Source organism: Alkalicoccus saliphilus, from assembly GCF_003044065.1.
Classification (GTDB): Bacteria; Bacillota; Bacilli; order Bacillales; family Salisediminibacteriaceae; genus Alkalicoccus; species Alkalicoccus saliphilus.
On record NZ_PZJJ01000021.1, the window covers coordinates 1 to 56147 of the forward strand.

Sequence of the window (56147 nt, forward strand, 5' to 3'; positions counted from 1 at the left end):
CTCATCTGTCCATTCGATAGACATTCAGGGTCTCCCTGATTGTCTATCGAATGCCACCAAGCGAGAGCGCGGTAGAAGAAACGATCAAATCCCAATTATACGTGTCTAGTTTCTTGACAGAGTATCACCTCTCCCTCCTGCTCAGCAACTACGCTGCCTCCCTCCCAGTCATCTTCTCCGTTAATACGCACTTTATGGCGGTCAAAGCTGAGAAGTCCGAAATGCTGTTCGTTCGTCTGGGCGTTGGACCAGAAAGGCCGCCGGTCCGGATTATCATAATCCATCGTATTCCACGTTCTTTTAAACCATTCATCCTGCCAAGTGAACACGAGACCCCCGAGCATCCCTTCCTCCATAATGACATCGTAAAGGTAGGAAACAATTTCTCCCTGCTCTGCTTCAGATATAAAGCCCTGATTCCAGCCGAAGGGATTGTTATGTGTTTTACCCCGGGAAGAAGGAATACCGAATTCTCCGATCATTACCGGAATATCGTGAGCCTGATGAAGATCATGCAGATAGCCTGCGTAGTTACTCGGGTTGCCAAGATGGTCTTCAAATGTTAAATATTCTTCTTCCAGGTTAAGAAACTCCGGATAGTATGGATACACGTGATAAACAGCAAAGGTTCCGACTTCGGATGCCTCCCCGTTTGGAACTATATGATTAGGGTTAATCTCTGCCAGGTCCTCGTCCTCAGACGGTTCAGACGGCTGATCCAGATTATCAGTCGTCACCCAGTTGGTGAAACTGTAAGGTCGCATCACCTGATAATTGTCTTTTTCGTAGTCGAAAAGCACGTCAAACTGTTCGGCAAGCCAGTACTCCATCGGCGCTGCATTCTCTGTAGTGAAATAATTTCCGTCGTAGTCTCCAAGATCCGGATATTTCTGCAACATGTTGTCCACCATTTCCGGATGCCATTCAATTCCGAGCATCCAGCCGGCTACATAAGAAGAAATATCAGCAGTGTATTCACCGTGGGCGTGGCCGGCACGCTCCTCTACTTCCGCACTGCCGTGAATCACATCTACTATCCGCTTCATCTCTTCCTGGAATTCTTCGGTGATGTCTTCGTCAAAAGCATCCATCGTTTCTTCCAAAGGTCTTTCTTCGATCCATACGCCATGAAATAAATATATCGGTTCGTCGGCCTGCTGATTGTAGGCAAGCAGCTCTTCATAAAATTCGGGTGGATGAAGCGTATAATTTCTGATCGTATTCGCATTCATTTCACCTATCTGCTCAAACCAGCGCCGGTATTCCTCCCGGGAGATCCCTGCCTCTCCCGGAAACGTGCCGGGTTTCGCCATGCCTATGTTCACCCCCTTCACGGGAACTGCACTCCATCCTTCCTCTTTGTAAATTTCCATACTGTTTTCGTGAATCCGGACATTGTAGTCAATTCCTTCATATGTCGTCTGCAGAACCTGCGAAAAAGTATCTGAAGTGTACAGCAATGCAGTTAACGCCCCTATGGATATAACTGCACCACCGATAATGAGTGGTTTTTTCATAAATTATCTCCCTGTCACAAGTCGTTGTGCCGTTGATGACAATATGCGGCACGTTTAAAAACATTAACGTTTCATTATTTAGTATATGGGTTCTTCCAACGAAATGAAACAATACTTCAGTGAATCAGATTTATTAAACTGGAAAACTTCTATCAGCACAGAGCCTGAAAATAACGTGGGCTTTATACTTTATTTCATGTCAGGTCTCCGCTTGAAATAACCGCAATCATTTTGTCACAAATTTTCACAAAAACTATCACTATCCTGCTTTTATTTTCGATATACTGGGTGTGTTCGTGAATATGCGTTTTTTTATAAGTCTGGCATTATTGCAATACGGTTCAATATCTTTGTAAAAAAAACGCCTTTACTAATTTTGCATTTCAGCGGCACATGACTGTTTTTATACATAATTCAATCTGGTGAAGGAGTTTTTTTGTGAAACCATTGGAAAGACGCAGTATTATTGCCGATATGGTTAAGAAACATGAAATTGTTCAGGTAACTGATATCAGCCGGGTATGCCAGGTGTCTGAAATGACGATCTACCGGGATATTCAAAAGCTGCAGCAGGAAGGAAGAGTATTGAAAACTTCCCGCGGTATTACCTCTGTAAAAACAGACTCAGCTGATGAAAATGCCTGTGTATGCTGCTTTAAACCTTCGGAAAGCCGTCTCGCTGCCCGCATAGTTTATGAAGACGGCAGTGCCGAAAAAGTGTGCTGTGCCCACTGTGCCCTGCTTCGTTTCAAGGAGAAAAAAGAAAAACCTAAACAAATTATAAGCCGGGATTTTATGCTTGATACGACGTTCAATGCCAGACGTGCTGTATTTGTAGTTGGAAGCAGTCTGCCTGTTTTATGCTGCAGTCCTCATGTTCTGGCTTTTCAACGCAGGGAAGAAGCTGCTAAGTTCATTAAAGGATTCGGAGGTTCACTGCATACGATAGAGGAAGCTGCCGATGCAGTGGAAAACGGAATGGAGGACGACTGCTGCTTCACTTCTCACTTTAATCATTTTGGAAAGGAAAGATAACAATGAAAAAAGTACTTATTTTAACAAGCTTATGCGGCCTGCTTGCCGCATGCGGAACTGCCGAAGAGGAAGCAAACGAAGAAAGCGGAGCTGTAGGGGTTGATGAGATTAATATGGAACAGCTGGAAGCTGAAATAAAGGCCCCGGAGTCACTCGATCCCGGTGATAAGGCGGAACTGAAAGTACTTGTTACCCAGGGGGAAGAGGTGGTCGATGACGCCAGTGAAGTTCTTTTCGAAATATGGGAAGCAGGTTCCAAAGAAGAAAGCGATATGATTGAAGCCGAACTTCCTGGAGAAGAAGGATGGTACAGTGTGGCGTACGATTTTGAAAACGAAGCAGTCTATCACATCCAGCCTCATACGACAGCCCGGGGAATGCATGTAATGCCGGTACACGATATCGTTGTCGGAGAGCCTTCTGAAGATGAAGTGGAAGAAGCAGAAGAAACAGACCATGCGGATGATATGAACAACCATGACCATAATCACGAAGGAAACAATAACAACGATGATGATCATGAGCACAGTCATAACGATCACTCCCACGAAGAAAGCGGTGATCACGACCATCCTCTTCATGAAGGCATGGACATAGCGTGGAATACTTCTGAAGAACTTCCTGTAGACGAACCTGCAGTTATTTCCATCGATGTAACATGGGAAGAGGAAGCCTGGGAAAACGGGGATGTCCGTCTGGAAGTATGGCAGCACGGTGACGAGCAGAGAACATGGCTTGATACAGAGGAAACAGAAGCTGGAACTTACGAAAAAGAGACAGCATTGGAAGAGAGCGGCATACATCATGTGATGGTGCATCTGGAAGATGATGAGGTGCATGAACATGTGCAGTATGAATTTAAAGCCGTGGATGAAGACGAATAAATATCTAAAACCTGAATATATTATTGAAATTAAAAAGTACTGTCGTGATAAAAAAGTCACGACAGTACTTTTTGCTGCTGCTATTTGGAATAAAAGCAGCTTTCATATGATAAGTCCCGCTGAATCATTCTGGATTCACTCATCATTAGAACTGCCGCCTGCCTTCACAGCATAAAATATGAATACTCCTGCAGACACTGCGAGACACAGCACTGTCACTAAAGCGGAAGCTTCAATCGGAATCAGCCCGGAGGCTGCTGCAACAATGGAAAGAATTGTGATCCCCGCAAGCCATAAATTTACTTTCTTCACTTTGGGTGAAGGATCCTGGAACAAAAGCTGTTTCCATTTCATAAATAAATACACCAATCCCTGCTTAATCTTAAGTAGATTAAAACTAATTCATCATCTGCTCCGGAGTAAAAGCCACATACCAGTCATCTTCAACTTCAAAGTATACTTCCTCTTCCTCATACATAAAGTGAATTTTCCATTTCCCATCGGTAAATACGATAATTTCTCCCGTATCTTCGATAAAACCGCAGGCTGTACTGTGCTCGGACCATTCAAACCCAGGCATACCAGTAGCTGCGGCTTCCATATTTTTTAAATGCAGCTCCTGGGGACGGGGATCTGTATTTTCAGTTTCAGCTTCATAATCCAGCCTTATATTGCGGCTGAACTCTGCAAACATTTCTCCCTGTTCCGTATAAACGGCATTGGAGGCCCGGTGCGAACCGCTCGTCTTTACATCCTCCACCGGCTCGTCCAGTATTTCGTGCTTTTCTATGGAATACGTGTCATTGTAATAATCTTCCTCTAAAGACTGTCTGATGTACTGAAACAGCCTTTCAGCACTTCTTAAATTCAGCACAGTAAGTCTTTCATCCTCTGTTTTCGTTCCATCCACGGTCTGCACATCCAGCCCGTAGCCGCTCCCAAGTTCCTTAATTTCCTGCTCTGCAGATGAAGTGCACCCTGTCATTAACAAAAGAAAAGCGATACCGATGGCAGCTGTTTTAATTAATTGAATAAAAATCCCTCCCGAAACACCTTCTCTTACTATGTACGGGATTCATTTCAGAAAGTTCCATCAGATTCCATTTTTCTGAAATTTTTCCTTGGAACTTTCATTCTGTCTTTCTGACCAACTTCTATCAAAAGGCACTCTCACCAACTAATTAAACAAAGTACTTTACCCTCACTATCCATAAAACTCCGGAAGTTCATCTTTTAGCTCGTTCCAGTTCTGTTTCATTTCTTCCTCTGTCAGCAGGCACTGATCCAATGCTTCCTCTATTTCTCTACGGGAGAAGTGAATGCCGATAAATACAAGCTCTGTCATTCTGTCCCCGAATTTCTCATCCCACGTTTCTAAAATTTCCGGCTCCTCTATAAAATGCTGTACTTTTTCCTCCTCCGGCCATGCATCCACCCACTGCCCCGCCCCCTGAATAGAAAGTGAAGGACCGGCCTGGGATAGAAGGCCTGCCGTGTCATGTCTTGAAGCCAGCCAGAAAAAGCCTTTAGCGCGGATTATCTCCTCCGGCCAGCTTTCAAGCCATTGCAGCCAGCGTTCCGGATGAAAAGGCCGCCTCCTTTTATATACGAAGGAACTGATGCCGTATTCTTCTGTTTCGGGAATATGCTCCTCATTTAATTCTTTGATCCAGCCGGCCCCCTGACTTGCTTTTTCAAAATGAAAACGCTCTGTGCCGATTACTTTATCGAGCGGAACAGCAGCATGAACCGTTTTTATTATTTCAGCTTCCGGATTCAGCTTCTGAAGAACTTTTTCCATCTCCTCTGTTTTTTCGGGACTCAGGAGATCTGTTTTATTTATAAGCAGGACATCTGCAAACTCCACCTGGTCAATTAAGAGGTCTGAAATTTCTCTTTCATCCTCTTCATCCGCTCCCTGGCTCCGATCAAGGAGATTTTCCCCGGCGGAATAATCTTTCCAGAAATGAGCTGCATCAACTACAGTTACCATCGTATCGAGCCGGCAGATGTCCGGAAGCCTGATACCGAGTTCTTCATCCATGTAAGTAAAAGACTGGGCTACAGGAATAGGCTCTGAAATACCGGTGGATTCAATAACAAGATAATCAATATTTCCTCCCTGTACGAGTTTTTCCACTTCCATAATTAAATCTTCCCGCAGCGTGCAGCAGATGCAGCCGTTCTGCAGTTCCACCAGTTTTTCTTCGGTACGTGAGAATCCTCCCTGCTTCACCATGGCGGCGTCGATATTGACTTCACTCATGTCGTTTACGATAACAGCCACCCGCAGGTTATCCCTGTTATGCAGTATATGATTTAAAAGAGTTGTTTTACCTGCGCCAAGATATCCGCTGAGCACAGTTACTGGAATTTTATTCGTCATACATCCTCCTGAATGATTTAGTTAGTTTGTGCAGAAATGCGTTCAGCTGCTTTCTGGGCTCCTGAAATATTTCCGGCAGTCGGCCCGACTTCCAGCTCGCTCAGTGGCCCGGCAACATACAGGTGGCTGCACCACTCCAGAGAAGAAGATACAATTGGATACCCGCATTTCGCACACTGCAGTTGTTCATTTTGAATCAGCTTCTGCAGCCAGTTTACTTCTTCCAATGATGAAACGAATCCTGTAGCAAGCAGAACAGTCTTTGTATGGATTCTTTCACTATCATTTAAATGAAGAATAATCTTTCCATCGGACGACTTTGTGCTTTTATTGATTTCACCATCAGTTATTACCAGTTTACCCTGCTTCTGCAGGCGGAGCAGCCTGTAGTATATATCTTTGGGAAGCGATCCTTTGTATCTTGCTTCGTTCACAGCACGACGGCGCTCTTCATAATTATTCAGACACTGAAAAGAAGAAAGAAATTTTGGACCAAGCCATCCCGGATCACTGTCGAATTTGTGAATACGGAAAGGATGCCTTTTAAGAAGTGTCACCTTTCCCGGGTACCTTTCTGCAAGCTTCACCGCAGTATGTGCTGCGCTGATACCTCCTCCGACTACCGTAAGAGGAAGGGACACTTTATTTAAATCAGGAGGACTCTCTTCAAAAATATGATAGACGTTTCCCCCGCTTTCTTTGAGTCCTGCCGCCCATTCTGGAATATTAACTTTGCTGTTCGGCCGGACAGCTATAACTACGTTTTCTGACTGAAAAGACTTACCTTCTGCTGTTTCCACTGTCCATACGTCTGATTCTTTGTAAACTTTGTGTACGGTCCCCTGCTCCCAGGAGCGGTCGAGACCGTTACTGTAAAAAGTTTTTAAAGCATGCTCATTAAATACCTGCAGATTAGGCCGCTTGTATTTTCCATAGAAATTTTTCGGGTCGGCTCTGACGCCTGCAAATTTTTGAAGACTAAACGCGTCTTTATCCGTGTGGTGGACAGAAGGAGAACGGAGAAACTCCATACCGATATATTCCGTTCTTTTTTTCCAGAGAGCCATTGGTCCTATGTGAGGGTCAATAATTTTCATTTCCGCCGGAGAAACATTTTCCGATAAAAAATTCGCTGCCGTACATCCATGGATACCTCCACCGATGATGATCCATTTATTCATAATACCGCCTCCTTTCCATGACCTGTTCTCAATTAATATTTAAAGGAGCATAAATCACTGTCTGAATTAATTAGCCCAGCTTCATCATTTCTTCTTTATCAAGGAGTTTATCGTAAAGATTACGATTTGTAAATAATAATAATTACGATTTATCTCTTTACACTTATTTCGGAATGTGATTAAATAAACTTGTAAATCGTAATTATTTTGATTTGTAACAGGAGGCGGGTTTGTGGAAAGTTCGAAATATGAGTTTGTCCGGAAACTATGTATTCAAAACCTTCATGAGGATGACTATCTTTTATTCGCTGCTAATGAGCAGGCAGAACTGGAGCTTGCAGGTATGGCAGAAACAGAAGAAGAATTTCTTCAGCTTCTCACCGAAAGGTATCCTGTGAGAATGCTGAGTAAAAGGTTTCAGCTGACCGAAGAGTCTTTTTTTCAGGTGATTCAAGTGATTGATCAAAAAATACATGCCGAGACGCTGAAGCATCTCGATCAATTATCTTTGAGAGAAATTCCATTGAAGGATCCTTCTTTCTCTCCAGGAAACCACAAAACTAAAAATTTTATTTTGCATTTCACACTGCCGGAAACAAACTAATTTTCAAAGGAGTTAATAACGTATGGCTAAGAAATCTAAAATCGCTAAGGAAAGAAAGAGAGAAGAACTGGTCGCAAAATATGCTGCTAAACGAAAAGAATTGAAAGAAAAGGGCGATTACGAAGCTTTAAGAAAACTTCCGAAAGATTCTTCCCCGGTGCGTCTTACAAGAAGATGCCGTATCACGGGCCGTCCTCATGGCGTACTGCGTAAGTTTGAGATGTCCCGGATTGCTTTCAGGGAACATGCTCATAAAGGGCAGATTCCCGGAGTGAAAAAAGCTAGCTGGTAAGCCTGTAATATAAAGTGCTTTTTATACATGCCTATGCATTTCCCTGCTTTCGCCTCCGCAGGACGCTTTCCGGGCGGGCCGGCTTCAGCTAATTTCTTCCTCCAATGGTCGGAAGAAATGGATCTTCTGCTCGTCCTATCTCGCCTCGGAGTCGCCTGCTGCAGCTCCAGCAGAAAAATAAAAAGAAGTTTCTTCTTCTAAAAAATGTGTTGATTCCGTCCTTTCTTCCTTTCAGGAGAGGCTTCTTCCTCCGGAAGGACCGGCGGGGACGCCGGTGGGATAAAGCGAAGTCGGAAGATCCTTTTCCATGGCGCAGGCCAAACAGCTGATGACGAGCCCCACGGCAAGGCTGAGCGCAGGAGAAAGCTATACGCTCAGAAGAATAATTATTCTGAAACCAAGACTTAATCAACACTCTCAAATATAAAACTCCCCTGAGGATAGGTTATCCTCAGGGGAGTTTTATATTAATATCATGTAATTTTCTGTCAGGATTTTTCATCCAGCGGCCACATTGTTTTATTGTAGGCCATATCCCAGAACATATATTCAAATCTCGTTGTATTCAAAAAAATCTCTTCCAGTTTTTTCAGCTCAGCTTCAGAGGAGGCAGCAGTCAATTCGTCGAGCAGATCGATACACCACTGTGCCGTCTGCCCGAATTCCTCCGAGCTGTACATCCGGATCCATTCGCCGTAAAGTGGATGATCGGCTGCACCGGGACGGGCGGCAAGCTCCCTTCCTATTTCCCAATAGCTCCAGGCACATGGAAGCAGTGCTGCCACCAGATCGCTCAACGATCCGTTATTTCCAACATGAAGCATGTAGTGAGTATAGGCTAACGTAACCGGGGAAGGGGAAGCTTCCTCCAGCTCTTTTTCTGTTATTCCAAACTTCGCAGCATACTGCCGGTGCAGTGCCATTTCTTCATTCATCGTTACATCCATCAGACTTGCAAAGCGACCCATCGTCCGGACATCCCGGGCTTTTGCCGCTCCAATAGCGAACAGCTTGGCATATTCAATTAAATATAGATAATCCTGCACCATAAAAAAACGGAACTTCGCTTGTTCAAGAGTCCCCTTTCCCATCTCTGCAACAAAAGGGTGATTATGATTCTCCCGCCAGATCGGCTGCAGTTTTTCATACAGTCTTTCGCTGAATTTCATTTGTTTCGCCCTCCTCAGCAATTTGTTTTCACAATTACAACTTCTACCACCTTTTTACACGGCCGGAAATTACTTAAAATGAAATCAAAAATACACTCCTTTCTGCAGAAAGAAGTGTTCAGCTGCGCCCCCACACCGGGGAGCGTTTTTCAATTATGCCGACTCTTCCCTCCGCTGGTATTAGCCAGATCAGGTACATAAGGGTCAAGACAAAGTCTTTCTCAGCTGAAAACAGCTCCCCCAGAGTAGTGTTTCTTTATTCTGTTGTCCTTTATTTTTAACAGAATATTCTCAATATAGCAACTCCACGAGTCAGCCGGCAGAAGGATATTTTATTACCTGCGGGGAATTAAGTTATTGGAAAGAGACATTTTTGAGCGCCGGTACAACCTGAATACGCACATGAAATAAAACGAGCAAGGAGTGGGAAGCCCATGTCCCGAAATATCATTTTCTTTCTTCTGCTTACATTTAGTATCTCGTGGTGCTGCTGGCTGACTGTTGTCTTCTTACAGCTGAATACCCTCCACCATCCTGCGGGTGCAGCTTTATTTCTTATCGGTGGATTCGGTCCTTCTGCAGCAGGGACTTATTTTATTCTCCGCAGAAGTACTTCCGAAACACGCCGGTTTTTTCGGAGCCGGCTGTTCAGTTTCCGCCGGATCGGGTGGGCATGGCTTGGAATTCTACTGCTTCTTTACCCGGCCGTTTTCACGGCAGCTGCCTTTTTGGATAATTATTTGTTTACGCAGTCCTTTCCTCAGGCCGAGGGACTGCGTCTCATGCTTGGTTCTCCTTCCTTCTTCCTCCTGAATCTTCTCACCTTATTTTTCCTGGGACCGGTGTCGGAAGAAATCGGCTGGCGCGGCTTTATGCTGGAAGAACTTCAGAAAGACTTCTCCCCGCTGCAGGCTTCCCTTTGGATCGGACTCTTCTGGGGGCTGTGGCACCTGCCGCTTTTTTTCATGCCCGGGACCTTTCAAGGCATGCAGAGTTTTTGGACTATGTATACCGCTGCCTTCTTTTTGAATGTGTTTGGTTATTCCATCTTCATAACCTGGATTTATAATCAGACAAATAAAAGTATTCTTGGCGCCGTACTTATCCATTTGTCCATTAATTTCACACTTACCGCTCTATATCCTTATTCCATGACCCTCTTTTTTCTGGCAGTATTTCTTCTTCTGACTGGTACTGCGGCCCTTATTTATATTTATCAGCCACTTAGAAAGCACCCGAAAAATTAACACTCAGCTGTGTTAACTTGGAAAATTCATACTTTTTTCAAACTTTTCCAATACAATCAGGGAAAGATATTTCATACAGCTCTTCCTGACGGTTAATCGGTAATGGAAAGGAGCAGATACGAATGAAACACACCTCTCCCCACGACTCTCATCATGAAGAACATCATCACAGTGGCCATCACGGTCATGAAAACATGTTTAAAAACCGCTTTTTCGTTTCTATTCTATTTATGGTTCCCATTCTGGCACTCTCCCCTATGATTCAGACATTTCTCGGAGTAAACTGGCGCTTCACAGGGGATATGTACCTTTTATTTGTGCTTTCTTCCTTAGTATATTTTTATGGCGGATGGCCGTTCTTAAAAGGATCCGTCGATGAATTCCGGCAGAAGAGCCTCGGAATGATGACCCTCATTGCTCTGGCTATTTCTGTCGCCTACTTTTACAGTACTGCGGTTGTCTTCGGGGTTCCCGGTCACGAAATGTACTGGGAGCTCTCCACACTGATCGTAATTATGCTTTTAGGCCACTGGATTGAAATGAAGTCAATTATGGGAGCTTCGAACGCCTTGGAGGAGCTTGTAAAATTTATGCCTTCCACCGCCCACCTTCTTCAGGAAGACGGAACTACAAAAGAAGTCCCAACAGCGGATCTGTTACCCGGCCAGCAGGTGCTGATTAAACCGGGGGAAAAAATCCCAGTAGACGGAACGATTATCCGTGGGTCTTCAGAAGTGGACGAATCCAACTTGACCGGAGAATCAGTACCCGTGCCGAAAAAAGTCGATGACAAAATTATCGGCGGTTCGATTAACAGTGAAGGCTCTCTCACTGCTGCAGTAGAGAAAACCGGAGAAGAAAGCTACTTATCCCAGGTTATCGAAATGGTCAAAGAAGCACAGGAATCCAAATCCCGGGCCCAGAACCTTGCCAACCGGGCTGCGAAGTTTCTTTTCTACGTAGCAGTTCTAGCGGGAAGTACGACGTTTATCGTCTGGTTTTTATTCGGTTACTCCGTGAATTTCTCTATCGAACGCATGGTTACTGTCATGGTTATTGCCTGTCCTCACGCCCTGGGCCTGGCCACTCCTCTCGTCACAGCTGTATCTACAAGTATATCTGCCAGAAAAGGGCTTCTTATCCGCAACCGCACAAACTTTGAAGAAGGCCGGGCGATAGATGCCGTGGTGTTTGATAAAACGGGGACATTGACGAAGGGGGAATTTGGAATCACGGATTTTTTCGTTTATGAGCAACCGGAAGAAAGAGTGCTCGAATGGGCTGCTTCTATTGAATCACAGTCAGAACATCCTATTGCCCGGGGCATCGTTAAAGAAGCGGAGAACAGGGGTATCTCCTTTTCTGCTCCAGATACTTTCAAATCATTGACTGGAAAAGGTTTAACAGGTCTAGTGGAAAACAAGGAAATAAAGGTGATCAGTCCGGGCTATATGAAGGAAAAAGAGCTGGAGTACGACACAGAAAAATTCAGTGAGCTGTCCGAACAGGGAAAGACCGTTGTTTTTGTCCTGACTGACGACAAATTATCCGGCATGATCGCACTGGCTGATCAGGTACGGGAAACCTCCCGTCAGGCCGTAGCTGAACTGAAGAAAATGGGGATTCAGGCAATGATGCTGACAGGAGATAACGAGAAGGTCGCCCGCTGGGTCGGTCGTCAGCTTGACCTGGATGATGTCTACGCAGGTGTTCTTCCTCATCAGAAAGCGGAGAAAATCAAAGAAATTCAGGCAAAGGGGCTGAAAGTTGCCATGACAGGTGACGGGGTGAATGATGCCCCGGCACTTGCAGGAGCCGACCTTGGAATTGCTGTCGGTGCAGGGACAGATGTAGCGATTGAATCCGCAGACGTCATTCTCGTCCGAAGCGATCCGAAAGATGTCGTCTCCCTGCTGAAACTTTCCCGCTCCACCTACCGGAAAATGATTCAGAATCTCTGGTGGGCAGCCGGCTATAATATCATTGCCCTTCCTCTCGCCGCTGGTGTGCTCTTTGCCTTTGGTATTCTTCTGACTCCTGCTGCCGGTGCAGTACTTATGTCCCTAAGCACTATCGTCGTCGCAATTAATGCCAGACTTTTAAAAGCCGAATAACAAGAGAAAATAGATGGTTAGTACAAAGGTTGCTTTGAAAACAAAGAACAGCGCTCATGAATAGCAGAAACAATACTTTTTCCATTAAGAAAAAAAGGAGTGGATACCGACAGACGCCTGCGGAAGAAGAGATTGGAATATCTCCTGTGGTGCAGACTGAAGCTGAAATTTTCCTCCATGGCAAGCCTGACGGTTGAAAGCGAAGTTTTTCTCTGGTCCTCAACAGCAAACATAGCGATTACAAAAGATACGCCTGTTTCAGAAATTGTTTCCCAATGGGAAAATGCAGTACAGGTAATGATTCAGCACGAAGTTCCTCCCGCATCGATAAAAGCGTTGAAAGAACATTTTCAGGGAAAGGATCCGGCTGTTATTCTCCGGAAATTGAATGAAGCGGCGGACACTTCCAATGTCTCGTCCCCGAAAGGAGCCTGAAACAGCTTTTAGGACTCTTAATGTGTCAATTCACGGAATTTTTTATGATGGAGCTGAAATTAAGTATGAAAGGAATTTTCAAAATGAAACCTCTTGAAGGAAAAACAGCTCTTGTCACCGGTGCCAGCCGCGGAGCAGGACGGGCGATTGCTATAGAATTAGGACGTGCAGGAGCTTTTGTATATGTTACAGCCCGGAGTACACGTAGTGATTCCACGAACAACCGGCCCGGAACAATAGATGAAACAATTGCGGAAATAAAGGAGAAAGGCGGGCAGGGTGCTCCTATCCGCTGTGACCATACGGTGGACAGCCAGACAAAAGCTGTCATGGATCAGATACAGCGGGAACAGGGAAAGCTGGACATTCTCATAAACAACGTCTGGGGAGCCCATGACTTAGGAGTAGAGCAGAAGCCTTTCCGGGAATTATCCTTAAAAAACTGGGATACAATGTTTACTGCCGGGGTGCGTGCCCAGCTAGCCGTTAACCATTTCGCCCTCCCGCTTCTCGAAAAAAATGCGAATGCCCTTATTATCCATACGACGTTTTGGGATGAAGGAAAATATACCGGTCAGTTTTATTATGACCTTGCCAAAAACGCTCTCGTGCGAATGGCTTACGGGCTGTCGATTGAACTTGCAGGAAGTGGCATAACCGTTCTTGCCTTATCCCCCGGATTTATGAGAACTGAACTTGTGCTGAAACATTTTGAAACTGACGAAGAACATTGGATGAACATCCCTGAATTAAGGCAGAGCGAGTCCCCCTATTACGTCGGCAGAGCCGCAGCCGCACTGGCCGGCGATCCGAAAATCGATAAAAAAAACGGCCGGGCTTTACGAACCGGAGACCTTGCTGAAGAATACGGATTTACAGATATCGATGGAAGGCGTATTCCACCGTTCTCATTGTAAAGCTGCACTGTAATTACCGTGAAAAATTCACTCCATCTCTATATTGAAGGTGTAGAAGACTTTCTTATATAAACATTGATCTTAAAGGGACCTGAGATAAAGATAGTAGTTTTAATATCATTATCCTGATTGTTACTTTCTCATTAAATATGATCAGCTGTGGTTTACTTTATCTTCCTTTCTCTCTAAAATTGTTTTAACAGACAATGCAGCTCCTTCTGATAAAAAACATAGTATATTCACTTTAATGAACAAGGAAGGATTATTATTCATGCAGAATACCCTGATGGTGCTGGAAGCTTCCTATGACTGGCGCCTTATTCTTCTTTCTATTGCGATTGCCTGTACAGGTGCTTTTGTCGCATTCGAAATTAATAGAAGACTAACAAAACTTACAGAGCCAAAACAGATTAACAAATGGATATTCATTGGTTCCGTTGTCCTTGCCACTTCTATTTGGAGTATGCATTTTATCGGTATGTCAGCTTATCAGCTTCATATTCCAATGGACTACGACAGTAGTTGGACATTCGTTTCTTTTTTGGCAGCCTTCACAGCCTCTTTAACTGCATTTTACGTACTTCACCAAAAGCAGCGGTCGATTTTTGCGCTTTTAGCAGCGGGCCTGATAACCGGGGCTGGAATCACAGCCATGCATTATACGGGTATGCATGCTGTTTCCTTTGCAGGAGAAGTAACTTACTCTGCCGCCTCTGTGATCGGATCCTCCGTAATTGCAGTTGCTGGATCTTTTGCCGCATTCGCTCTGTTTACATACATGAAAATCAGCCGGCCGCTGTTACAGCGCTCAGGAGCTTCCGTGTTTCTCGGACTGGCTGTTTCTTCCATGCATTACACGGGCATGGAAGGAACGAGCTTCTGCATCCCGGAAACTTATTCGCTGTTTCTGACGCCTGAACCAGTAGTAAATCAATCGTCTTTATTAACTGCCACTATTACCGGAACAGCCGTGATTTTTATTTCTGTTCAGTGGATTTTGTTTCAGGAAAAAAGATGGTTTCAGGAAACGCATTACAAAGACGCTATTACCGGTCTTTATAACCAGCGTTTCTGGATGAAAGAGGCCCCCTCCTGGAATGAGGAATATAAGGTGATCATTTACGCAGATATTATGCGGCTGCGGGCATTAAACCAGAGCTATGGGTTCACTTCCGGAGACGCCGTATTGAAGCAGGTAGCAGAAACACTGCAAAAGAGGCTTTCCCCGGAAAGCCGTATTTTCAAGAGTGAAGGAAGCAAATTTCTTCTTTGCTTAAAGGAATCAGGTAACTTAACGGTGGATGCGCAGCTTAACGCTCTCCAGCTGCCTTATGAAGCGAATGTGTTTCAGGATAATCAACGGATTCACCTTGCGCTCTGCTTCGGTGGTACAGCTGTAGATAGCTCCGCCTCTCCGGAAAGACTTGCAGCCCAGGCGGAAATCGCTCTGGCTCACGCAAAGCAGCAGGAACGACCTCTCTTTTTTTATGAAGAAAAAAATCACCAGGACCTTTCGGATGAATGGATGGAAATGTCACTTAGAAAAGCTCTGCAGAACAAAGAAATGGATGTCTACTATCAACCGCAGGTGAAGACTCACTCAGGTGAGGTCCACAAAGTGGAAGCTCTCGTCCGCTGGCAGCACCCGGACTACGGCGTCATTTCGCCCGGTGTTTTTATTGATGCTGCGGAACGCTTTGGTCTTATTATGCCGCTGACTCTGCAGGTAGTAGAAAAAGTGTGCCTGCAGCTGAAAGAATGGCGTAAGACTGCTGCTTCTATTCAGCGTGTTTCCATCAACCTTTCGCCGCTCCATTTTGAATTTGTTGATGCCAACTGCCAGATTACAGATCTCGTACACCGGCACGGCATCCCTCCGGAAATGATTGAGTGGGAACTGACCGAAACATCGATGGTCGAAAATCTCCAGCAGATGGCCGGACAGCTGCTGGAGTTGGAGAAAGAAGGTTTTTCTATAGCTCTTGATGATTTTGGAGCAGGGGTTTCTTCTCTGACGAGACTTCAGGAACTCCCTATCCATACGTTAAAACTCGATAAACACTTTATGAACAAGTTCCCGGGCTCAGACAAAAAACAGCAGGTCATCCAGCTCATGATCACGTTTGCGGAACTTTCCGGGATGGAAATTGTCTGCGAAGGCGTGGAAACAAAAGAGCAGCTTGACGCTTTACGAAAAATGAACGCCGGTTTCATACAAGGGTACATTTTTCAACATCCTGTACCAGCTTCTGAATTAAAATATTCATTTACGGAAGGACGGGACATGACATTATAAAATGAAAAGCCTCGATGACTATGCTTCAGTCATCGAGGCTTTTATACTACTGATTTATCTGCATCAAATTGTTTTCCGATATCTTTTTAATCCACTGTTTTATTTTTTAAAACGTATAAACCGCTTTTTACCAATCTGGAGCACATCTTTATCGGAAAGCACGGTGTCCAGTTCGTCTACAGTAATTTTTTCTTCGTTCAGTGAAACTCCACTCTGCTTAATGAGCCTGAGAAATTCGCTTTTGCTTTTTACGAACTGACCTGCAGCGAGCTGGGGCACGACATCTTCCAGTCTGTCCTTATCTAACTCCAAAAGAATTTCAGGAATGTTTTCAGGAATTTTTCGCTGCTGAAAAGCAGTTTTGAAGTACTCTTCTGCTTCAGCAGAAGCCGCAGCACCATGGTACAGAAAAGTAATAATTCGCGCCAGTTCCAGTTTAATGTCTCTTGGATTTTCGTTTCCATCAAGACGGTCCTGGATTTTTCGTACTTCTGCCGGGTGTTCGTCTGTTGCGAGTTCAAAGTACTTCACAATTAGTTTATCCGGTACTTCCATTACTTTCTTTAACATTATTTCGGGTGATTCATTTACACCGATGTAGTTGCCGAGACTTTTACTCATTTTTTCTTTCCCATCAAGACCTTCCAGCAGCGGCATGAAAATTGCAATCTGTTTTTCCATACCGAAATGGTTTTGCAGTGGTCTTCCCATCAGAACGTTGAACGTCTGGTCTGTGCCTCCGAGCTCTATGTCCGCCTGCAGTTCCACCGAATCGTACGCCTGCATCAGCGGGTAGAAAAACTCGTGGAGGCCGATCGGGGTCTGTTCCCGGTAACGTTTCTGAAAATCATCCCGCTCGAGGACCCGTGCGACGGACGTGGAGGCTGCGAGCGTGAGCACTTCTTCAAATGTCAGCCCGGAAAGCCACTCACTGTTGAAACGAAGTGTAGTTTTTTCTTCATTCAATACTTTGAAAATCTGCTCCCGGTAAGTTTCAGCATTTTCTTTCACTGTCTCATCGCTTAAAGCCGTTCGTCCTTTCGCTTTACCGGATGGGTCACCGATCCTTCCGGTAAAATCCCCGATTAAAATAACCGCCTCATGACCGAGATCCTGCATCTGTTTAATTTTTCGCAGGACTACTGCATGCCCCAGATGAATATCCGGAGCGGAAGGATCCAGTCCAAGTTTTATCTTGAGCGGCTTCTGCTCCTTGAAAGAACGTTCGAGTTTTCCGAGCAGTTCTTGTTCATCGATGATCGTGTCGGCCCCTTTCTTAATGATCTCCAGCTGCTCTGTTGGTTTTAAAAACATTCAACACATCTCCTTGTAATATTAAATAAATTAATATTGCAAGCTCTATAAGAGAAAAACAAAAAACGCCCCCCAGGGATTTCCTGAAGGACGTGTTTTTTCACGTGTTACCACCTTTTTTCGAGAACTGCTCGCACAGATCTCCTCTGAAAGTACAGCCGCAGCGATACTTCTGCATGGATGACGGATGCAAACCCGGTGCAGCCTACTGTCAGTTCGGTACACAGCTCCAAGATGTATTCACCCTAACTCCACATGCGCCTCTCATCACCCGGCTGCTTTCTGTCTGCTTCTGTTAAAGCTACTCGTTCTTATCATTGCTTTTATCTCTTATACTCCGAAATGTATAAACAAATCTTCGTTATGCATATATTGTTTTCAATTATAACTGCCGCAATTTTTTTGTCAACATAATTATGATTCAGATGTGTACCTGTAAAAACCGCTCCCACCTGTTATTCAAGCTTATCGGGAGCAGAATATGCTAAAATAAAGAAAATATCTTTAGGAGAAGTGATCGCATGATTATTGACGATTTAGCTTTACTGGACCAGCCGAATCAGCAGTTTCAAGGTTTCGGTCTGATCCGGGGGGCCCAGCTTGCCCAGACGAAAAAAGGCGACCCTTTTTATAATTTAAGTATTGCGAAAGGACCGAAAGAACTCCCCGTTAAAGTTTGGAGTGATCAGATCAACGGCCGGGAAGAGGAAGTAAAAGAGGTTCTTCAGGAAGGCCGTATTATTTATTTTGAGGGTGACACTTCCACCTATCAGGATCAGCTGCAGGTGACTGCCCGCTCCTTCCGCCCGGTGAAAGAAAATGAAGTGAATCTCTCCGAGTACCTGGAAACAGCTCCCGAACCAATTGAAGACCTGCAAAAGGAATTGGAAGGTTACATAGAAGAGATTATGGACCCGCTGATTCAGGAAATCGTTTCTACTGTTTATACGAAATATAAAAAGCCATTTTCCAGCTATCCTGCTGCGGTGAAAAATCATCATTCCTTTGTCGGCGGCCTGCTTTATCACACTGTTTGTATGATCCGGCTTGGCAGGGACGTGTCCCGTCGCTATCCCTCTGTGAACAAAGATTTCATTATCGGCGGCATTACTCTTCACGACGCTTCCAAAATTCTTGAATACACAAATCATATTGCTCCTCAGTACAGCGTCCCTGGAGAATTTATCGGTCATATTTCCATGTCTTCCATGCTCGTGGACCGGGAAGTGCAGAAAATTCTCGCCGCCAGAGGAGAAAAAGCCCAGTTGACAAAGCTTGAGCAGGAAGCCGTCTATCAGCTGCAGCACTGCATCCTCAGTCACCACGGACGGCTGGAATGGGGTTCCCCGGTTGAACCTAAAACACTTGAAGCCCATATTATCCATTTGATCGATATGATTGATTCCCGGATTAACATGATAGACCGCGGTCTGGCAGAAGCTCCGGAAGGGCATTTCACAAAAGTATTTCCGCTCGGAAAAATATATAAACCGTCGATCGATGAATAAAAGCTATCCTGTTTGTTTAACAGAGAAGAAAAACAGGAATACTCCCTCTGTAAAGAATAAATAATAAAGGGGAGTTTCAAGAATGGATCAAAAACAAGTTAGACAGCGGATTGAAGAAATAATTGACAATAATGCCATCGGTATCCTGTCTACAGTCGAGAATAACAAACCGTATGCACGATATATGACTTTCCTTAATAAAGATAAAACCATGTACACTCCTACAAGCCGTGAAACGTACAAAGTTGAAGAAATTGATAAAAATTCCAATGTTCACGTTCTTCTCGGCTATCAGGGTGAAGGTTTTGGTGATGAATACGTGGAAGTGACCGGTACAGCTTCCATCCGTGACGATAAAGAGCTGATTGAAGACCTCTGGACCGATGAACTTGATAATTGGTTTGACGGAAAAGATGATCCGAAGCTGATATTCCTTGAAATCAAGCCGGAATATGTCCGCCTTATGAATGGCAGAGGCGAACCGCCGCACAGCTTGGATCTGTAAACGAAAGCATTTTCAGGAGCTGTCCCGGGACAGCTCCTTTTTTTACATAGCATTGACCCGTAATCGTTGTCGTCTTTTGAAATCGTCACTGGAGCTCCACAGCAAATAAAGAAAAAGGAGCAAAAAACGTTACAGTACCGGTCTCTCTTTATGCGTACGTCCTGGAATAAAGCTGCATAAGAACTTCTGAAAGGAGCTGAAGAGGCCGTGGGTTCCTTCTCCCGCTCACCCTCGTGGCACATGTGGATAACGAGTATTCTGCTATTCGCTCTTTATCTTATCGGCCTGTATGATTATGTGATGGTGCATACATTGAATGAAGATTATTTATTGTCGCTCGATCGCGGAACAGCGGTTATTGATTATTTTACAGATTATCCACTTTTTCTTTCAGCAGTCTGGGCTGTTAATATTGCCGGCGGCCTTCTGGCACCCGTTCTGCTTCTGATTCGCCACAGGCTGGCACCGGAAGCTGCTTTTATATCCTTTATAGCAATGCTTTTATTGATCGTAATAACGTTTACTATATTCGACCGTCTGGAAACATTTGGACACCTGTATTCCCTGTTTGATACGGCCATTCTTCTCGTTACTGCGGCCTTTGGAGTTTATTCTTTAAAGCTTAGGAACATCGGCAGTCTGTCCTGCTTGTCAGGCTGTTTATAAAGTATTATTTATACATGTCCCTGCTTTCGCATCCGCAGGACGCTTCCGGGCGGGCCGGCTTCAGCTGATTTCTTCCTAAACGGATCTTCGCCCCTGCGGCTGCAGCAGGGAAATAGAAAAAAGGTTTTTTACCATGTCCCCCTTTATTGAAGCCGTTTTCTTCGATAAAGGGGTGGTTTTCCCTCCGTAACGGCGGAGACGCCGGTGGGATTTCAGCGCAGGCTGAAGATCCTTATTCATGGCGCAGGCCAAACAGCTGAAGACCAGCCCCACGGCAGGCTCGGTGAGAGAAGGAGTCTATACACTGACTGGAATAAATATTCCAAAACGATCATTTAATCAACAAGCCGAAGCAGGCAGGGGAGCCCCGCGCCTGCTTGTATTTGTTACTCTTCACTGCTTTCAGAACGCCAGGTGCTTTCCCGCCGGGCGTCCACCCCTCCTTCTATATCTTCCCTTTCCCTGTTGATACCGACCATCTGTATGGAACCGAAATAAAGCGGGGTAGGCTGCTCTCTTATTTCTGCATATCCTATGCTGCGCAGGGCTTCCTGCTGTTCTGTGCCGGGCATTTCTTCAAAGATTAGGTCTGAGCCGTCCAGATGAAAACGCGGGGCTTCCACTGCTTCCTCCATGCTTGTTTCACCAGACGACCAGTCCGTTATTACCTGGGCCAGCATAAGAGGAATACGTTCACCCCCGGGACTGCCGATACCGAGAACCGGCCCTTCTTCATCCGCCAGGAGCATCGGTGACGACCATGTAATCGACCGGCGTCCGGGTTCCGGCTCATTGTTTTCACCACGGCCGATGCTGAAACGCGCCATCTGGTTATTTAAAAAGAAGCCGGACGTATATTCTCCAGATCCCCAGAAATTTGTCAGTGTATTCGTCATGGAAACGATAGTGCCTTCACTGTCCACCACGTTAATATGGGTCGTATTCGGATCGATGCCTCCATAAGACTCGCTTTCGTTAACCTCGAGAAGACTGTCTTCAGAAATCTCTTCCGCCAGTTCAGCATTTCGTTCTGGATCGGTCACTTCCTCCACTGGGACATCCACGAAGTCCGGATCTCCGGCATCTGTTTCAAGATACTGAAAAGCCGCTCTCCAGGCCATTGCTCCGGTGTGAATAAATTCTGTACTGGTCCGCTCCACCTCTCCTGCTCCCTTTTCTTCCATGATCTGCAGCATCTGTATGACGCTCATACCCGGAAGAGGAGGAGCTGCCCCAATCACTTCATAGCCGAAAACTTCCCCCTGGACAGGATCATGCCGTCCAACTTCATAACTACTGAGGGAATTCTGGTCCATCCCCTCTATATTTTCCGTAAGAGCTTCTCCAACCGCTCCTTCATAAAAAGCCTCCGGTCCTTCCTGCTGAATTGTTTGGAGAGTTTCAGCAAGCTCCTCCTGCTCCAATGTTTCCCCTGCATTCAGTGGATTTCCTCCCGGATAAAAATGCGGAAGCTGATCTACAGGCAGACGGCTCTGTCCGGACACAAACTGCTGGGCCAGCAGCTCTGAAACCTCTGTAGATTCTGCAGCAGAAACAGCCGGATCCAAAAGCGTTTCCCATGCAGTACTACCGTAATCTTCATGCAGCTCTCCCATACCGGCTGTAAACCCGGGGACTCCGGTATCGGAAGCGGGAATGCCTTCTTCCGGTACGACTTCACGGTAGTCGTATGCCTGAGGATTTTCCCCCTGCTCATGCACAAGTGCTGAACCCCCACCCCCAATACCGGAAGCAAAAGGTTCAACAACAGAAACAGCAAAAGCTGCAGCAATAGCTGCGTCCACCGCTGTCCCCCCGTCTTCCAACACACTCATGCCTGCATCTACTGCAGCAGGATGTCCGGCACTCACTCCGTATGAATATTCTTCTTCTGGTTGCTTTTCTGATTCGTCTGTATCTTCCTGCAAATTCTCTTCCTCAAGTTCTTCTCTTGCATTTTCTTCCTCAATATTGTTGTTATTTTTTGGATCTGCAAGCTCTTCTTCCCTATTGTTTTCCGGGGAACAGGCGGCTACTAAAAACAGCATAGATGTCCACACTAAGCTGTTTTTCCAGTTAATCACACTATTTATATCTGCTCTTTTCCTCATATCATCCGTACTCCTTTTACCTTAATTCAAACCTGCCCGTCTAAATTTTGAAAATAAAGGGTATTGTATTAAAAACTTTCTGGCTTATCTTCTTGTTGTATTCATACCAGACATTCATCTGTTTGTCTATTAACTGCGAACTAAATGTGGAACCAGCTCCCTCCACTTAAGGACTATATAACAGTATTTAAAATATTTAAGATAGTAGAATCAACTCATTTTTGATCGTTCTGGTTCAATTATCCTGATTTTTTCATTAAACTATTTTAGAATGATATTCTAAAAACAACTGTGACTTTTCTTTTATATTAGAAGGCTCGGGAAACAGTTAGAAAAGAGGACGTCAATCATGAAAACTGCTAACGATCTCCGCCAGGGAAAAAGGATAGAGGTTCTGGACGAACTCCGGGGATTCACACTCCTCGGTATTTTTCTGATTAATATCCCCTATCTCGCTGACGTTATGTCGGATTCCCAGCCGGCTTTAAAAATCTTTCTGACTATTTTGGTTGAGGACAGTGCGAGACCACTTTTTGCAGTTATGTTTGGGATAAGCATGGTGCTAATTTACGACCGGACGCTTGAAAAAAATCAAAATCCATATCCGCTTCTCCTTAGAAGGCTTCTGATTCTAGGATTCGCAGGTGCAGTGCACGGTACGATGATTTGGTCTGGTGACATACTGTTTAAATTCGCTATGGCAGGATTTATCCTGCTTTTATTTATGAGGCTGCCGTCCCTGTGGCTTTTCATATCCGGTCTGGCTTTCTGGTTGATTTATACGGTAGGAATGGATATCTTCAACCATTACAGTCCTTATGTATTAGACATATCGGTTTTTTTAAAAGATTCTTTACCAGCGGCTGCAAATTTTCCCGGGTACGAATACGTTTTAATAGAAGCAGAAGCGATGTCGCTTCATTTAGGATTTTTTCTTCTGGGGATGTATTTTTACAGGGTAAACATATTAGCACTTACAGCGTCCCATCGAAATAAACTTTGGGTTGCTTCTGCTGTCTTGTTTACAATTGGAACAGCTGGAAAAACTGCTTTATTTTATGAAATTAACAGTCCAGCTGTTAACGGGCTGGAAACGTTTTATCCTTTTATTCTCACTTTAAGCGTGCTTTTTGGAGTTCTTCTTTGGGGAACCACTCAAAATTCTGCTTCTTCTCTTCTGCTTCCTTTCAAACCAATTGGACGGATGACCTTTACGAACTATTTAATACAGTCTCTAGTATTTGTAACATTGTTTACGACGGGTCGATCAATATTTGTTGAAATCGGTATTTGGAACGAGCCTTCCTATTTCTTTGCTCTTAGTATCGGCATGCTTCTGTTTGCCCTGCAGATGGTTTTCAGCTGGCTGTGGATGAAAAAGTTCTATTTCGGGCCGTTTGAGTGGCTGTGGCGTATCGGAACGCACGGGAAAATCGTTCCTATTCAAAGAAAACCATACGAGTAAAAAACCGGGCCTCATTTGACAAGGCCCGGTTTTCGAACGTACTGATTTTCGATGCAGCGTATGTTTTTTACTGATTTGACTTCCTTGAAAATAAAACGGAGATTCGAACTAGTTACTTTTCAAAAATGGGAGCTTCCGGCTTGCATAATAAGCGGTGTAAACACCTGCAACTGCCATAAATGTCCACAGCCAGGCGTGCAGACTCATCGAGGCAATACCGCTGAAATAAGCTCCCACGTTAGCTCCAAACGAAATTGCAGCTCCATATCCCATCAACAGCCCGCCCAATAATGCGACTGCTGCCGCCTGAAGCGAAATTTTACTGAAACGCATCAGTCCGGCCAGAGCCATCGTCAGGAGAGCTCCAACGGCGATACCCATGTTAAGCACACCTACACTGCTGGCAAACAATGAATTTGTTAATTCAGTGACGGCTTCTTCTTCCCCCCAGTAACGCCAGGAAGCAGGGTCGAACCCAACATACTGTGACAACTTTGACCCCCAGAGGGTAAATGCTGCCGTTACTTTCCATGGAGTACCCTGAATCATCAGGACAGCAACATTCAAAAGTGCAAATACTGTTGCACCGACCCATATCGGCCAGGAAAGAAAAATCACTTCCCGCCAGTGCGTACCTTTCGGCATTTTTGGCAGCGGCGGCGGCATCTTACGCTTTTGATGGAGATGGGTGCCGATAATTACTCCAATAAAAATGGTGCTTTGGACAATCCAGGCACCGAAATATCCGAGGGGAGTGTTATCGGCCAGGGAAATTTCCCCAATTCCTCCGAGCGTATGGTTCCAGAAAGGAAAATGGGCTGCACCTGCTGTACTGCCGACAACAAATCCCGACACCGTAAAAAGAAGTGCTGTCCGGCCGCCTTTCATCGTTCTCATCGCCTGCGGGGCAAGATTGCTTCCTATATTCATGCCAAAACCAAATAGAAACGCACCGACGATCAGTCCCGCCCCAATCGGTGAAATGGCACCTTCCGGATTTTCGTTAAAAAATGCGGTCTGTGTGCCAAGTACAAGCGCAAAAAGAGAGCCTGCAATTAAAAGTTTCTGCATATGCCCGCGGAGCATTTCCGTATTACCATCTTCAAGCAGCTGCTTGTATACTGTAGAAAATCCATAGTTTGTATGGAATAGAGTGAATCCTATGCAGATGCCAACGACGTACAACAGCAGAAACTGCAGACCTTCTTCGCTGTACGCGCTGATCATAAACAAAATTCCTACCCCCATTAACGCAGCAACAATGATCCACTGGGGTTCCGGGTATTCCGGTCTTTCGGCCGACTGTTTTACAGACATAACTTAACCTTCTCTCTGGAAGTAAACCTTCCTAATAGCTCTGTGTGTGCTAAGTGTTTTATCAGCAGGCGCCTGCGGCTCTTCTCCCCTATTTCGGAGTTAAAGATTCGTTTTTTTGTATTCGGGGGAATGTTTCGTATTTTTTCCGAAGACTTTCTTCAAATCAGGCCTATCAAGCTGCATCCTGGTTTTACACAATGAAAACACCGCACTTTTAATAAATAAATATGAACTGCAGAAGTACCCCTCTGCCTCCATATATCTTCCGGTCATTCTAACACAAGAGAGATAAACAAAGGATAAAAAGTTTTATATATTTTTTCTAAATTACATGAGGTACCCACAAAGTTATTAATGCTTTTTTAAAAGCATGTCCGAATCCGGAACAGATCATAAAATTCAGGATTTATCTTAAAGGGTTTGTAACGGATCAATCTATGCCCCGACCCTGCCGAGCGAGTACCGTATCAATTGTTCACGGGACTTTTTTTATACCTGATTTCTTATTCCACTCTTTTTTATTATTTTTTTGATTATAATTTTTTGTGCATTTCTCCATTTTTTTAATTGACCGTTTTACGCACAAAATTTTAAAACTAACAGCTGATCTGTGCAGAAAAGGTTTCGTTATACAGTTTTCAGTGAATATATTATACAAAAGTTAAACAAAAAGAAAAGAGGTAGTTATATGGAGAATTTCGAAGGTAAAATCGTGGTTGTTAACGGCGGTACGTCGGGTATCGGTGCTGAAACAGTAAAGCAGTTTGCTGCCCGCGGGGCACGGGTGCATTTCACGGGAAGAAGACAAGATAAAGGAAGAGAAGTAGAAAAAGCAGTGGATGGCTATGCCCGCTTTCATCAGACGGATAACACAGATCCGGAACAGATAAGCGGATTTTTCGAACAGCTCCTCGAGGAAGAGTCCCGGATCGATATACTTTTCAACAATGCCGGCGTCCTCTCTATTGCCAGCGGACCGCTCGCCCGGGTGAAAGAAGAAGACTGGAATACGCTGATTGCAACGAACCAGACCTCCGTTTTTCTTTACATGAAATATACACTTCAGGCTATGCAGAAACAAAAATCCGGAGTTATTATTAACAATGCCGCTATTTTAGGGAATGATAAAGTGAATCCAATGCTGCCTGCTTACAGCGGTACTAAAGCAGCCATTACGGCCATGACAAAAAGCACGGCTCTGCGCTTTGCCAGGCAGGGAATACGCGTAAACTGTATCTCCCCGGGTCCGACAAAAACGGATCTCTCGATTAAGGCGTATGGAGGCGAAGAAGCTCTGGAAAGGTCATCCAAAGAATCCCCGCGCGGCTATTATGCAGATCCAGAAGAAATCGCCAATACAGTCCGCTTTCTGGCGTCCGACGCTGCTTCCTATATTATCGGAACCGAGCTTGTCGTTGACGGCGGTTATTCCTTAAAATAAATTTACGTAGTAAACCTTTTTAATGATACGTTGTGACAGCGTAATGAATATTCATCGACCGGTCAGTTTCGTTGTGTTCATCGGCCGGGAGCACCGTTTTTCGTTCCAACGCAGGATGTGAGGCGGCAACAGCTAAAGCCATTGCATCAATAATGTCATCCTTTGCTGCTTCTTTCCGCAGAAATCTATCTGCAGCCTTGTCAAAATGTTTTTCGACGTTTGGACTGTAATTTTTTAATATATTGAGCCGTTCCTGCACCCCTTCTATTTTCTTTTTGCTGTGTGTCATCGTTTGTCCTGCCATTCCATAAAAAACAAGCTCCGGATGTGCTTCGCTCACCTGGAGCTCTTTCATGCGGCCTGCGAGTATTTCTGCTTCTTTTATTTTCGAAAATAAATTCCAGGACTGTTTAGAAAGGCCATGACCGGTGAGCTCCCGGTGCTTTCTGTTCGCCTCATCGTATTCTGCCGTATACAGCACTTCCCGGCATGGGACCGTGAAAATGCTCGAGGACCGGCTTTTAATCAATTTTCTTGCCGCCCCTTCCGCTTTTCTCGGATAAGAAGCAGCTGACGGTATTCCGATCGGTATATCAATCCAGATATGTTCACTGGGCTTCATCTTCAACAGACTTAAGTGAGTTATTAATTCTACAGAAACAATAAAGCCGCTTTCAGCTCTGACAGTAAGCCACCCTCCCCGGCATCCATCGATTCCTGCTGCTTTCATTCTTCTCCCCCTTTTTTTACTGCTTTTTAAAAAAAGCAGTAAACGCTCCTTTGATTATATAATTACAGATCGTCAAAATTCAGTTTCTCTTATATTGAAAACTCATCTTTTCTTTACGTACAGAGCTTGGTACGATAAATGTTGCAGCGCAGGACATGTCCAACTGAACTCTATTCTACGAAGCGTCCGGTTCAGACCGCAGGAACGCATAATTTCTCTAACCACAAAACCACCATTTACACTCGACGCTATTAAACAAATCGATTTCTGATGTTCAATTAACTACATAGAGGTGATTCTTTTTGTCTGGAAAACCATCTAAACTTACCGGCTTTCTTCTCGTGATAATCGGGGCTTCCTGCTGGGGAATCGGCGGGGCTGTTTCGCAGCGTCTGTTTCAGGAACACGATGTTTCCGTTGACTGGCTCGTAACTGTCCGTCTTCTCACCGCGGGAATTCTGCTGCTCGTAATACAGTCTCTGCTGAAAGATCGTTCCCAGGTTGGTGCTGTCTGGAAAAATCGGCACACTGCCGTCCCGCTTATTATTTTCGGTCTGCTGGGAATGCTCGCTGTCCAGTATACATATATGGCGTCCATCAATTATGGGAACGCTGCAGTCGCCACGCTTCTCCAGTACCTCGCACCGGTAATGATTATTTTTTATCTGCTTATGCGGCGCCTGACGGTACTGAATGGAAAAGATATAATAACAGTCGCTCTGGCTCTGACAGGCTGCTTTTTCCTGCTGACGAACGGGTCGCTTTCCGCTCTCGCTGTACCGCCTCCTGCAATCATCTGGGGGGTTCTTTCCGGAGCTGCCCTCGCGTTTTACACACTTTATGCCATTCCGCTGCTTAGAGGGTTCGATTCTCTCGTCATCGTCGGCTGGGCCATGGTAATCGGCGGGGCTGCCCTTAGTTTTGTACATCCTCCATGGGCGGTCAACCTCACAGCTTTTACTGGGGAAATGTATGTATATTTAATTTTCGTTGTGATTTTTGGAACAATGCTCGCTTTCTGGTTCTATATTGAAAGCCTGCAGAGCCTGAAACCCCAGGAAACGAGTCTTCTTGGCAGCCTCGAGCCTCTATCCGCTGTTTTTACCGTCGTCCTCTGGCTCGGGGAACCGTTTGGAGGATTCCAGTGGTTCGGGACAGCATGTATTATTGCAATGACTTTTCTGCTGGCTTTCGAGAAAAAAGCTGCTTCAGCCCCAGCAGAATCCAAAGCACTATAATTATGCAAAAAAAAGACCCGGAAGGCCTTCCCTTCTGGGTTTTAATCTACTCAGTTACAGCCTTTTACTTTTGGATTATTAGCTGCAAACATACCGTCAGGATTATTTTTCCATACCCAGGCGTGCAGGGCATAGGACCCAGGAAATGGACCATCGTCGAATTTCTGTCCAAAAAGGCTCGGCCTATCTCCTCCTGGTGTCAAGTATTCGACAGCTACAAGCTTTAATTTACCATTTTTCATCGGTTCGTATACGAGAACCTCCGGCTTTTTATGATGCACCTTCATATCCTAGCGGCTTTCTTTAACATAATGAATCCCCATGTACGGCACACAAGGAGAGCCCTCTTTGTACCCATCAGCAATGGCATTTTCAACGTTATGATATTTAGCAGTAACCTGTTTTACTTCTGCCAGATGTTTATTTACGTCCGAACCAAAAGAATGGGCTCCCGCAGCAGAGGCTCCTAACAGTCCAAAAATTAACACCACCACAAGATGCAGTAATACTATTTTCCCCGGTCTCATTTTCATACATCCCTTTCTTGTAGATTTATACAGGAAAAATCAGTATGTGGTGAGCTGCTGACAACCCGTCACGAACCTCCTTTCCTCCTCGATTTTCTATCTTTATATTTTGAAACGTGAGGACCAATGGGCGGAAGAGCAGAATATTAGAAATTACTAAGGGGCCGGCTGATCCGACATCTGAATAGTATGTACAAATAACAAATACAAAAGAAGATAGTATCTTACTTTAATGAAGTTAATTAATTATACATCTGAAAGGTAAATAAAATCCGGTTTTTTAAAAATTCACACACTTTTACACTTTACATTTTACATAATATAATTTTATTTTAAGAGCTGTTATGATCTCTGTTGAAAACATCCGCTATTTTATAAGTGTCATTTAAAATAACGGATAACTGACTATGCCTACTATAATCCCTGCAATTACTACACCAACACTGATGCCTAAAAACGCTGTCCGTACCGGAACACCAAAAACAATGGCAGCAAGACAGGCACTGTAAGCACCTGTAGAAGGAACAGGGACAGCCGTGAACAGGATAAGTCCGTAACCTCCGTATTTTTTAACTTTTGTTCCTTTCTGCATTACCCTGTCATAAAGCCAGTGGTAAAATTTGTTGTACAGATCTATTTTTCTGAGCAGCCTGCTGACCGGCTGGAATAGAAGCAGCACCGGGAGTACAGGTGCTATATTCCCGGCTGTACTAATTAGCACCGTGCTGATAAAACCCTCTTCCAAAAAAGCTCCTGCAGGTATTCCTCCTCTAACTTCCATAACCGGCAGTAAAGAGATCATAAATATAACGATCTGAGGTCCGAGAAATCCGAATTGATCAATAATAAAATGTTTAATTGTTTCTCTGATTTCCTCCAATGATTCAGCTCCTTTGCAGTTTTTCCTGTTTCCTTTCATACTATAATAAATTACTGCAAAGATGGAAGGAGATTATTAAATGGAGGAATATATTGGTGAATGCTTCATGTGCCATCGGCCGGTCTACTGCTTGAATGGTTTTCTTGACGGCGTAGTGTTAGAGGGGAAACTGTATTGTTTTGAATGCGCAGAAAGCCGGCTGGAAAATTAATTTCTCAGCCGGCTTTTTGTATGATTTTTACTTGGACGTTTTTACCCAGCAGGGCGCTTCGTTATTGGAAGACACGGCAGGGGTATTTCCTTAAGGTTCTTAACATTCCTAAGAGAGCTAGATGTCCTGAGGGAAACCGAGCTGTCAGGTCGTTAAAAAACTCGACATTTTATATTTTTGGTTTTTTTTGTTTTCTTTCCTCTTTTAATTCCATTTTGTTTAATTGAATATAATGAAAAATCTTTCCTGCAAAAGCAACGAGAAGACCTATCCCAGTAAAAATATAAATTATCGTAAACAATTTTCCGAAGTCCGTCTGCGGAGTAAAATCGCCATATCCGACAGTAGAAAGGGTAATTACGCTGAAATAAAAAGCATCCAGGAGACGAAGACCTTCTACTCCGGCATAAAAGAAGGTTCCGGATAACAGAGTTATAACCATTAACGTTAATAGCACCTGAAATTCCGGGTCTTTTCCTCCACGTGCCACTGCCCGTACCATCCTGTAAAATGTCATTAAAAAGGATATCATCTTTTTTGTTTTCCTCCTCCGCCCCCCAGGGACTTATTTATTCTGCAGCCACAGCTTCAAAAGGAACCGTCGAATTGTTCATGAACAATTCGACGGTTCCTTTTTATTCCCCTCCCAGGAACTTATTTTACTAGTTTCTTTTTAACTACAACCTGTATGACATGCCCGACTCCTGTATGTTTTGTTCCCTCCACACGATCAGCTTCCCCACAGTAGAAGTAAGGACAGAAATGCGGACGAAGCCAATGAAGTACCTGTTCCGGGTCGTACAGCAGTTCTCTGGACGGCGGACCGCCTGTATTGTACTGAAGCTGTGCTTCCGAATATACTTCCATAAGGAGTAGTCCTCCCGGCTTTAATGACTGGAGCATATTATCAACTAAAAATTTCTGGGATTCACGCGGCACGTGACCAAAAACCATCACGGCAGCGTCGTAAATTTCTTTCGGCGGAACAGCGTGAGTCAAATCCGACGTCACTGTTTCTATAGAAACACCAGTTTCACCGGCAAGATCCCTCGCTTTATTCAGGCCTACTTCCGACTGATCGTATGCTGTAACATCGTGACCAAGCTCCGCCAGAAAAACAGCGTTTCTGCCTTCTCCTTCCGCAAAGCAGGCCACCCGTGAGCGGCTTTTTAAAAGATATGCTTTTTCTTTTATAAAAGCGTTCGGCTCACTTCCATATATGTATTCATTCTGCTCGAAATTTTTATCCCACATTTTTTTCGACATGAAACACTCTCCTTTTATAATAACTTATTTAAGCGTACCGGAAACTCCCGGGATTTTCACCTCATACTACTTCAACTGCGGCAGCCAGGTATAAGCCCGCCCGTTAATTATGTATTAGTTTTCACATGTGATCCTGGATTCCTCGGGTTCAGCTCTTCAGAAGAAATCCTCCCTCGTCTCTTCTTATCTACTAACTATCGTACTTATAGGAATAGCTATCTAAACGAAAAGAAAGATATGAGCATTGAGAAAGTACCTCAGGGACCCCTATGCGAATTGTAAAAGAAAAGGCTCACTTGATTTTACTGGCTTTTCAATAGACGGATTATTAAGAAAACACCGGCAGTTAACGCGGCAGCAATTACTGCAATAAATAATGAAAGCGGCATACCGACATTTTCCAGACCTGTAATGTCAGCCAGCATAAACCTTTCCTCCTTTCAAAATTATAAGTTTCTCTACTATTTCTAGTTTATCACACTCCTCTTGATTTTCGTCTGCCTGTGTCTTTTACTCTACTGGAATCGTATAAAGACTGTAAACAAACAGCGATAGATACTTCGGCCGACAGCGAAAGAAATAATAGAAAAAAAGGCTGCTTTTTTTTTTAAGCAGCCTTTCAATATATTAAAGTTTCAGCAGAACCCGTCCTCTGATTTTGCTTTGAATAATATCATCCAGAGCGCCCTGCAGTTCATCCAGCGAAACTTCCTGGGCGATCTCCTCCAAATGCTGCGGCTTCAAATCTGACGCGGCGCGATCCCAGACTTCTTTTCTCACATCCATTGGGCAGTAAACAGAATCAATACCTAGCAGGTCAACACCGCGGAGAATAAACGGTATTACCGTCGTTGGCACTTCCACACCTGCTGTCAGTCCGCTGACGGCTACGGCGCCATTGTGCTTAGTGGAACTTAAGATGGACGCGAGTGGCTTTCCGCCGGTTGGGTCTACAGCAGCTGCCCACGTTTGTTTACCGAGAGGCTTTATTTTTTCCGGAGTAACTTCATCTCTGCCGACGATGCTGTCAGCCCCGAGTTTTTTTAAATAGTCATGTTCTGATTCTTTACCAGTACTGGCCGTTACACTGTATCCATTTTTCGAAAGCATATCAACAGCCATGCTTCCGACACCGCCTGTGGCCCCTGTAACAAGAACTGGTTTATCCTCCGGCGTAAGTCCATGCTTTTCTAGTTTATAAATAGAAAGTGCCGCAGTAAAACCAGCGGTGCCGATTATCATCGCCTCACGAGTCGTCAGCCCTTGCGGAAGCGGTACGACCCAGTCCGCCGGCACACGGGCATATTGACTGTAGCCTCCATCATGCCCGGTACCGAGTGCGTAGCTTGTAACGATAACTTCATCACCCGGTTTTATATTGCCATCTTTTGATTCTACAACTTCTCCTGCCAGATCAATTCCCGGAACAATTGGGTAATGCTCGGCAATTTTTGCGTTTTTATCGAGTGTCATTCCGTCTTTGTAATTCACTCCGGAATAATGAACTTTTATCGTTACATCTCCTTCGGGCAGATCTTCCATAGAACGAGTAACAACACGGCCTTTCTTCTCCCCATCAGTTACAAATGCCTTGAATTCCTGAGTCATACAGATGCCTCCTTGAATAATTGGCTGAAATGTCTCTGCCTTTTCACAGGCAGCCTGTTATCAGCCTTTCCCTCTTCCTGCTGTACATATGCACACTATCCGAATATTTCCGGGAAATCATTTTTTCTCTATCTAATATCAAGTTAAAAACCCGGCATTCTCATTCGAACATAAGCAGACTTAACAGCTGCTCAGCTTTTCGAGCTTCTTTTCCTGCTTTTTGTTAAAATAGAATGCAGTTCTTACATATTTAATATTCTATCGATAAGGAACAGGAGAAACTTATGAGACACGTAGATTCCAGGAAAGAAAAAATACAGCTATTTCTCCGCATCCTCTGGCCGATTATGATCACTCAGGTAAGCTTATTTGCTATGAACCTGGTAGATACGATTATGTCAGGCCGTGTCGGAACAAATGACCTGGCAGGAGTAGCAATAGGATCGAACTTATGGATGCCGATTTTTACCGGAATGAACGGTATTCTGCTTGCTGTAACTACTATTATTGCCCAGCTTGTCGGAAGTGGACGCCATGATAAAATCAGTGACAACATTACTCAGGCACTGTATCTTGCTTTTGCTATGGCACTGCTCGTTCTTGCAGCCGGAGCAGCGGGCCTTCAGCCGCTGATTTCTGTCATGAACCTCGACCCGGCAGTGGAGCACATTGCCTTTCATTACCTTGTCGGTTTGTCCATTGGTATTATTCCTTTGTTTTTAGCAAATGTGCTCAGAAACTTTTTCGACGGCCAGGGGTTCACCCGGCTGACGATGATTATCACAGTTGCCGCCGTGCCTTTTAATGTTGTGCTGAATTACGGGTTTATTTTCGGGAATTTTGGACTTCCTGAACTGGGGGGAATTGGAGCGGGTTATGCTACAGCTGGAACGTTCTGGATCATTTTCTTCTTCAGCCTGTGGATGACGTTCCGCGTCTCGGAATTAAGACATTACCGCATTTTCGTTTCCTGGGTGAAACCATCCTGGAAAAAATGGAAGGAACAGTTAAGCATTGGCATCCCGATTGGATTGTCCATATTCTTTGAATCAAGTATATTTTCTGTCGTTACTCTTCTCATGGGAATTCTGTTTACGACAGTAACTGTAGCAGCTCATCAAATTGCGCTCAGTTTCACGACGCTGATTTTTATGATTCCTTTGAGCATATCTATGGCATTGACCATCGTAGTCGGGTTCTCTGTAGGGGGCAGAAAATTTGAAGCAGCGAAATCCTACGGCAGGCTCGGTGTTTTCGGCGGCATCGGATTTCTTGCGTTCGGTGCAGTATTTTTATTTCTTTTCCGCGAGCAGATTTCCTACTTCTACACTTCCGACAGAGAAGTAGTACTGCTTGCTTCCCAGTTCTTTCTCATCGCTATCGTATACCAGCTGTCTGACGCAGCCCAATCCGGTCTTCAGGGAGTCCTGCGCGGATATAAGGATGTGAAAATCCCGTTTATTACGGCTTTTATTTCCTATTGGCTGATTGGAATACCTGCAGGATACAGTCTTTCCGCCTGGTCTCCTCTCGGTCCCTTTGGACTGTGGGTGGGAATCACTTTAGGACTGACATGCGCGGCAGCGGGCTTCTATGTGCGGCTGCGCATCGTGCAGAAAAGAGTGGAACAGGAATCCCCTGAAGTATAAAAATCTTTCCTCAGCAGAATAAGGGAAGATTTTTCAACGGAAGTCGAACACTTCACGTTTATTGTTCGAAACTTCTATTATAAAAGACAGCGTTCCGGCTTACTATGTATTGGAATTAAGCAGTCATAAAAAAATTGAGCGCACCAGGAATACTTTCCTGATGCGCCGGACTGCTTATTTTTATTCAGAAAAGACACCTGCCATACAACTCCTTTTAGTATAAATCTTTTACTTGATACGAGGTTCTCTTTCATCATTCTCCCTGCTTTTTCGCAGTGGCGGCGGTTCGCCGTATCTTCCGCGTCTCCCTTTTTCCATATAATCATTTCTGTGTTTTCTTCCCTGCATACGCATCCACGTACCTTTAAAACGTTCCTTTGGGTCAACAGTAAAGGAATGCTTTGTTTTTCTTTCTTTCTGCTTCATCCTTCTCACCTCCGGTAAAGTAAAAGAACAAGCTGCTGGTTTTCGGACGCTTTTTATGAACGTCCGCAGGGAATATTTCTTTTTCAAGGGAAAGCGGACAATCCGTCTGCTTATGTTCATTATAACATATTTGTTTATTTTTCTGAATATTTAATTTATTATTTGCGGGTAGAACTTTCATTTTCTGATCAGACATTGCCTCCTGATAAATTAACTGCTGTATAAACAGAATAAAATATCTATATGCAGCTGAAACCGCCCCGCCTGGAAAGCTTACCTGTGGAAGTGAAAGCGTCTGTTCACAGAAACTAATTATTAAGTTTATATAATAAGCTATGTTAAAGTTGGCAGTTGATGACTGAAGATAAGTTCTGCTTTTCATGAGCACGGTTCTTTATTCCGCAAAACCGATGCCCAGGCGCCTTTCGAGAACAACACCGGGTCTTTAACAGAGACATCCATGCAAAATCATTGCACCGTAATAGGTGAAAACAAACTTCCCTATCGTTCGTTGTACATCTTCTGCTTTTTCCTTCGAAAGATGAAAGGATGTGGTCGTATTACCGGAAGCTGTAGTGGACATGGAGGGACTCCAGAACGGTGAAGGCCGAGCCATGGAAACGTAAGCGAATGTTCATTTTTTATTTTCAAGGCAGCCATATAACAAAAGCTTTTTACTAACATCAAGTCGCCGCGGCTGACTTTACCACTTTTGAACATAAAATTAGTGCTGAGTGCCTGAGAAGAGAGGTTTCAGGGAGTGCTCCGGGGGAACTTATATATCAAGGAAGGAGGGAGATTAATGACTTTTTCAAACGCTGGATTCATTAAAAAATGGAGCATGCTCTTCCGGTCTGCAGCTGTTGTTTCTTCCAGTGCTGCTGCCATTCTGTCCAGTATGCTCCCTTTACTTTTTTATACGGAACTTAACCCAGGTTATCTTGCATTGCTTTTTCTTCTGCTGATTGCAGCAGCTTTTGCTGTACACGGTGTACTTACGCATGCATTTAATGATTATACGGACTATAAATCCGGGACGGACCAGTGGAGCCCTGCCCTATTGTCAGGTGGGAGCCGTGTGCTTCAGACTGGAGTAATGAAACCTGAAGGATTAAAAAAAATTGGAGTCCGGCTCACCTTTGTTTTACTCGCTCTGGCAGCAGTGAGCATTATAGCCGGAAGAATAGAAACTGCAGTACTGCTTACAGTCGGCGTATGGGGCGCCTATTCATACTCCATGCCACCGCTGAGACTGAGTTATCGGCCTTTTTTTGGAGAATGGGCAAGCCTGTTTCCATCCATTCTTCTTCTCGGTACAGCCGCCCCCTGGATCGCTCTCGGCACGATACCTGTGTGGACATGGCAGAATGCGCTGATTAACGCGTTGTTTTGTCTTGCCTGGGTGATGATCCATCATATTCCGGATATAAAAGCAGACAAACGTGCGGAACCTGTCAAAAAAACGACAGTGGTCTGGGCAGTTCAGAAATTTGGTTATTACGCCTCCAGTTTTCCTGCTTCAGGTTATCTCCTGCTGACCATCATCCCCATTTTATGGATGGTCCAGGATCGTCCTGCGGCAGCGTTTGGTGCGCTGAGTGCTGTGACAGTATCTCTTTTTCTCATTCATAAAATCGATCCTGAAAACGTCCGTGAAGTAACGGACTGCGAAAAGAAACTGCTCCTTTTGGCAGTATTCACTGCTGTATGGCTTGGGATTTTCGTTTAAATAGATGTGTACAGATTGAATATCTCTCCTGTTTTCACTCCCTTTATGGCCGCAGACTTTTTCTATACAGCCAGCAGAAATTGTCTAAATTCATATTATAATAAGCTGGTTCTGTAAAAAATAAAAGAATAGCTGTCCTGATAAACTGTTCTTGTGCTAAGCTGTTAACTGTACTTTTTCCATTTACGAAAGATTGGCTTTTTTACATATTCTCTTCTTATAAATATGTTTGACATGGCAGTACATGCTCCGCTGATACCGTCCTGTATGGCAGCGGGCTTCACCTTAAACTTTCAGGAGGAGATTTAAGATGAAAACACTTGGCCTGCTCGGAGGGATGAGCTGGGAGTCGACCAGCGAATATTATCGTATTATAAATAAAGAAATACAAAGCAGACTCGGAGGTCTTCATTCGGCTTCCTGCATCATTCATTCCTTTAATTTTGCAGAAATAGCCCTGCTGCAGCAGAAGGGTGAATGGAAAGCACTTGAAAAAATATTGATTTCAGGGGCACATAAACTGGAAGAAGCCGGTGCGGAAGCTGTCATCCTATGTACGAATACGATGCATAAACTCGCAGAAGCAGTTGAAAGTTCTATTAATGTGCCGTTTATTCACATAGCGGATGCAGCCGCTGAAGCTGTTCAGAAAAGCAATCTGCAGACAGTCGGTTTAACAGGTACCTTCTTCACGATGCAGGAAACTTTTTACAGAGACCGGCTGAAAACGTATGGTATAAAAACTCTCGTCCCCTCAGAACAGGAACAGGAGCTGTTACATAAAATCATTTTTGAAGAGCTTTGTCTCGGAATAATGAAAGAAACTTCCAAAGAAGCCTGTCTTGATATTTTTCTTAACCTGGAAAATCGGGGTGCCCAGGGTATTATACTAGGCTGTACAGAGCTGCCGCTGCTTCTGCGGCCGGAGGACACCCGCTTAATGCTTTTTGATACAACACGCCTTCATGCCGAAAAAGCAGCTGTTTTTTCCCTGAAGGATAGACTAATTAACTTAGATTGATATGTTGAGGAGTTTCCTAAATCATGAACAAATTAAAAACTATTATTCCGGGGCTCGTACTGTGCATGGCACTGATGGGAGCTGCTCTGCTGCTCACTGAACTTGCCGGACAGCTGCTCGGATATGTTGGTGTCGTCGAAGGAGAAAACCCCCTTTCTGCTATTTTTACAGCTGTTCTTCTCGGAGTAATTATTCGAAATACTATAGGTGTGAGTGATGTTTTCTTAAAAGGGATTTCTTTTGCAATGAGCATAGTACTGAAAGCGGGTATCATTCTGCTCGGACTACGGCTCAGCCTTCTGGATGTTATTACGCTCGGTGCCTGGGGTCTTCCTATTATTGTCGCGTGTATTTCTGCAGCTCTAATAACAACTTTATGGGCTGCACGACTTCTGAACCAGCAGCGGAGTATGGGAACTCTTACCGCTGTCGGAACCAGCATATGCGGCATTACAGCAATCATGGGGACCGCCCCTGCGATTAAAGCAAAAGAACCGGAAATTTCCTATGCTGTTGCTATTGTCACTTTATTCGGTATGGTAAGTATGTTTCTGTATCCTTATTTAGCCTATACTTTTTTCAGCGGAGATCCGGTGCGTGCAGGTCTTTTTCTCGGCACTGCTATTCACGACACTTCTCAGGTGATCGGCGCCTCGCTTATTTACGACCAGCTTTACAGTTCCCAGCAGGTAATTGATACAGCAGCCGTTACAAAACTGACGCGCAACGCCTTTTTGATCGCTGTAGTTCCACTTATGTCTTATTTATACTTTAGAAACAGCCGTGCAGAGAAGAAGCAGAAACCCCTTTGGGAACTTTTTCCTTATTTCGTACTCGGTTTTCTTTTCATGGCTGTTCTCCGGACCATTGGAGATACTACAGCTGAAAACAGAGACCTCGCTTTCGGCCTGCTCTCTCCTGATCTATGGACTGAGTTGTGGCAGGGAATCAGCCACGCTGGTACAACATACTTTCTCAGCACAGCACTCGCCGCGGTTGGCCTTTCAACAAATTTAGCAATATTCCGCAGGCTCGGTGTCCGGCCGTTGATCGTCGGGATCATTGCAGCGCTGACTGTTTCCCTGGTCAGTCTCGTAATGGTCTCGCTTCTCGGCGGATGGATTTAATAGCTGTATAAAGCTGAAAAAGAATAAATGTCCGATCATAATGAAATCATCCTAAAAAAGGCTGTTGATAAAGTATTTTTTCATGTATAGATAGACGCTTCCCTGCTTTCGCCTTTCGGGACGCTCTCCGGGCGGGCCGGGCTCAGCTAATTTCTTCCTAAACGGATCTTCGCCTCGTCCTGGACCGCCCAGGAGTCGTTCCTTCGGCTGCTGCAAGGATATTAAAAAAAGTTTTCTGCTATGAAGTATTCCTCTTTATAAGTCCATTTTCTTCGATAAAGAAACGATTTTCCTTTGAAACGTCGGAGGAGCCGGTCGGAAAAAGCACAGTCAGACCACTGCGCAGGCCAAACAGCTGAAGACCAGCCACGGCAGGGCAGGAGAAGGAGCTTATGAAACGACTGGAATACAAATTCTGCACTGATCATTTAATCAACAAACTAAAAAGCTGCCCGTTTAGCGGGCAGCTTTTCCAGTTTGTTGATTATTTATCTTTTATTTCTCCCTTTTTTTCCTTTGCATAGCCTTTTGTTTTTTCTTTTGTACCTTCCCGGGCCATCTTATCGTCATTCACTGCTTGACCAGTCTTTTCTTTCATTACACCCTTAGCCTGACTGCCTTTTCCTTCGGCTTTATCTCTGCTGCTTTCTGACATTAGGCATCCCTCCTCTTACGCCAAGATTTGTTGTAATTAACCATTTTCTCTACCGGGCATTACTATTTTAGAAATAACTGAGCTGCTTATCCGTGTCCTCGGAAAGATCCGCATCAATCTCGCCCTGCACTTCATCCCGAAGCAGCCCTACAGCTTCTGCGTAGCGGAGCCATGTATCCACGCTGGCAATGACGACCCGCGCCTCGATTGTAATCGCCTCAATGCCTACTACAGAGATACGTGCATATACGTCAATGACAATCCCTTTATCAAGTATACGGTCGATAACTTCTGCCAGACTCGATGAATCTGTACTTTTTTGAATTCCCATTGAGACAGTCCTCTCCTTTCATTAAGAAATTAATGAAATCAAATTGCACGTGCATCAAATACGTTTGTGCTGATTCGCTTGGCAGCATTTGTTAAAAATAACTTAACTGCCCCCGGCTGCTTTCCGACAGATCAGAATCAATTTCTCCCTGTACTTCGTCCCGCAGAAGACCGACAGCTTCCGCATAGCGGAGCCACGTATCCACACTCGCAATGACGACCCGCGCCTCAATCGTAATCAGTTCTATACCTACTACAGATATTCGGGCATATACATCAATGACAATTCCCTTATCAAGTATGCGGTCAATGACTTCTGCCAGGCTGGATGAATCTGTACTTTTTTGAATTCCCATATGGTGACTCACTCCTTTTTCCAGATTCCTCCGGATATTTATATCATGCGTGCTCTTCTATTCCCGCCCAGTCCGAAAAATATACCTTAAACGAAAGAAGTTTAATTTTTTACACACTTGAATTTCCTCATCCAATATTCGTTACCTAAAAATCCTTTCTGAAATAGTACGATTCGCCACCCCCCTCTGAAAACAAGTTTTCTGCAAGGCTTCCGTCTACGGCAGAAAAAACACACATTATTCTAATTTTCACCTTTTTTAGCCTTATGAAAATTATTAAGATGTTAACAGGTAATTATAAACCCAAACTGCGCTCCGCCTTACAATGGATCTTGTTTTCAGCTGTTTTAACTCCCGCGATAGAAAAGGATTTTCCTGATTCGCTCAATACTACAGACTTCCCCGCCGGACGTTCCGGAGGAAAAAACCTCTCTTGAATGGAAGAAAGGACGGAATTAACACGTTTTTTAGAAGAGAAAACGTCTTTTTATTTTCCTGTTGGAGCTGCAGCAGGAAAATCCGAGGCGAGACAGGACGAGCTGAAGATCCGTTTGGGAGGACGAAATCAGCTGAAGCGGGCCCGCCCGAAAGCGTCCTGCGGAGGCGAAAGCAGGGAAATGTCTACGCCTGTATAAAAAATACTTTATCCACAGCCTAAAGAAACCTTCACGAAAAAACGTGAAGGTTTCTATTTAACCTAATTATTACATCAGGAAGGATTCCGTAAAAGAAGATAAATAAAGTAAGGTGCGCCGAGAAGCGAAACGACGATACCTGCCGGAAGGCCATCCGGATCGATAAGCACCCGCCCCACAGTGTCTGCCGTAACGAGCAGCCAGGCGCCTATAAGCATCGCTGCCGGCAGCACACGCCGGTGGTCTGCCCCGGTCAATGAGCGGGCAATGTGCGGAGCCATCAGTCCGACAAACGCGATGCCACCTGTAACAGATACGGCCGAAGCTGCCAGTCCGACAGCTGTCAAAAGAAGCAGCACCTGTGTTTTTTGGATCTGAACTCCTGCACCGACAGCTGTTCCTTCACCCAGCCGGAGCATGTTCAGTTCCCGGGTAAAATAAAAAGCAGCAGGCAGAAGTAATAGAAGCCATGGGAACAGTGCCAGAACAAACGGCCAGTCAGTCCCCCATATGTTTCCAGCGAGCCATTTAGCGATAAATTCCACTCTCACCCGGTCAGCTCCGGAAATAAGTACAACCATCACACCGGATAACGCCAGAGAAAATCCGACACCGACCAGGACGAAGCGGGTTGGATGAAGGCCATGGTGCTTTTCATAAGCAAAGAAATAAATTAACCCAGCCGTCACAAGAGCACCCAAAAATGCTGCTATAGGAAGCGCATAAACAAAACTCCCTGCGGAAACTGGAAAAAATAAAAAGAAAACAGCCACAGCCACTCCTGCACCGGAGTTAATTCCGACGATTCCCGGATCGGCAAGATCATTTCTCGTAAGTCCCTGAAGTATAACCCCGGATACCGCCAGAGCAGCTCCGGCAAGAAGTGTAATTGCTATTCTGGGAAGCCGGACAGAAAACAATACGAACGATTCCGGAAAAGTGCCCTGACCGAATAAAACCGGCAGCACCCGGCTGAGTGATAAAGAAGAAGCGCCGGTTCCTGTACTGATAATAATAGTGATCATAAGCAGAAGCGCGCCTGCTGTAAGTATTTTTATTAGAGATAAACGCTGCACCATCACAGGGACCGCCCTCCTTTTTTCACGATCCAGAGGAAAAACGGCAGACCGAGAATGGATACGATGGCAGCTACCGGTGTTTCATAAGGGGCGTTGAGTGTCCGGCCGGCTGTATCAGCAAGCAGCATAAAAACAGCCCCGATCAGCGCTGACATTGGAAGAATCAAACGATAGTCGTTCCCGGTAAAAGGACGGACGATGTGCGGGATCATAAGGCCGATAAAAGCCATGTTACCGACAAGTGCCACGGCCGCTCCAGCGAGAAGAATTACTGTTAAAAACAGAAGCCCTTTCACAAGCTCCGTCCGCTGACCAAGTCCGACGGCCGTATCTTCGTTTAAATGCAGAAGCGTCAGCTGACGGGACAGACCAAAAGCCAAAAGAAGAGAGCCGCCGATCACCGGAGCAATGATCTGTACCTGCAGCCAATTTGTTCCGATAAGACCTCCGGCTGTCCACATGGAGATATCCTGTGAAATCCCGTATAAGAGACCAAGTCCTTCTGCTCCCGCCTGAAAAAAGGCTGTAACCGCCGCTCCTGCTAATACAATACGAAAAGGAGAAACCGGACCTTTTGCCGCCCGGTTCACTCCAAAGACAATGCCCGCAGCAAATGCCGCTCCTCCCATGCAGGCTGCCATCAGTCCAACGTAATTTGTAACAGGAAGAAAAACCATGGCGACAGCGAGGGCGAAGTTGGCTCCCGCTGTGAGCCCGAGCAGGCCGGGGTCGGCAAGCGGATTACGTGTCATCCCCTGCATTACTGCTCCGGCAGAAGCTAAAGCTGCACCTGTCAGGACAGCTCCAACTTCTCTTGGAATACGAATTTCCCGAAGAATTGCATTCTGCTCTCCAATAAACAGCGTCCGGAGCAACTCCCCTGCACTGATTTCCGCAGCCCCGAGAAAAAGCGATAGAAAAAAAGACAGTACGAGCAGAAGTACCGCCCCTGGGAAATAATAAAGAAATATTCTGCGGTGGTGCAGGGAAAAGTTCATGCTAAAAGCTCCTTACTGACGGCTTATTTCTCTAAAAATTCTTCTTCAAACACTTCGAGCTGATATTCCAGAGTAAGCGGATCGTTGAAGTAGAAGGACATCGCATCGACTTCGATCACGTTCCCGTTTTCAACAGCCGGGATAGACTGGTACGTTTCTGTTTCTGTAAAGGAGTTATCTGCATCCGATACTTTACTGAACACCATGTAGTCTCCGGCAAAATCCGGGAGCACTTCAGTAGAGAGTGCATAGTACCCTTCTTCCAGAGCCATTTCCTCTACTTTTTCCGGCATTTCCAGTTCCATTTCCTGATACAGAATTTCTGTACCTCTTCCCCAGTTGTCGCCGAATACGTACAGCTGCTTATCGAAATTTTCGAATACAGATATAGTTGTATCTTCTCCTATTTCTTCTTTTACCTCTTCTCCAAGTGCTCCTGCTTCTTCCCGGAAGTTATCCACCCATTCACGGGCTTCCTCTTCTTTATTCAGAAGCTTACCTATTTCTATATGCTGTTCAAGATAATCGACTGCTCCATATTCATATGTAACCGTAGGAGCAATTTCTTCCAGCTGATCAACGTTGTTCATATTGTTAAGACCGACAATAAGATCCGGTTCCATTTCAATCAGCTTTTCAAGACTTTCATCACTGACGACCTCCACTCCCTCCAGTTCTTCTTCAAACTGGGGATTGTCCATACTCCAGGAATCGACCCCGACTACCGGCACGTCGAGGGCCATCACGTTACCGGCAAAAGTTGACAGTACCGCTACCCGCTGAGGGTCCGCAGGCACTTCCACCGGTCCGTTCTCTGATTCATAGACAATGGTGTCTGCCTCTTCACGTCCACCTTTGTTCTCGCTGTTTTCGTTATTTTCTTCATTACTGCCGTTATTCGCATTGTTTTCCACATTGCCGTTATCTGTCCCGGAAGCATCAGTGCTCCCTTCTTCTGTGCCGCAGGCAGTTAAACTAAGCATTAGCACGGATGCTGCGATAAGTGTTCTTTTCATTATGTGTCTCTCCCTTTATTAAATGATATGTCATGCACATTGGTGTTCCTGTATATGGATCTTTACCTATCAGCGCTTCAATATCGAATACGCGGCGGAGTGTATGTGCCGTAATTACTTCCTGGCTTGGCCCCTCCTGCACAATCTCACCGGACCTCATCGCAATAAGATGATCGGAGTATCTGGCTGCCTGATTCAAATCGTGCAGCACCATGACGATCGTGCGTCCTTCCTCCTGGTTCAGTTTCTGCAGAAGTTCCATAACTTCCAGCTGATGAGCCATGTCCAGGTACGTCGTAGGCTCATCCAGAATGATTAATTCTGTATCCTGGGCAAGGGCCATCGCAATCCAGACGCGCTGACGCTGACCTCCGGAAAGACCATCCACCGGGTGATCTTTATAATCGGTCGTACCGGTAATACCCATAGCCCAGGCTATACGCTCCCGGTCGTATCGGCTCAGCCTTCCAAAAGCCCGCTGGTGTGGATATCTTCCATAGGAAACAAGTTCCCAGGCGGTCAGACCGGCGGCCCCTTTCTGCGTCTGTGGAAGCAGTGCCATTTTCCGGGCAAGCTTCTTCGTGTTCGTGTGCTGTATGTTTTCACCGTCCAGATACACTCCTCCGGACTCCGGAGAAAGGAGCCGGGAAACCGCTTTTAAAAGCGTGGATTTTCCACATCCGTTCGGACCGATAACCGTTGTGATTTTTCCTTCCGGAAATGACGTATGCAAATTATCAATTACCGGCCGGCTGCCATAGCTTACTTGAAGAGCTGTAGCCTGGAGCTTTTTCATATGAGTCCACCACCTGTAAATTTATTTAAAATATATTGATAATAGTTCTCATTCTCAGTTACAATGATAATCATAATGCTGTTGAGAATGATTGTCAATTACATATTTCAGGGAGGAATCAGGATGGAAGTTCGGGACGTAACGATTATTGGAGGCGGGCCGGCAGGACTGTATACCGCTTTTTACAGCGGAGTACGCGGTATGAACGTGAGGCTGATAGAAGCACAGAGTGAGCTCGGCGGAAAAGTCAGACTTTATCCGGAAAAGGTTATTTGGGACGTTGGAGGCGTCCCTCCTGTTACTGGTTCGGACTTCTGCAGGCAGATTATCCAGCAGGGATTAACCTTCGATCCGGTAGTTGAACTGGACACTACTGTCGTGGATATTAAAAAAAGAGATGACGACGTTTTTGAGATCACAGCGGAAGACGGCCGGACCTTTTTTTCCAAAGCTGTAATTGCGGCTGCCGGCGGAGGAATTATAACTCCCCAGCGCCTTCAGGTGGACGGAGCAGAACGGTTTGAAATTACAAATCTTCATTACACTGTCCAGTCCCTTAACACGTTCCGGGATAAAACGGTTCTTATTTCCGGCGGCGGCAATGCCGCTATCGACTGGGCCAATATGCTGGAAGACGTCGCGCGAAAAGTTATTCTCAGCTGTCGGAACGAGACGCTGAAAGCGCACGAGTCGGAAGTGGATAAACTGCTCTGTTCCTCCATCGACTGTCAATTCCTTACGTCCATCCAGCGGCTGATTGCGGACGAGAGCGGCACAAAAATTGACCGGGTCGAGCTGAAATGCGGCACTGAAGCCGGAAAAATTATCGATATTGACCATGTGCTCGTAAATCACGGCTATGAGCGGGAGCTTGGTTTTCTTAAAGAAACATCCCTGGCACTCGGTCTTACTGAAAACCAGCAGATCGCTGCCACAGCGGACGGTCGTACAAATGTCAAAGGGCTTTATGCTGCTGGGGATGTGATGCAGCATGAAGGAAAACTGAACCTGCTTGCAGGCGCTTTTCAGGATGCCGGCAATGCTGTTAACGCTGCAAAGCAGTATATTGATCCGTCCGCCCAGTCGAAGGGTAAAGTATCTTCCCATAACGAAGTGTTTGCAGCCCGAAACGCTGCAATAAAACGGTCCATAATAACAACGTGAACAGATCAACATTATGTTCTCTCATAAAAAGCTTTCTCTACTGAAGAGCGCCTCTTATCTCTCAGTCGAAAACGGGGTTCTACAATACAACTTTTTAATAGAGGAGAGTGACAAAGTTCCCTCTCCCCCTGCTTTTGTAACATCCATACTCTGCCTGTGCTGTTAATATTGAAAAACTAAAAAATCACCAGCCTCTCCTATTTTTTCTATTTGTTAATGAAGGAAAACGCTTTCTTCTATCGAATTAAACAAGTATTAGTATTTCATCTATCAGGAGGGGTTACGATGCAGGAGCAGTGGAAAGTAATGAAGGGAGCGGAACCGTTTAAGGTAGAAGGAATGAACGCAGGGGTACTCGTTTCCCATGGATTTACCGGAACAACACAAAGTATGCACCCACTCGGAAGCGCCTTTGCAGAAGCTGGATATACGGTATATGGCGCCCGCCTCGAGGGGCATGGCACTCACTACGAAGATATGGAACAGTCCACTTATGAAGACTGGATTGCTTCTATAGAAGAAGGCTATACGTGGCTTAAAGAACGCTGCGACTACGTTTTTATCGCCGGTCTGTCCATGGGCGGTACTCTTGCGCTTTATATGGCGGAGCATCATCCGGAAATTAACGGTATCATTACAATCAATGCCGCCGTCGATGTCCCTGCGATGGAACCGGTGCGTCATATGGAGGAGCGGTTTATCGATCCGATCGGATCTGATATTAAAAAACCAGACGTTACAGAGCTTGCCTATGAAAAAACACCTGTCGCCTCTGTTGGACAGCTGCTTGATCTGATGAAAAAAGTTAAACTGAACCTGCCCCGAGTGGAATGTCCCGTGCTTCTTTTCGTTTCAAAAGATGATCATGTAGTTCCGCCGGAAAATTCCCAGCTTATACATGACCAGATTTCCTCTACGGATAAAACACTGGTGCAGCTGGAAAACAGCTATCACGTCGCAACTCTCGATCATGATCAGCAGAAGATTATCGAACAATCAGTAACGTTTATGAAACACCATATTTAAAATCATGAGCTCTCCAGCCGCTGCTGGAGGGCTCTCAGAGTGTTGATTAAGTCTCGATTTCAGAATAATGATTCTTCTGAACGTACAGCTTTCTCCTGCACTCCCGAGCCTGCCGTGGGGCTCGTCGTCAGCTATTTGCCCTCCGGCTTTGAAAAGGATCTTCCGACTTCGCTTCATCCCACCGGCGTCCCCGCCGGACGTTTCGGAGGAAAAAGCCTCTCCTGAACGGAAGAAAGAGCGGAATCAACACGTTTTTTAGAAGAGAAACCTTCTTTTTATTTTCCTGCTGGAGCTGCAGCAGGCGACTCCCGAGGCGAGATAGGACGAGCAGAAGATCCGTTTGGGAGGAAGAAATTAGCTGAAGCCGGCCCGCCAGGAAAGATCCTGCGGAGGCGAAAGTAGGGAAATGTCTACGCATGTATAAAAATACTTTATAAACAGATGTATGTTATCCGTCTTTTTTCAGATAAGGAATGCCAGTAAAACGAATTTTATCATACACATCAGCATGGATTAAAACGAACAGCCGATGATATTATACGTTTCAGACGAACGCTTTTATGGGCTTACCTTCCACTGCCTTTCTGCCCCCGTCGTTTTTCACTGGGTCCATACATTAAAAGCGAACTTGAGAATATAAATATTCATTTTTATCCATACAAACTGTGAGAATCGTATTTAAGAGGTTGATTTTATTATCTGAAAAAACTGATATCAACAAGTAACCCCCTCCAATTTATGTTAAAATTTACATATACGGCTGATTGTCCTCCTATACTTACGTTCTGATTTCAGGAGCTTCGGCTGAATCCTGCATAATGGAGGTTATACATAATGACGGAAGTAATTAAAGAATTTGCCCGAATACCTGCCACTGCTGTATCAGACGCGCTGAATGGACTGACGAATATGGAACAGTCCATTAAACCGCTGAAGCGTGACACGCATACAGCCGGCAGGGCCTATACAGTAAAACTCCGGGCAGCCGACAATAAGCTTGTTATGAAAGGTATCAAAGAAGCGCAGGAAGGCGATATTCTGGTGATTGACGCTAAAGGATATATGGAAAATGCCTCATGCGGCGATTTTGTTATCGGGGTTGCAAAAACGATGGGACTCAGAGGTGTCGTAATCGACGGGGCGGTTCGTGATATGAATGGAATACTGGATCTCGATTTCCCTGTATTCTGCAAAGGAACAACGGCTGCGGCAAGTGACAAGCACGGTTCCGGAGAGACCGGAATTCCAATTTCCTGCGGCAGCACAGTCGTGCGTACAGGAGATATTATTGTCGGCGATATAGACGGTGTGGTCGTCGTACCTCAGGAAAAGGCTCAGGATATACTCGATAAGTCAAAAGAAAAAATCATTAAAGATGAGGAACGGGAAGAAAAAGTACTGAAAAGCAGGGAATCCGCTCTGGAATATATTAATAAGCAGTTGAGCTGAATACAAATACGTCCGATCCGTTGCTTCCTCATCAAACTGTCCAGCCCTGTCTGGACAGTTTTTATATTCATGTAACAATAGATAGAGAAAAAATGTTTTACATCCCTCCATTTCCCATTCAAAAGACCTGACAAAGTATAATATTGGCAATTAGTGGTTTTATTTTCCACCAGAAGGAAAAAGTATATAACAGTGACTACTTTGGTTACAAATACATAAACAAAGGATGGGGTTTTTTGAAGAAAACAAGCTTATTTACCGTCACCGCTGCAGGACTTTTTATGGCAGGAGCTGTATCAGTTTCTGCTGAAGAGCATAACGCTGAAGATATTCTTCACGAATCAAACGAAGCAATGGAGAACCTCGACAGCTTTTCAAGTGTTATTGACATCGATATGTCCATGGGCGACGGTGAGGAAGATATTGATGTTCAATCCACAGTGAAGCAGGATGTCATTCTGGATCCTTTGAAAATCCGTCAGGAAACAACAGATCAGATGCCGGACGGTTCAGGGGAACAGACGCGCACTTCCTACATTACAGATGAAGGCTATTATGAAGAGGACGGTGACGGAGGGTGGTACAAGATTGATGAGGGCATCGATGCCAATATGTATGACCCGGGAGATCAGATGGATGAAGCGATGGTCTGGGGTGATGATCTGGAGCTTGAAGAAGAAAACGGATACTACGTAATTTCCTATTCCGGCAGCGGAGATGAGCTGGAGGATGTTATGGATCAGTATGGTGAAGAGCTTTACGGTGAGGAAGAAGGCATGGAGGATATGATGGACGAGCTTGATATTTCCCATTTCTCTTATGAACTGTACGTGGATCAGGAAAGTTATTACCTCACTCAGGCTTCCATTGACCTGACAATGGAGCTTCAGGCAGAAGGGATGGAAGTTTCCATGGATCAGACAATGGACATGGAGTTCCATAACTTTAACGGAGTGGAAGACTTCGATATTCCGGAAGAAGTTTTGGAAGAAGCTGTGGATATTGAAGAAATGATTGAGGAAGAAATAGATGAAGCCGGAGAGGTTGAAGAAGGCGATGAACTACCGGCTACAGCAACAAACCAGCCGATATGGACTGCTGCAGGACTGCTCCTTGCTGCAGCAGCAGGCGGAGTGCTTGTAATGGGCCGCAGAACAAGAAAAACAGAGCAGTAGCAGCTGATTTTCCTTCTATCTTAAAGTATAATAAACTAAACTAAAAAGGATACAGAGCGACAACTTCGCTCTGTATCCTTTTCTGATTTTATGAAGACATAATAAGAACTTCATGCCGGATTTATTAAGTTAATTACCAGCAAAGCATATGGCTCTAACATTCCATAAATGCTGGCAGTGTACTGTGTTAATACATCTGATCGACCGGATCCGGATTTCGTTTAAGAACAGCCGTAAAGCAGCTGTGTTCTATTTTATGGTCTGTTTCCCCGAAAGTATAAAGCAGATGATCATACAGTTCATTTAAAATAGCCTGCTGCTTCTTCCCTTCAAATTCTGCCATCCACGAAAGCGATCCTACTCTTCCACACCAGTCTTCATTTGTGAAAAGCACATCGTAAGTGAACTTATATATTTCCTGCAGATCAAAATGTGCATCCTGCCATTCCCGGAACCAATCGACTGGAAATCCGTTAATGACCTGACCGGCTTCGGCTTTTGCTCCGGCCGGTATTATTTTTCCTCCGTGTTTATATTTACCAACTATGTCCATAGTATCTCTAATTACTTTTGACTTGGAGACAAATCCGGAATCAGCAACAATTAACGTACTGTTCTTTTTTGAAATTCTCCTGATTTCCTCTAGAGCTTTCTGCCGGTCAAACCAGTGCCACGCTCTAAACACTGTAACGTAATCAAAATGTTCGTCTCTCAAGCCCGTTGATTCAGCACACCCGTATTTATATTTGATTTGCGTCCCCTCTTCTTTATTTTGTTCTTCTGCCTTTTTAATAAGTTCCCTGGAAGGTTCTATACCAGTCACATCTGCTCCTTCTTCACATAGAGCTCTTGTCAGCACTCCGGTCCCTGCACCAAGGTCAGCTGCCTTCTTCCCTTTAATTTCGTACCCTCTTATTATAAGAGCCGGAATAAAATCTGCCGGGAGGTCATTCCGGTACAGGCTGTAATTGTCCGCTACATTTCCAAAGTTCACTTTCATACAGTTTCCTCCGTTCCGTAGTGGAGTATCCCTCGTCAGGTGTCTGCGTGATGAATGAACTTATATTATAACATTCCACAAAGTCTATTAGTGAAAAATTCCATTAAATACTATATTTTTCCAAATGACTGATAATCTATACTATTCAGGTAAAGCCAGCTTCATCCGTCTTGTCTGGAGTTTATGGCCATAAAGCTCTTCTTCGTATTCCTCCAGCAATTTAAAACCCCGGGCTTCATAAAAAGCAGTTCCTGTTACATTTTCACGCTCTACTTCCACATAAATTTCCCGGAGGCTTGGTTTCTCCTGTATGCCTGCTTCCAGCAGCTTAGTACCAGCCTTCTTCCCCTGTGCTGCAGGAAGGACGTAAAGTGCTCCTAATTCTGCCTCCTGAGGATTTTTGTAAAAGAAATTGGCGAAGCCGATGATTTGTTCTTTATCTACAGCTACAAATAAAGAAGTTCTTGCAATTCTTCCTGGCATGTTTTCATCGGAATAGGCTCTGCCAAGAAATTTATTCTGTACATTTCTCGGTATCATTCCGTCGTAAGTATCGTGCCACGTTTCATAAGCAATGTTCTGTATAGATGAAATATCTTCAGTTACTGCTTTTCTTATTATCATTTTTGTCACTATGCTTCCTCCTTCTGCCGGCCAGGCGGCACGGAATTGATCTTACACACCGACCCTGCCTGCTTAAGAAACTTCTCCGCGTCTTTAAGGTATTCTTTGTATTCCTCTTCCAGACGTAATCAACTACCCTGAACTTTCGGCACGGTAAAGCCTTTTTTCCATCGATACAACTTCAATAGGCGATTTCCCCGGCTTTTGAATCGTTTCTTCCTCAAAAATTTGATAGCCCCAGCTTTCATATTTTGCAATGTTTTCCGGCGTATCTTTTCGTACTTTACAGTAAAGATAATCAATCCCGAGCGTCAGAAAATGATCCTCCAGAGCTTTAATGAGTGATTTTGCAAGACCTCCACCCTGCATGGAAGGATGCACAGCGAGCCGGAAAAAGTACCATCCGTGATCTCTTTTCGTATACCGTACTACTGCTGCCGGTTCGTTATCTACAAATGCTATCAACGCTTCTTCTCCATTGTTTAAACCTTCCCTGATTGTCTCTGCTGTCTCTTTCACAGCTCCGGACGGCGGATTATCATTATTATAAATGGAAAAGGCTTCCCACATCAGGTTACGGATAATATCTGCATCCGAAAGTTCTGCTTCTCTTATAAACATACATTACCTCCCCATTCTCAACAGCTGTTACTCCATTCATTTTATCACCTATAAACCAGCATTATAGAAACTATATACATTCCCCAAATGCTGATGAGCATTCACAACTATTCATACCTTCGTGTACATATGACAGTAAGCCCAGTTTAAAACGCTAATTTACGAAAAATCGGTGATTTCTGAAGCAAAAATCATTTACAGTGCTCAAATAACCTTTTCTGAAAAACTTATGAAATTCCTTCCTTCTTCTAAAGCCCTAATTATTTTATTATAAATCCCCAATACTTTATAATACATTTGTGTGAGTTAAAGTGGGAAGGATGGGTTTTTCTGCCGCTCTCTTATGAATGTTAGGGTATATGCGTCCTCTCCCCTCTCATATAAATTTAATTTTTTGGAGGTTTTAATATGGATATGAGTAAAATATTCACTGCGCAAAGAAAAGTATCAAGGGAAGAATTTATGGAAATGTCCCAGGCCGGCATCCGTGAATTATTTGATCTTGAACATTATAAAGTGCTCGATGGTTCCACCGGAGAGGAAGTCAGCCATTTTGTATACAATACGGAAACGCACGACTGTTATTTGATCGATCTGAGAGCTTCCTATGAACTTCTCGCAGCGTTCTACTGCGGGGGAGATAAAGCAACCGTTAAGGCCTCTATAGAAAAGATCGCCTCTTCTGTAGAATAAACATCAGCAAAAAAGGACCGGCTCCTGTCTGTTAAACAGACAGGTGAGCCGGTCCTTATTTTGCTTTATGCCTTTCGCAGGTACAGAAATAAAAATGCAAACTGAAATTATTCATCGGGTTTTATCCGATTCTGTTAATTTTCAGCTGTCTTTTCTTTCAAGTCTCGCCACGCACTCGACGTGTACAGTCTGAGGAAACAAGTCCACCGGCTGTACCGTTTTCAGTTCGTAACCGAAGGCTTCAAGCTCTTTAATATCTGTTGCAAACGTATCCGGATTGCAGGAAACGTATACGACGCGTTCCGGCCGAGCCCGCCCGATTTTCCGCATTACTTTGCCTCCGGCTCCGGAGCGCGGCGGGTCAAGAAGCAGCAGTTCGGGACGTCCGAACGATTCCAGCATCTGTTCGATCCCTTCTCTTGCGTTATTGGCAAGGAATATCGTATTGTTTACGTTATTTTCTTCAGCATTTCTTCTTGCAGAGGCTATGGAACTTTCCACCAGTTCAATTCCCGCCAGTGATCCGACCTTATCTGCAAATGGAAGCGAGAACGTTCCAACTCCGCAGAACAAATCCATCATTTTTTCTGTTTTCTTCGGCTCAGCCATTTCAAGTGCAAGATCCACCAGTTTCTGCACCTGCAGCGGGTTTGTCTGAAAGAACGTATCGAACCAGAGCCGGAACCGGTATCCGGACATTTCGTCGTAAATAAAGTCCCGGCCGGAAAGAAGATGCGTCTCTTCCGACTGGGCACGGTCCGCCCAGTCCCGGTTTTCGAGCCACATGATGCTTTTTACCTGGGGAAACTTGTTTTCGATGCGTTTTACGAATGCATTCACTGCTTCTTTAAGCCGTCCTTCCGGAGATTCTGTTGCAAAGACGCCGAGCATAATTTCGCCTGTCGCAAAGGACTGACGGACCATCAAATGCCGGAGCAGACCGGTATGCTCCTCTTTATCGTACCCTTCCAGGGCGTATTCTTCCGCCCATTCCGCTGTTTCCATTGCCGTTTTCACCATGTCCTCGCCGGCAATCAAACATGTTTCCAAAGGAATTACATTACGGAAATTCCCCTGCTCCATCAAACCGAGAGAACCATCCGGTGCAAAGGTGAATTCCATTTTGTTCCGGTAGTGCCACGGTTCCTCCATGCCAAGCGTATCCCGGACCAGGGAAGGATCAAAGTTTACGTTTTCCAATGCACGTTTGACATAGTCCGTCTTTGCCTTCAGCTGTCCTTCGTACTGCCAGTGCTGCCATACACAGCCGCCACACTTCACAAAGTGAGGACAGGGAGGTTCCACCCGTTCTTCGTGCGCAGCGATAATTTTATCTGCATCTGTCCGCCACCGCTTCAGCCTTCGTGCCGGCACGGTAACCTGGACCTCTTCCCCCGGGAGCGTCTGGGGAATTGTCAGTTTCAGTTTTTTTAAGTTTCCTTTCTCGTTTTCACGCCACACTTCCGCCCGACCGGATCCTTTGTAATCCAGTTCGTGCACCGTGGCCTTCATCGTTTCAGAAGTCAATTTCCTTTCCCCTCTCTATGATATCCTTTTAGTTTTCCAGGAAGTATACGTTGTGAGCTGTCAATCTTTCGTTCAGCAGTTACTTATTTTACCGCCGTGCGGAGGCCGCTGTCAAAAGACAACAGAAGGGAATTTTTTTATTCTTCTTTTTTCGCGTCAGGTATTGATTCCATCATATACCCTCTTTTACGGACAGTTTTAATATACCTAGGGCGACGGGGATTTATTTCTATTTTCTCCCGGATCCGGCTGATTAGTGCATCAATCACACGGAAGGAGCGTTCTTCCTTCTTATCTATTACAACTTCCAATAACTTTTTTCTTGTAAATGACCGGTTCTGATTCAGGAGGAGAAATGTAAGGAGAGCAAGTTCCTTTGAACTCATGGCAAGCTCTTTTTCCTCTCCATATACCTTGTGATTCAAAAGGTTGACTTTAATGTCTCCGTTCGTAATTACCCCGCTCGGCAGACATATTTCTCCTGCCGGTTGATCGAGCGGTGCTCTATGCAGAAGTGTTCTTATCCGGCTGACCAGTTCCCGGGGCCGTCCGGGCTTCAACATGCAGTCGTCTGCTCCTCTCTCAAGATGAAGAACAACTTCCAGCTCCTCAGGATTTTCTGTCGTTACAAGAAGAGGGACATTGGGCATGAGCTCACGGATTCTGCTGCTGATCAACTTTCCTGATTTATCCTTCATATTTCCATCGAGTACGATACCGTCTGGAGAAAGATGAGAAAGCGGTCCGAAAAGAGCTTCACTGTTTCCTGTTTCCCAGACATCAAAATCCGCTGCTTTCAAAGCATCCTTGATTTCTTCTCTACAAAAATTATTTTTTTCTATTACCAGAATTGTCTTCCCTCTCATCTAACATATCCCCTCCACTAATAACGAATATTACAAGCTGCTTTTCGCTGTTCTACTTCTGCTCCGGCGGAAATGACATAAAAACGTTCTGATATATTCACTCTTCATAAACTTGAAAACTGCTGTGTCTGTATTCTGAAAACGGCCATAACAAATATGTCATGACCGTTTCCAGCACCACTGAAGGCAAAAGAGTTTATTAACTCAGCTTGATTCCAAGCTGCTTACTCGTTCCCTCCGGCAGCAGATCCGTATATTTCCTGATTCATTTGAATAACACTTTCAGCCATGTTGGATGCATGATCGCCGATACGTTCCAGATTGCTCAGCATATCAAGGAACACCATGCCGCTCGCTCCAGTACACACGCCTGTATTCATACGTTTAACATGAGCTTTCCGTCCTTCTTTCTCCAGTGAGTCGATCTGACCTTCAAGTTCCAGCACTTTCATAGCCGCCCCAATGTCATGATTTTCCAATGCCTCCAGGGCGTATCCGAAAGCCTCAGAAGTTACGTGTATCATGTGTTTCAATTCGTTCGTTCCTTCTTCTGAAAAATTGATTTTATGAGCAATGGAGTATTCGGAAAGCTCCATTAAGTTTTCACAATGGTCTCCTACCCGCTCAATGTCCGTTACGTTATGCATAAGCTGAGAGTTCATTGAAGACTGTTCCTGATTCAGTGACCGTACACCAATTTTCGTAAGATAATCCATTATATGAGTGTTTAAGTCATTGATAATCTCTTCTTTTCTTTTTGTCCGCTCTCCTTCTTTTAAATCGTTATTGAGAAGCATATTTGTTGAGTGGGCTACGTTTTCTTTTGCAAGGGAGCCCATATGCACAACTTCCTGCCTGGCTTTTTCCAGAGCAAATGTCGGCTGCTGAATGAGGCCCGGCTCCAGATGTTTTGGACCGTGCTGAATAATATCTTCATCTCCCCGGATCAGTTTCGTTACGATATAAGCATAAAAAGCAATGAGTGGAAACTGCAGCACTACGTTTACCGAGTTAAACAGGCCGTGAGCGTAAGCAATTTCCCGTGCAATATCGCCTCCAAATGTACTCGACATCCAGATGACTACTGCCTGAACTATAGGAAGTATGATCAAAAACATAATCGTACCGGTTACGTTGAATATAACGTGAATCATCGCTGCCCTTTTGGCTGCCACCGTCGCACCGATAGATGCTATCACCGCTGTTATTGTTGTGCCAATATTATCTCCAAACAATATAGGGAGCGCCTGATCAAGTGTTACGAGCCCATCCACTGCCATTGTCTGAAGTACCCCTATAGCCGCAGTGGAACTCTGCACAA

Annotated in this window: 58 protein-coding genes, 1 riboswitch and 1 other annotated feature (1 of these 60 running past the window's edge); of the genes, 26 read left to right on the forward strand and 32 right to left on the reverse strand. The window is 44.8% G+C overall.

Features of this window, described 5'->3' with window-relative positions; genetic code table 11:
* Positions 1-95: 95 nt before the first annotated feature.
* A complete protein-coding gene (locus C6Y45_RS12000; RefSeq protein ID WP_107585470.1) occupies positions 96-1517 on the reverse strand; it encodes a hypothetical protein in 1422 nt (473 codons plus the stop codon).
* Between the two features lie 438 nt (positions 1518-1955).
* Between C6Y45_RS12000 and C6Y45_RS12005 the strand changes: the two genes are divergently transcribed.
* Entirely contained in the window at positions 1956-2552 is a 597-nt protein-coding gene (locus tag C6Y45_RS12005; protein ID WP_107585471.1) for a DeoR family transcriptional regulator, read from the forward strand.
* 2 nt (positions 2553-2554) lie between these two features.
* Positions 2555-3436, forward strand: coding sequence for a FixH family protein (locus C6Y45_RS12010; RefSeq protein ID WP_107585472.1), 882 nt, complete (start codon positions 2555-2557; stop codon positions 3434-3436).
* Between the two features lie 135 nt (positions 3437-3571).
* Here C6Y45_RS12010 and C6Y45_RS12015 read toward each other — a convergent pair whose 3' ends face one another.
* The 4 genes from C6Y45_RS12015 to C6Y45_RS12030 form a co-directional block, all read right to left on the reverse strand.
* Positions 3572-3790, reverse strand: a complete 219-nt coding sequence (locus tag C6Y45_RS12015; protein WP_146159177.1) for a hypothetical protein — start codon at positions 3788-3790, stop codon at positions 3572-3574.
* Between the two features lie 43 nt (positions 3791-3833).
* A complete protein-coding gene (locus C6Y45_RS12020; protein WP_107585474.1) occupies positions 3834-4421 on the reverse strand; it encodes a hypothetical protein in 588 nt (195 codons plus the stop codon).
* Between the two features lie 219 nt (positions 4422-4640).
* Positions 4641-5822 (reverse strand): GTP-binding protein, encoded by a 1182-nt coding sequence (locus C6Y45_RS12025; RefSeq protein ID WP_107585475.1) that lies wholly within the window; start codon positions 5820-5822, stop codon positions 4641-4643.
* Positions 5823-5839: 17 nt separating this feature from the next.
* Positions 5840-7003, reverse strand: coding sequence for an FAD/NAD(P)-binding protein (locus C6Y45_RS12030; RefSeq protein WP_107585476.1), 1164 nt, complete (start codon positions 7001-7003; stop codon positions 5840-5842).
* Positions 7004-7235: 232 nt separating this feature from the next.
* Here C6Y45_RS12030 and C6Y45_RS12035 point away from each other — a divergent pair, with 232 nt between their 5' ends.
* The 3 genes from C6Y45_RS12035 to C6Y45_RS17590 all read left to right on the forward strand — a co-directional run bounded on the left by C6Y45_RS12035 (position 7236) and on the right by C6Y45_RS17590 (position 8228).
* Complete coding sequence (locus C6Y45_RS12035) at positions 7236-7607, forward strand: hypothetical protein (RefSeq protein WP_107585477.1); 372 nt, start codon at positions 7236-7238, stop codon at positions 7605-7607.
* 22 nt (positions 7608-7629) lie between these two features.
* Positions 7630-7899: a 30S ribosomal protein S14 gene (rpsN, locus tag C6Y45_RS12040; RefSeq protein ID WP_107585478.1), complete on the forward strand. Its 270-nt coding sequence runs from the start codon at positions 7630-7632 to the stop codon at positions 7897-7899.
* 104 nt (positions 7900-8003) lie between these two features.
* The gene (locus tag C6Y45_RS17590) at positions 8004-8228 is read left to right on the forward strand and encodes a hypothetical protein (protein WP_160058341.1); all 225 of its coding nucleotides are present in this window, start codon (positions 8004-8006) and stop codon (positions 8226-8228) included.
* A gap of 159 nt (positions 8229-8387) precedes the next feature.
* Here the strand turns inward: C6Y45_RS17590 and tenA are convergent, their stop codons facing one another.
* Positions 8388-9068: a thiaminase II gene (gene tenA, locus C6Y45_RS12045; RefSeq protein WP_107585479.1), complete on the reverse strand. Its 681-nt coding sequence runs from the start codon at positions 9066-9068 to the stop codon at positions 8388-8390.
* Between the two features lie 149 nt (positions 9069-9217).
* Positions 9218-9320, reverse strand: a riboswitch (TPP riboswitch).
* A 182-nt stretch (positions 9321-9502) separates the two neighbouring features.
* On the opposite strand from tenA, the gene C6Y45_RS12050 reads away from it, so the two are divergent.
* From C6Y45_RS12050 to C6Y45_RS12070, 5 genes are all read left to right on the forward strand, one after another.
* Entirely contained in the window at positions 9503-10315 is an 813-nt protein-coding gene (locus tag C6Y45_RS12050) for a CPBP family intramembrane glutamic endopeptidase (protein WP_107585480.1), read from the forward strand.
* A gap of 122 nt (positions 10316-10437) precedes the next feature.
* Positions 10438-12429: a copper-translocating P-type ATPase gene (locus tag C6Y45_RS12055; protein WP_107585481.1), complete on the forward strand. Its 1992-nt coding sequence runs from the start codon at positions 10438-10440 to the stop codon at positions 12427-12429.
* Between the two features lie 132 nt (positions 12430-12561).
* Entirely contained in the window at positions 12562-12864 is a 303-nt protein-coding gene (locus C6Y45_RS12060) for a hypothetical protein (RefSeq protein ID WP_107585482.1), read from the forward strand.
* Positions 12865-12947: 83 nt separating this feature from the next.
* Positions 12948-13781 (forward strand): SDR family NAD(P)-dependent oxidoreductase, encoded by an 834-nt coding sequence (locus C6Y45_RS12065; RefSeq protein WP_107585529.1) that lies wholly within the window; start codon positions 12948-12950, stop codon positions 13779-13781.
* Between the two features lie 247 nt (positions 13782-14028).
* The gene (locus C6Y45_RS12070) at positions 14029-16077 is read left to right on the forward strand and encodes a putative bifunctional diguanylate cyclase/phosphodiesterase (RefSeq protein WP_107585483.1); all 2049 of its coding nucleotides are present in this window, start codon (positions 14029-14031) and stop codon (positions 16075-16077) included.
* A gap of 99 nt (positions 16078-16176) precedes the next feature.
* Here the strand turns inward: C6Y45_RS12070 and tyrS are convergent, their stop codons facing one another.
* Complete coding sequence (gene tyrS, locus C6Y45_RS12075; RefSeq protein WP_107585484.1) at positions 16177-17391, reverse strand: tyrosine--tRNA ligase; 1215 nt, start codon at positions 17389-17391, stop codon at positions 16177-16179.
* Between the two features lie 83 nt (positions 17392-17474).
* Positions 17475-17718 (reverse strand) — a binding site (T-box leader).
* Positions 17719-17912: 194 nt separating this feature from the next.
* Here tyrS and C6Y45_RS12080 point away from each other — a divergent pair.
* The 3 genes from C6Y45_RS12080 (at position 17913) to C6Y45_RS12090 (ending at position 20070) form a co-directional block, all read left to right on the forward strand.
* Positions 17913-18899 (forward strand): 3'-5' exoribonuclease YhaM family protein, encoded by a 987-nt coding sequence (locus tag C6Y45_RS12080; protein ID WP_107585485.1) that lies wholly within the window; start codon positions 17913-17915, stop codon positions 18897-18899.
* Between the two features lie 82 nt (positions 18900-18981).
* Positions 18982-19404, forward strand: coding sequence for a pyridoxamine 5'-phosphate oxidase family protein (locus C6Y45_RS12085; protein ID WP_107585486.1), 423 nt, complete (start codon positions 18982-18984; stop codon positions 19402-19404).
* 240 nt (positions 19405-19644) lie between these two features.
* Entirely contained in the window at positions 19645-20070 is a 426-nt protein-coding gene (locus C6Y45_RS12090) for a hypothetical protein (protein ID WP_160058343.1), read from the forward strand.
* A 386-nt stretch (positions 20071-20456) separates the two neighbouring features.
* Here C6Y45_RS12090 and C6Y45_RS12095 read toward each other — a convergent pair whose 3' ends face one another.
* Positions 20457-22181: a gamma-glutamyltransferase gene (locus C6Y45_RS12095; RefSeq protein WP_107585488.1), complete on the reverse strand. Its 1725-nt coding sequence runs from the start codon at positions 22179-22181 to the stop codon at positions 20457-20459.
* A 349-nt stretch (positions 22182-22530) separates the two neighbouring features.
* Between C6Y45_RS12095 and C6Y45_RS12100 the strand changes: the two genes are divergently transcribed.
* A complete protein-coding gene (locus C6Y45_RS12100; RefSeq protein ID WP_107585489.1) occupies positions 22531-23646 on the forward strand; it encodes a DUF418 domain-containing protein in 1116 nt (371 codons plus the stop codon).
* 108 nt (positions 23647-23754) lie between these two features.
* On the opposite strand, the gene C6Y45_RS12105 is transcribed toward C6Y45_RS12100, so the two are convergent.
* The gene (locus C6Y45_RS12105) at positions 23755-24963 is read right to left on the reverse strand and encodes a YeeE/YedE thiosulfate transporter family protein (protein ID WP_107585490.1); all 1209 of its coding nucleotides are present in this window, start codon (positions 24961-24963) and stop codon (positions 23755-23757) included.
* A 688-nt stretch (positions 24964-25651) separates the two neighbouring features.
* Between C6Y45_RS12105 and C6Y45_RS12110 the strand changes: the two genes are divergently transcribed.
* A complete protein-coding gene (locus C6Y45_RS12110; protein ID WP_107585491.1) occupies positions 25652-26404 on the forward strand; it encodes an SDR family NAD(P)-dependent oxidoreductase in 753 nt (250 codons plus the stop codon).
* 19 nt (positions 26405-26423) lie between these two features.
* On the opposite strand, the gene C6Y45_RS12115 is transcribed toward C6Y45_RS12110, so the two are convergent.
* On the reverse strand, positions 26424-27134 hold the full coding sequence (locus C6Y45_RS12115) for a DUF429 domain-containing protein (protein ID WP_107585492.1): 711 nt from the start codon (positions 27132-27134) through the stop codon (positions 26424-26426).
* Positions 27135-27436: 302 nt separating this feature from the next.
* Here C6Y45_RS12115 and C6Y45_RS12120 point away from each other — a divergent pair, with 302 nt between their 5' ends.
* On the forward strand, positions 27437-28372 hold the full coding sequence (locus C6Y45_RS12120; protein WP_107585493.1) for an EamA family transporter: 936 nt from the start codon (positions 27437-27439) through the stop codon (positions 28370-28372).
* A gap of 50 nt (positions 28373-28422) precedes the next feature.
* On the opposite strand, the gene C6Y45_RS12125 is transcribed toward C6Y45_RS12120, so the two are convergent.
* The 7 genes from C6Y45_RS12125 to C6Y45_RS12150 all read right to left on the reverse strand — a co-directional run bounded on the left by C6Y45_RS12125 (position 28423) and on the right by C6Y45_RS12150 (position 32864).
* On the reverse strand, positions 28423-28659 hold the full coding sequence (locus C6Y45_RS12125) for a hypothetical protein (protein ID WP_107585494.1): 237 nt from the start codon (positions 28657-28659) through the stop codon (positions 28423-28425).
* Between the two features lie 3 nt (positions 28660-28662).
* Positions 28663-28899 (reverse strand): hypothetical protein, encoded by a 237-nt coding sequence (locus C6Y45_RS12130; RefSeq protein ID WP_107585495.1) that lies wholly within the window; start codon positions 28897-28899, stop codon positions 28663-28665.
* 385 nt (positions 28900-29284) lie between these two features.
* Positions 29285-29779 carry a COG2426 family protein gene (locus tag C6Y45_RS12135; RefSeq protein WP_245922650.1) on the reverse strand — a complete coding sequence of 165 codons (495 nt, stop codon included), beginning with the start codon at positions 29777-29779 and terminating at the stop codon, positions 29285-29287.
* Between the two features lie 380 nt (positions 29780-30159).
* Positions 30160-30522: a potassium channel family protein gene (locus C6Y45_RS12140; protein ID WP_107585496.1), complete on the reverse strand. Its 363-nt coding sequence runs from the start codon at positions 30520-30522 to the stop codon at positions 30160-30162.
* 122 nt (positions 30523-30644) lie between these two features.
* Positions 30645-31256 (reverse strand): class I SAM-dependent methyltransferase, encoded by a 612-nt coding sequence (locus tag C6Y45_RS12145; protein WP_107585497.1) that lies wholly within the window; start codon positions 31254-31256, stop codon positions 30645-30647.
* A 302-nt stretch (positions 31257-31558) separates the two neighbouring features.
* The gene (locus C6Y45_RS18115) at positions 31559-31681 is read right to left on the reverse strand and encodes a hypothetical protein (protein ID WP_281260613.1); all 123 of its coding nucleotides are present in this window, start codon (positions 31679-31681) and stop codon (positions 31559-31561) included.
* Positions 31682-31883: 202 nt separating this feature from the next.
* Complete coding sequence (locus C6Y45_RS12150; protein WP_107585498.1) at positions 31884-32864, reverse strand: acrylyl-CoA reductase family protein; 981 nt, start codon at positions 32862-32864, stop codon at positions 31884-31886.
* 284 nt (positions 32865-33148) lie between these two features.
* Between C6Y45_RS12150 and C6Y45_RS12155 the strand changes: the two genes are divergently transcribed.
* A complete protein-coding gene (locus tag C6Y45_RS12155) occupies positions 33149-34513 on the forward strand; it encodes an MATE family efflux transporter (protein ID WP_107585499.1) in 1365 nt (454 codons plus the stop codon).
* 228 nt (positions 34514-34741) lie between these two features.
* On the opposite strand, the gene C6Y45_RS17205 is transcribed toward C6Y45_RS12155, so the two are convergent.
* Entirely contained in the window at positions 34742-34939 is a 198-nt protein-coding gene (locus C6Y45_RS17205) for a hypothetical protein (RefSeq protein ID WP_146159179.1), read from the reverse strand.
* A gap of 802 nt (positions 34940-35741) precedes the next feature.
* On the opposite strand from C6Y45_RS17205, the gene C6Y45_RS12170 reads away from it, so the two are divergent.
* The 3 genes from C6Y45_RS12170 (at position 35742) to C6Y45_RS12180 (ending at position 38816) form a co-directional block, all read left to right on the forward strand.
* Positions 35742-36668, forward strand: coding sequence for a prenyltransferase (locus C6Y45_RS12170; protein ID WP_107585502.1), 927 nt, complete (start codon positions 35742-35744; stop codon positions 36666-36668).
* 310 nt (positions 36669-36978) lie between these two features.
* Entirely contained in the window at positions 36979-37689 is a 711-nt protein-coding gene (locus C6Y45_RS12175) for an aspartate/glutamate racemase family protein (RefSeq protein WP_107585503.1), read from the forward strand.
* A gap of 23 nt (positions 37690-37712) precedes the next feature.
* Positions 37713-38816, forward strand: coding sequence for a YeiH family protein (locus tag C6Y45_RS12180; protein WP_107585504.1), 1104 nt, complete (start codon positions 37713-37715; stop codon positions 38814-38816).
* Positions 38817-39300: 484 nt separating this feature from the next.
* On the opposite strand, the gene C6Y45_RS12185 is transcribed toward C6Y45_RS12180, so the two are convergent.
* The 3 genes from C6Y45_RS12185 to gvpA (C6Y45_RS12195) all read right to left on the reverse strand — a co-directional run bounded on the left by C6Y45_RS12185 (position 39301) and on the right by gvpA (C6Y45_RS12195) (position 40157).
* Positions 39301-39471, reverse strand: a complete 171-nt coding sequence (locus tag C6Y45_RS12185; protein WP_107585505.1) for a CsbD family protein — start codon at positions 39469-39471, stop codon at positions 39301-39303.
* A gap of 67 nt (positions 39472-39538) precedes the next feature.
* Positions 39539-39802, reverse strand: a complete 264-nt coding sequence (gene gvpA, locus C6Y45_RS12190) for a gas vesicle structural protein GvpA (protein WP_107585506.1) — start codon at positions 39800-39802, stop codon at positions 39539-39541.
* Positions 39803-39893: 91 nt separating this feature from the next.
* On the reverse strand, positions 39894-40157 hold the full coding sequence (gene gvpA, locus C6Y45_RS12195) for a gas vesicle structural protein GvpA (RefSeq protein WP_107585507.1): 264 nt from the start codon (positions 40155-40157) through the stop codon (positions 39894-39896).
* 437 nt (positions 40158-40594) lie between these two features.
* Between gvpA (C6Y45_RS12195) and C6Y45_RS17595 the strand changes: the two genes are divergently transcribed.
* Positions 40595-40792 carry a hypothetical protein gene (locus tag C6Y45_RS17595; protein ID WP_107585508.1) on the forward strand — a complete coding sequence of 66 codons (198 nt, stop codon included), beginning with the start codon at positions 40595-40597 and terminating at the stop codon, positions 40790-40792.
* 74 nt (positions 40793-40866) lie between these two features.
* Here C6Y45_RS17595 and C6Y45_RS12205 read toward each other — a convergent pair whose 3' ends face one another.
* Genes C6Y45_RS12205 through C6Y45_RS12220 form a run of 4 tightly spaced genes read right to left on the reverse strand, consistent with a single transcriptional unit; the run spans position 40867 to position 44681 of the window.
* Positions 40867-41871, reverse strand: coding sequence for a FecCD family ABC transporter permease (locus C6Y45_RS12205; protein ID WP_107585509.1), 1005 nt, complete (start codon positions 41869-41871; stop codon positions 40867-40869).
* Positions 41871-42869 carry a FecCD family ABC transporter permease gene (locus C6Y45_RS12210; protein WP_107585510.1) on the reverse strand — a complete coding sequence of 333 codons (999 nt, stop codon included), beginning with the start codon at positions 42867-42869 and terminating at the stop codon, positions 41871-41873. Before C6Y45_RS12210 ends, C6Y45_RS12205 begins: the two co-directional genes overlap by 1 nt.
* 23 nt (positions 42870-42892) lie before the next feature.
* Entirely contained in the window at positions 42893-43885 is a 993-nt protein-coding gene (locus tag C6Y45_RS12215; protein WP_107585511.1) for an iron-hydroxamate ABC transporter substrate-binding protein, read from the reverse strand.
* A complete protein-coding gene (locus C6Y45_RS12220) occupies positions 43845-44681 on the reverse strand; it encodes an ABC transporter ATP-binding protein (RefSeq protein WP_107585512.1) in 837 nt (278 codons plus the stop codon). The genes C6Y45_RS12215 and C6Y45_RS12220 overlap by 41 nt, the downstream gene beginning before the upstream one ends.
* A 123-nt stretch (positions 44682-44804) precedes the next feature.
* Between C6Y45_RS12220 and C6Y45_RS12225 the strand changes: the two genes are divergently transcribed.
* Both C6Y45_RS12225 and C6Y45_RS12230 read left to right on the forward strand, forming a co-directional pair.
* Positions 44805-45845 carry an NAD(P)/FAD-dependent oxidoreductase gene (locus C6Y45_RS12225; RefSeq protein ID WP_107585513.1) on the forward strand — a complete coding sequence of 347 codons (1041 nt, stop codon included), beginning with the start codon at positions 44805-44807 and terminating at the stop codon, positions 45843-45845.
* A gap of 285 nt (positions 45846-46130) precedes the next feature.
* Entirely contained in the window at positions 46131-46871 is a 741-nt protein-coding gene (locus C6Y45_RS12230) for an alpha/beta hydrolase (protein WP_107585514.1), read from the forward strand.
* Between the two features lie 127 nt (positions 46872-46998).
* Here C6Y45_RS12230 and C6Y45_RS17600 read toward each other — a convergent pair whose 3' ends face one another.
* Entirely contained in the window at positions 46999-47289 is a 291-nt protein-coding gene (locus C6Y45_RS17600) for a hypothetical protein (RefSeq protein ID WP_160058347.1), read from the reverse strand.
* A 416-nt stretch (positions 47290-47705) separates the two neighbouring features.
* On the opposite strand from C6Y45_RS17600, the gene C6Y45_RS12240 reads away from it, so the two are divergent.
* Both C6Y45_RS12240 and C6Y45_RS12245 read left to right on the forward strand, forming a co-directional pair.
* The gene (locus tag C6Y45_RS12240) at positions 47706-48320 is read left to right on the forward strand and encodes an RraA family protein (protein WP_107585516.1); all 615 of its coding nucleotides are present in this window, start codon (positions 47706-47708) and stop codon (positions 48318-48320) included.
* Positions 48321-48556: 236 nt separating this feature from the next.
* Positions 48557-49495, forward strand: coding sequence for a DUF6612 family protein (locus tag C6Y45_RS12245; protein WP_107585517.1), 939 nt, complete (start codon positions 48557-48559; stop codon positions 49493-49495).
* Between the two features lie 187 nt (positions 49496-49682).
* Here C6Y45_RS12245 and C6Y45_RS12250 read toward each other — a convergent pair whose 3' ends face one another.
* From C6Y45_RS12250 to C6Y45_RS12260, 3 genes are all read right to left on the reverse strand, one after another.
* Positions 49683-50495 (reverse strand): class I SAM-dependent methyltransferase, encoded by an 813-nt coding sequence (locus tag C6Y45_RS12250; RefSeq protein WP_107585518.1) that lies wholly within the window; start codon positions 50493-50495, stop codon positions 49683-49685.
* 141 nt (positions 50496-50636) lie between these two features.
* A complete protein-coding gene (locus C6Y45_RS12255; RefSeq protein ID WP_107585531.1) occupies positions 50637-51119 on the reverse strand; it encodes a GNAT family N-acetyltransferase in 483 nt (160 codons plus the stop codon).
* Between the two features lie 132 nt (positions 51120-51251).
* On the reverse strand, positions 51252-51740 hold the full coding sequence (locus C6Y45_RS12260; protein WP_107585519.1) for a GNAT family N-acetyltransferase: 489 nt from the start codon (positions 51738-51740) through the stop codon (positions 51252-51254).
* A 408-nt stretch (positions 51741-52148) separates the two neighbouring features.
* Here C6Y45_RS12260 and C6Y45_RS12265 point away from each other — a divergent pair, with 408 nt between their 5' ends.
* Positions 52149-52433, forward strand: a complete 285-nt coding sequence (locus tag C6Y45_RS12265) for a hypothetical protein (RefSeq protein WP_107585520.1) — start codon at positions 52149-52151, stop codon at positions 52431-52433.
* Between the two features lie 141 nt (positions 52434-52574).
* On the opposite strand, the gene rlmD is transcribed toward C6Y45_RS12265, so the two are convergent.
* From rlmD to C6Y45_RS12280, 3 genes are all read right to left on the reverse strand, one after another.
* Complete coding sequence (gene rlmD / locus C6Y45_RS12270; protein ID WP_107585532.1) at positions 52575-53945, reverse strand: 23S rRNA (uracil(1939)-C(5))-methyltransferase RlmD; 1371 nt, start codon at positions 53943-53945, stop codon at positions 52575-52577.
* 152 nt (positions 53946-54097) lie between these two features.
* Positions 54098-54826: a response regulator transcription factor gene (locus C6Y45_RS12275; RefSeq protein WP_107585521.1), complete on the reverse strand. Its 729-nt coding sequence runs from the start codon at positions 54824-54826 to the stop codon at positions 54098-54100.
* A gap of 224 nt (positions 54827-55050) precedes the next feature.
* Positions 55051-56147, reverse strand: partial view of a Na/Pi cotransporter family protein gene (locus tag C6Y45_RS12280; RefSeq protein WP_245922651.1) — the 3' portion only. It continues 565 nt past the right edge of the window; only the last 1097 of its 1662 coding nucleotides appear in the window; the start codon falls outside the window, past its right edge — the gene reads right to left on this strand; the stop codon is at positions 55051-55053.

What these genes read in the sequence shown, in the direction of transcription:
- C6Y45_RS12000 (WP_107585470.1), bottom strand. Translation starts at nt 1,517, where the DNA reads ATGAAAAAACCACTCATTATCGGTGGTGCAGTTATATCCATAGGGGCG.
- C6Y45_RS12010 (WP_107585472.1), top strand. Translation starts at nt 2,555, where the DNA reads ATGAAAAAAGTACTTATTTTAACAAGCTTATGCGGCCTGCTTGCCGCA.
- C6Y45_RS12015 (WP_146159177.1), bottom strand. Translation starts at nt 3,790, where the DNA reads ATGAAATGGAAACAGCTTTTGTTCCAGGATCCTTCACCCAAAGTGAAG.
- C6Y45_RS12020 (WP_107585474.1), bottom strand. Translation starts at nt 4,421, where the DNA reads ATGACAGGGTGCACTTCATCTGCAGAGCAGGAAATTAAGGAACTTGGG.
- C6Y45_RS12025 (WP_107585475.1), bottom strand. Translation starts at nt 5,822, where the DNA reads ATGACGAATAAAATTCCAGTAACTGTGCTCAGCGGATATCTTGGCGCA.
- C6Y45_RS12030 (WP_107585476.1), bottom strand. Translation starts at nt 7,003, where the DNA reads ATGAATAAATGGATCATCATCGGTGGAGGTATCCATGGATGTACGGCA.
- rpsN (WP_107585478.1), top strand. Translation starts at nt 7,630, where the DNA reads ATGGCTAAGAAATCTAAAATCGCTAAGGAAAGAAAGAGAGAAGAACTG.
- C6Y45_RS17590 (WP_160058341.1), top strand. Translation starts at nt 8,004, where the DNA reads ATGGTCGGAAGAAATGGATCTTCTGCTCGTCCTATCTCGCCTCGGAGT.
- tenA (WP_107585479.1), bottom strand. Translation starts at nt 9,068, where the DNA reads ATGAAATTCAGCGAAAGACTGTATGAAAAACTGCAGCCGATCTGGCGG.
- C6Y45_RS12050 (WP_107585480.1), top strand. Translation starts at nt 9,503, where the DNA reads ATGTCCCGAAATATCATTTTCTTTCTTCTGCTTACATTTAGTATCTCG.
- C6Y45_RS12055 (WP_107585481.1), top strand. Translation starts at nt 10,438, where the DNA reads ATGAAACACACCTCTCCCCACGACTCTCATCATGAAGAACATCATCAC.
- C6Y45_RS12065 (WP_107585529.1), top strand. Translation starts at nt 12,948, where the DNA reads ATGAAACCTCTTGAAGGAAAAACAGCTCTTGTCACCGGTGCCAGCCGC.
- C6Y45_RS12070 (WP_107585483.1), top strand. Translation starts at nt 14,029, where the DNA reads ATGAACAAGGAAGGATTATTATTCATGCAGAATACCCTGATGGTGCTG.
- tyrS (WP_107585484.1), bottom strand. Translation starts at nt 17,391, where the DNA reads ATGTTTTTAAAACCAACAGAGCAGCTGGAGATCATTAAGAAAGGGGCC.
- C6Y45_RS12080 (WP_107585485.1), top strand. Translation starts at nt 17,913, where the DNA reads ATGATTATTGACGATTTAGCTTTACTGGACCAGCCGAATCAGCAGTTT.
- C6Y45_RS12085 (WP_107585486.1), top strand. Translation starts at nt 18,982, where the DNA reads ATGGATCAAAAACAAGTTAGACAGCGGATTGAAGAAATAATTGACAAT.
- C6Y45_RS12090 (WP_160058343.1), top strand. Translation starts at nt 19,645, where the DNA reads ATGTGGATAACGAGTATTCTGCTATTCGCTCTTTATCTTATCGGCCTG.
- C6Y45_RS12095 (WP_107585488.1), bottom strand. Translation starts at nt 22,181, where the DNA reads ATGAGGAAAAGAGCAGATATAAATAGTGTGATTAACTGGAAAAACAGC.
- C6Y45_RS12100 (WP_107585489.1), top strand. Translation starts at nt 22,531, where the DNA reads ATGAAAACTGCTAACGATCTCCGCCAGGGAAAAAGGATAGAGGTTCTG.
- C6Y45_RS12105 (WP_107585490.1), bottom strand. Translation starts at nt 24,963, where the DNA reads ATGTCTGTAAAACAGTCGGCCGAAAGACCGGAATACCCGGAACCCCAG.
- C6Y45_RS12110 (WP_107585491.1), top strand. Translation starts at nt 25,652, where the DNA reads ATGGAGAATTTCGAAGGTAAAATCGTGGTTGTTAACGGCGGTACGTCG.
- C6Y45_RS12115 (WP_107585492.1), bottom strand. Translation starts at nt 27,134, where the DNA reads ATGAAAGCAGCAGGAATCGATGGATGCCGGGGAGGGTGGCTTACTGTC.
- C6Y45_RS12125 (WP_107585494.1), bottom strand. Translation starts at nt 28,659, where the DNA reads ATGAAGGTGCATCATAAAAAGCCGGAGGTTCTCGTATACGAACCGATG.
- C6Y45_RS12130 (WP_107585495.1), bottom strand. Translation starts at nt 28,899, where the DNA reads ATGAGACCGGGGAAAATAGTATTACTGCATCTTGTGGTGGTGTTAATT.
- C6Y45_RS12140 (WP_107585496.1), bottom strand. Translation starts at nt 30,522, where the DNA reads ATGATATCCTTTTTAATGACATTTTACAGGATGGTACGGGCAGTGGCA.
- C6Y45_RS12145 (WP_107585497.1), bottom strand. Translation starts at nt 31,256, where the DNA reads ATGTCGAAAAAAATGTGGGATAAAAATTTCGAGCAGAATGAATACATA.
- C6Y45_RS18115 (WP_281260613.1), bottom strand. Translation starts at nt 31,681, where the DNA reads ATGCTGGCTGACATTACAGGTCTGGAAAATGTCGGTATGCCGCTTTCA.
- C6Y45_RS12150 (WP_107585498.1), bottom strand. Translation starts at nt 32,864, where the DNA reads ATGACTCAGGAATTCAAGGCATTTGTAACTGATGGGGAGAAGAAAGGC.
- C6Y45_RS12155 (WP_107585499.1), top strand. Translation starts at nt 33,149, where the DNA reads ATGAGACACGTAGATTCCAGGAAAGAAAAAATACAGCTATTTCTCCGC.
- C6Y45_RS17205 (WP_146159179.1), bottom strand. Translation starts at nt 34,939, where the DNA reads ATGAAGCAGAAAGAAAGAAAAACAAAGCATTCCTTTACTGTTGACCCA.
- C6Y45_RS12170 (WP_107585502.1), top strand. Translation starts at nt 35,742, where the DNA reads ATGACTTTTTCAAACGCTGGATTCATTAAAAAATGGAGCATGCTCTTC.
- C6Y45_RS12175 (WP_107585503.1), top strand. Translation starts at nt 36,979, where the DNA reads ATGAAAACACTTGGCCTGCTCGGAGGGATGAGCTGGGAGTCGACCAGC.
- C6Y45_RS12180 (WP_107585504.1), top strand. Translation starts at nt 37,713, where the DNA reads ATGAACAAATTAAAAACTATTATTCCGGGGCTCGTACTGTGCATGGCA.
- C6Y45_RS12185 (WP_107585505.1), bottom strand. Translation starts at nt 39,471, where the DNA reads ATGTCAGAAAGCAGCAGAGATAAAGCCGAAGGAAAAGGCAGTCAGGCT.
- gvpA (WP_107585506.1), bottom strand. Translation starts at nt 39,802, where the DNA reads ATGGGAATTCAAAAAAGTACAGATTCATCGAGTCTGGCAGAAGTTATC.
- gvpA (WP_107585507.1), bottom strand. Translation starts at nt 40,157, where the DNA reads ATGGGAATTCAAAAAAGTACAGATTCATCCAGCCTGGCAGAAGTCATT.
- C6Y45_RS17595 (WP_107585508.1), top strand. Translation starts at nt 40,595, where the DNA reads ATGGAAGAAAGGACGGAATTAACACGTTTTTTAGAAGAGAAAACGTCT.
- C6Y45_RS12205 (WP_107585509.1), bottom strand. Translation starts at nt 41,871, where the DNA reads ATGGTGCAGCGTTTATCTCTAATAAAAATACTTACAGCAGGCGCGCTT.
- C6Y45_RS12210 (WP_107585510.1), bottom strand. Translation starts at nt 42,869, where the DNA reads ATGAACTTTTCCCTGCACCACCGCAGAATATTTCTTTATTATTTCCCA.
- C6Y45_RS12215 (WP_107585511.1), bottom strand. Translation starts at nt 43,885, where the DNA reads ATGAAAAGAACACTTATCGCAGCATCCGTGCTAATGCTTAGTTTAACT.
- C6Y45_RS12220 (WP_107585512.1), bottom strand. Translation starts at nt 44,681, where the DNA reads ATGAAAAAGCTCCAGGCTACAGCTCTTCAAGTAAGCTATGGCAGCCGG.
- C6Y45_RS12225 (WP_107585513.1), top strand. Translation starts at nt 44,805, where the DNA reads ATGGAAGTTCGGGACGTAACGATTATTGGAGGCGGGCCGGCAGGACTG.
- C6Y45_RS12230 (WP_107585514.1), top strand. Translation starts at nt 46,131, where the DNA reads ATGCAGGAGCAGTGGAAAGTAATGAAGGGAGCGGAACCGTTTAAGGTA.
- C6Y45_RS17600 (WP_160058347.1), bottom strand. Translation starts at nt 47,289, where the DNA reads ATGCGTAGACATTTCCCTACTTTCGCCTCCGCAGGATCTTTCCTGGCG.
- C6Y45_RS12240 (WP_107585516.1), top strand. Translation starts at nt 47,706, where the DNA reads ATGACGGAAGTAATTAAAGAATTTGCCCGAATACCTGCCACTGCTGTA.
- C6Y45_RS12250 (WP_107585518.1), bottom strand. Translation starts at nt 50,495, where the DNA reads ATGAAAGTGAACTTTGGAAATGTAGCGGACAATTACAGCCTGTACCGG.
- C6Y45_RS12255 (WP_107585531.1), bottom strand. Translation starts at nt 51,119, where the DNA reads ATGATAATAAGAAAAGCAGTAACTGAAGATATTTCATCTATACAGAAC.
- C6Y45_RS12260 (WP_107585519.1), bottom strand. Translation starts at nt 51,740, where the DNA reads ATGTTTATAAGAGAAGCAGAACTTTCGGATGCAGATATTATCCGTAAC.
- C6Y45_RS12265 (WP_107585520.1), top strand. Translation starts at nt 52,149, where the DNA reads ATGGATATGAGTAAAATATTCACTGCGCAAAGAAAAGTATCAAGGGAA.
- rlmD (WP_107585532.1), bottom strand. Translation starts at nt 53,945, where the DNA reads ATGAAGGCCACGGTGCACGAACTGGATTACAAAGGATCCGGTCGGGCG.
- C6Y45_RS12275 (WP_107585521.1), bottom strand. Translation starts at nt 54,826, where the DNA reads ATGAGAGGGAAGACAATTCTGGTAATAGAAAAAAATAATTTTTGTAGA.